Genomic DNA, 51252 nt, shown 5'->3' with positions numbered 1-51252 from the left:
TCGGCGTTCATCGGCTACCTGATCGTCATGGCCCTCGGCGTCGACCACTACGGCCGCGAACTCAAGGCCACCAGGATCGCCTTCGAGAAGAAGGCCAACCCGGCACGCGCCTTAGAGGGTGTCTTGGGGTGCCGACCGGATCTCAGCCCGGTCGGCACCCCAAGGCACCCCCCTGCCCCCGGTAGAAGTACCGGTACCGCTCGCGGAAGCCCTGGCCGCCGTAGAGGGCCAGGGCCGCCTCGTTGTCGGTCTCGACCTGGAGCGCCACCCGGCGCGCGCCTGCCGCGGCCGCCCACGCCGTCAGCGCCCGCAGAATCTCGCCGCCCAGACCGAGCCGCCGGTGCTCCGGCAGCGTGCCGATGCCCGAGACGGCGGCGAGGTCGCCCTCGATCGCGGCCCGGCCGCGCGCGGCCAGGGCCCCCTCGCGCCAGATCTCGGCGAAGCCCCGGTCGGGTCCGGACCCGAGCACCGCCGCCGCGACCGCGGGATGGCCCCGGCCGAGCTGCTCGAGCATCTCGGGCACCGGCTCGTGCCGGATGAGCGCCTCGCCGTCGTAGTCGAACGGCTCGATCGGCCTGGTGAGCACCGCCGTCTCCCCCTCGGCGGTCCAGCCCGCCGCGGCCAGCGCCTCGTCGAGCCGCCGGCCCATCCGTCCGGGGATGGAGATCAGCGGCCGCGCCCGCCGCTCGCGGTACCAGTCCACGGCGTGCTCGACGGCCGCCTCCAGGCCCGCGTCCGGCTCGGTCAGGGCCAGCACCGAGTTCGCGCGCCTTGAGAACCCTTCGGAGTAGCGTAGAAGCCAACCGCCGAAGTCCTCGGTCTCCACGGCCGGCCAACTGGCCGCGAGCAGCCGCTCGAGCTCGAGGATCTCGGAGAACCGCGTCGGCTTCGGCGGGATGGGACGGGTGGCGACGACATCGGCAATGGCGACGGTGATCGCGGTCCCCGCTTCAGGAAGCACCCGCAGGCGCTCGGTGTCGATCTCGATAAGCTCACCGGTGACGTCGCTGAACCGGGGACTGGACACGGCGTCGGTCAGACGGAAGCGGACCGCAACCCGCCGCCCGACATGTTCTGGTCCCAGCATCTGGCGCACCTCTCCGCTCCGGGTGTACTACTACCAATAGGCTTTAGGCTCATCGCAGCGCAGTCCGCCCGATTGCGCGCTGTAGGAAGGACGACTCGTGACTTACATCATCGCCGAGCCGTGCGTGGATCTGCTCGACAAGGCGTGCATCGAAGAGTGCCCCGTCGACTGCATCTACGAAGGCAACCGGATGCTCTACATCCACCCGGACGAGTGCGTCGACTGCGGGGCGTGCGAGCCGGTGTGCCCGGTCGAGGCGATCTTCTACGAAGACGACGTGCCCGAGGAGTGGGAGGGCTACACCAAGGCCAACTACGACTTCTTCGACGATCTCGGCAGCCCCGGCGGCGCCTCCAAGGTCGGCAAGATCGAGCGGGACGACCCGTTCGTGGCAGGCCAGCCCGCGCGCGGAGAGTAAGGGTGTCGAACCGCCGCCTCCGCAGCGCCTCTCCGGCGAGGCGGCTGCCGAAGTTCCCCTGGGACCGCCTGGCCCCGTACAAGGAGCGGGCCGCCGCGCATCCGGCCGGGATCGTCGACCTGTCGGTCGGGGGCCCGGTCGACGAGGTGGCTCCGTCGATAAGGCGAGCGCTGTGCGAGGCGGCCGACCGGCCGGGGTACCCGACGGTGGCCGGACCGGCCGAGCTGCGCGAGGCCATCGCCTCCTGGCTCCACCGCCACACCGGCGTCGCGACCGACGTGGCGGTCCTGCCGACCGTCGGCAGCAAGGAGCTGGTGGCGAACCTGCCGGCCCAGTTGGGCCTCAGCGCCGGGGAGTCGGTCTCGTTCCCCGAGATCGCCTATCCCACCTATGAGATCGGCGCGCTGCTGGCCAAGGCCGATCCGGTGCCGGTGGCCGATCCGCGCGACGCCGCGGGCTCGCGCCTGCGGATGTCCTGGATCAACTACCCGGCCAATCCCACCGGGGCCGTCGCCTCGGTCGAGTACCTGCGCGGCCTGGTCCGGTGGGCCCGCGAGAGCGGGATCGTCCTGGCCAGCGACGAGTGCTATCTGACGCTCGGCTGGGACCGCGACCACCCGCCGGTGTCGATCCTCGACCCGCGCGTCAACGACGGCGACCTGACCGGCCTGCTGGCCGCGCACTCGCTGTCCAAGCGCTCCAGCCTGGCCGGATACCGCTCGGCGTTCCTGGCCGGAGACCCGGCGATCATCGCCGACCTGCTGGAGATCCGCCGCCACGCCGGGTTCATGGTGCCCTGGCCGGTCCAGCGGGCCACGATCGCGGCCCTCCACGACGAGGACCACGCGATCGAGCAGCGGCTGCGCTACGAATCGCGCCGGGAGACGCTGCGGGGGGCGCTCGAGGGCGCCGGTTTCCGCATCGACGACTCCCAGGCCGGGCTCTACCTGTGGGCCAGCCGCGGTGAGGACTGCTGGGAGACGGTGCAACGCCTCGCCGAGCGCGGCATCCTGGTCGCCCCCGGCGAGTTCTACGGCCCCCGCGGGGCCGAGCACGTGCGAGTGGCGCTGACCGCCGCCGACACTGCGGTGGCCGAGGCCGCCGAGCGCTTGAAATAGGACATGAAACCGGGCCCGTGGCCGGATGCCACGGGCCCGTGTCCTACACTGCGCTCAATCCTTGACGGCCGGGTCCTCAAGCGGCACTGGCAGATCGACCGGCAGGTCGAGCGGCAGGCCGAGTGCGGTCAGGAGCTCCAGGCACGGTTGGAGCCCGTCGGCCGCCCCGTCGCCGCCAGGCAGCGGCGGCAGTTGCTCGGCGTCCTCGCCGGACAGCGGCACATCGCCGCCGGCTCCGGAGACCGCGCCTACCACGGTCTCGACCAGCGCGGCCACGCACTCGCCGAGCTGTCCGATGAGGTCGCTCGCGGGATCGTCGCCGGGATCCCCGGGCACCGGCAGACCGGGGTCCGGAATCGGCAACGGTAGCTGTTCCGAATCCTCGGCGGCCTCGGGCTCGGATTCGACCGCGCTCGCGCCCGACGCGGCGAAGGCGACCGCCACAGGGACGGCCAGTGCGGCGGCGGCCAGGCGCCGCCACAGTCTCGATGCGGGTCGGTTCGGTGTGGATTTCTGCATTTGCGTTCCCCCGTGTGTGTTCTCCGGACCTGCACCGCGAAAGCCACGTATGCGTCGAGCGCCCCGGTGGGCGCCTCGGCTGCTCACCTGTGCCAAGGTCCCTACACCGACTGGACTATATGCACGTTCGGAGCGGTATGTGGGGAATCCGAGAAAACTACTAGTAGTCCTATCGCGACCGTATGTGTTCATGGTGAAGTTTCCACTGGCGCCTGTCGGTCCCTCGGGCCACACTTGACGGGTGACTGACTCGCTCCTTATCGGCCGGGACCACCCGGCCTCCGTTCTGCGGGCGGCCGTGGAGCGGACCGCCTCCAGCCACGGCGGCCTGGCGCTGGTCACCGGCGAGGCCGGCATCGGCAAGACCGCCCTGGTCACCCGCGTCGCCGCCGCGGGGCGCGACGAGGTGACGGTCCTGTTCGCCACCTCCTGGGAATCCGAGGCCGTCCCCGAGTACTGGCTGTGGACGCAGGTGCTCCGGTCCCTGCGCGGCCAGCTCACCGACGCCGAATGGGACGCGCTCCCCACCGACGGGCCGGCCGTGGCCGCGTTCCTCGGCGGCGCCGACGGGGTCAAGCCCGGCGAGTTCGAACTGTTCGACGCCGTCACGCAGGTGCTCATCGCCGCCTCCCACCACCGGCCGATCCTGGTCGTCCTCGACGACCTCCACTTCGCCGACCCCGGGAGTCTCGAATTGCTCAAGTTCGCCTCCCAGCACACCTGGTTCGAGCGAGTCCTGTTCGTCGGCACCTACCGCGACTCCGAGATCGACCCGGGCCACCGCCTGCGGGCCCGCATGCTGCCGCTGGTCGCCAAGGCCACGATGGTCAGCCTCGACGGGCTCGACGAGACCGGGGTCGCCGAGCTCATCCGCGCCACCGTCGGCTCGGCCCCCGACGCCGAGACGGTCGCCGAGATCACCCGCCGCACCGGCGGCAACCCGTTCTTCGTCGAGCAGACCGCGCAACTGTGGGCCACCGGCCAAGCGGTCGACGTCAGCACCGCGGGCATGCGCGACGCCCTCCAGCGGCGGCTCGACCAGCTCGACGAGCGGATGCGGCGCATGCTCACCCTCGCCTCGGTCGGAGGCCGCGAATTCCACGCCGCCGTCATGGCTCAGGCCGCCGGGTTGGACGTCCACGAGATCGAAGGGGCCCTCGACGCCGCCTGCCAGACCCGCCTGGTCCGGCGCGAACGCGACCGGTACGTCTTCGTCCACGACCTGGTCCGCGAGTCGCTCTACCGCTCGATGACCGACACCGAGGCCGCGGGGCACCACGGCTGCATCGTGCGCGCCCTGGTCGAGGACGAATCGCTACAGAAGCTCATGCTGACCACCGAGATGGCCAACCACGCCTGGCTCGCCGGGGACTCGATCGCCCCCGAGACCGCCGTGGAGCTCATCGCCCGCGCCGGGGACGAGATCAACAGCTGCTTCTCCGGGCCCGCCGCCGAACTCCACTACAGGCGCGCGGTCGAGCGGTGCAGTCCCGAGATGGTGCGCCGGCGGGTACTGCTCAAGCTGGAGCTGGCCGGGGTCATCAAGTGGCAGCGGCGCCACGAAGAGGCCCGGACCCTGTACGACCAGGCGCTGGTCGAGGCCGTCGACTCCGACGACACGCTGCTGCTGATCCGCGCGATCATGGCCTCCCCGCAAGACGAGCGCATTTCCGATCTGGTGCGCCTGAAGACCGAGGCGTTCGAATCGCTCACCGGGCGGGCACCGGACCCGGGCCTGGAACACGACGACCTCACCAGGCAGCTGCTCCACAACTTCCTGCTGGCCGCCCGCGCGAGCGGCTCGGACGACGACGTCTCCTTCGGGCTGTGGGCCACCCACTCGATCCTGTGGGGGCCCGGGACGGCCGCCGAGCGCCAGGAACTGGTCGAGGAGCTCATCGAGGTCACCCGCCGCACCGGAGACGCCGAGACGCGCCTGTTCGCCGAGTCGCTGCTGTGGGTGGCCCTGCTCGAACAGGGCGACCCGGCCTACCGCGGCCAGCTCGAGACCTTCTGCGCCCTGGCGCAGAACAGCAGCCTCGAAATGTGGCACGGAGCCACCCAGATCGACCGCAGCATCATCGACATCCTCCAGGGCCGCTTCGACCGTGCCGCCGAGCGCCTCGAGGCCGTCGAGAGCCTCGTCAAGGAGGACCAGGCGCACCGCGAGATGATCGACCACATGCGCTGGGAGCTCGCCTACGCCCGCGGGGACGTGCCCGAGGCGATCCCCGAGACCTGGCGGTCGGCCTACGGCTGGTGGCATTCGGACCTGCTCTCGGGCCTGACCGCGCTGCGCCGCGGCGACCTGACCGAGGCCCGCCGCGCCCACGACCGCATCGAGACCGAGTCCGACCCCTACGACACCTGGGTCTCGCTGCGGCTGCGGTTCGAGACCGAGCTCGGCATCGCCGACGAGGACGCCGAACTCCTCGAGCGGGTGCGACGGCGGCTCGCCGGGCACGAGGGAGAATGGCTCCAGGCGCTGTGGGGCTGCTCCATCCACGGCCCGGTCAGCTACTGGCTCGGCGCTATCGCCGCAGCGACCGCCGAGCCCGAGGCCGCCGCCGAGCACTTCGCCGCCGCGGCCGAGCAGGCCGACCGGCTCGAGGCCAGGCCGTGGGCCGAGAAGGCCCGCGCCGCAGCCAGGGAGCTTCGGAAGTCGATGCTCCAGGACGCCTCGGACGAGACCGGTGGGGCGGGCGAGGCCGTCTTCCGCCGCGACGGCGCGACCTGGACCCTCCGGTTCGACGGCCGGACCGTCCACCTGCCCCACACCAAGGGCCTGGCCGACCTCGGCTTCCTGCTGAACCGGCCCGGCGCCGAGATCGCTGCCGCCCGACTGCTCGACCCCGAGGCCGGAGCCGAGGTCGAGACCGACGCCCGCCTCGGCGGCGACGACGTCCTCGACGCCGAGGCCAAGGCCCGCTACCGCGAGCACCTGGAGGCGCTCGACGAGCAGATCGACAGCGCCACGACCCTGGGCGACCACGACCGGGCCGCCCGCCTGGACGCCGAACGGGCCGCGCTCATCGACCAACTCAGGGCCGCCACCGGGCTCGGAGGCCGGTCCCGGCGGTTCGGCGACAACGCCGAACGCGCCCGGAAGAGCGTCACCAACCGGATCCGCAACACCCTCAAGAAGATCGAGACGGTCCACCCGTCGCTCGCCGCGCACCTGCGCGAGGCGGTCGCCACCGGTTCGAGCTGCGCCTACCGCCCGGCCGGCGATCACCCCGACTGGCGCCTCTGACACGACGAAGCCGGGCGGGTCGCCCCGCCCGGCTCCTCCGGGTGTTCTCTGTGGTGGCTCACTTGCGGTTGTAGGCCCTGATCGTCAGGAACCCGAACACCGCGATGAATCCGGCCGACCAGAGCAGCGTGGTGACCACCGCGCCGGAGTCGACCGCGCCGTCGAACAGGCCGCGCACGCCGTCGACCAACTGCGTGATCGGCGTGTTGTTCACGACCGGCTGGAGCCAGCCCGGCATGGTGGACGGGTCGACCATCACGTTCGACAGGAACGTCAGCGGGAACAGGATCGACATCGAGATCGACATGACCGTCTTCTCGGAGCGGGCGATCAGGCCGATCCAGGTCCAGATCCACGAGAAGGCGAAGCAGAACACCAGCAGCAGGACCACGCCCAGCAGCACGCCGTCGGGGCCGCCGGAGGGCCGGTAGCCCATCACCATGCCGGTGCCGAACATTATCGCCCCGGCGGCGGCGTACCGGAACGCGTCCGCCAGCAGGTAGCCGACCATCGGAGCGGCCCGCCAGATCGGGAGCGTCTTGAACCGGTCCGACACTCCCTTCTGGATGTCGATGTTCACGCCCATGCCGGTGTACATGGTGGTCATCACGATGCTCATGACCATGATGCCTGGCAACAGGAATTGCAGGTAGTCGCCGGTGCCGCCGGCGATCGCCCCGCCGAACAGGTAGGTGAACATCAGCAGCATCATGATCGGGAACAGCACGATGTCGAACAGTTGCTCGGGCACGTGCTTGATCTTCAGCATCGCCCGCCAGCCGAAGGCCCGCGCCGCCGCCAGCGGGCTCGGCGCCTGCGGACGCTCGCCCGCGGCGAGCAGGCCCCGCAGCCGTTCCTTCTCGATCTGCGCGAGCGACTCTTGATCTGACTTGGTCTTGGTCTCGGTGAACGCCATGATGGTTTCCTTTCCTTAAGACTTCGAGGGGTTTAAGCGTCGACTTTGTCCGTGAGGGCGAGGAAGACCTCGTCGAGGCTCGGCTGGCCCAGGGAGAAGTCGTCGACCAGGATCCCGGAGCGCGAGAGCTCCCCGAGCGCGTGCGAACCCTGCGAGGCGGTGTCCTCGCCGGGCTTGAGCGTCGCGGTCAGCGCCACCGGGTCGTCGTCGAGCTCGACCTCGGCGCCGAGCGCCTCGGCCAGGACGGTGCGCGCGTGGTCGCGCTGATCGGCGTGGTGCAGGCGCAGCCTGATCGAGCCGGCGCCCACCGCGGACTTGAGCTCGCCGGGGGTGCCCTCGGCGATGACCTTGCCGGTGTCGATGACCGCGATGCGGCCCGCCAACTGGTCGGCCTCCTCGAGGTACTGCGTGGTCAGCAGGACCGTGGTGCCCTCGGCGACGATGGTGCGGATGACGTCCCACACCTGGCCGCGGCTGCGCGGGTCGAGGCCGGTGGTCGGCTCGTCGAGGAACAGCAGCTTGGGCGTGATGATGATCGACGCGGCGATGTCCAGTCGCCGCCGCATACCGCCGGAGTAGCCCTTGACCTGCTTCCCGGCCGCCGCGGTGAGCCCGAACGCCTCCAGCAGGTCCTCGGCGCGGGAGCGCGCCGCGGCCTTGCCGAAGCCGTACAGGCGCGACAGCAGCACCAGGTTCTCCAGGCCGGTCAGGTCCTCGTCGAGCGAGGCGTACTGCCCGGTCAGGCTGACCTGGGACCGGACGGCCGCCGGGTCGGCGACGACGTCGCGCCCGAACACGGTCGCGCTTCCGGCGTCGGGCCGCAGCAGCGTGGCCAGCATCCGCACGGTGGTGGTCTTCCCGGCCCCGTTGGGCCCGAGCACCCCGTAGACGGTCCCGGCGGGAACGACCAGGTCGACGCCGTCGACGGCCTTGGTGTCCTTGAAGTGCTTGACGAGCCCCTCGGCTCGCACAGCGGTGTCTTGGTTCGTCATTATCGGCCTCCTGGGTGAATCTCCGTCTTCACCCAGAAGGCGCTACAACCCCGCCACGGCCCCGCTACATCCGATGTAGCGGGGCCGTGGCGATAACTTCTCGTAGTGGAAGCGGCATTGCGCGATGAAGATGCCGTCTTCCTCCACCTTGTAGACCAGACGGTGTTCCTTATCGATTCGCCTCGCCCAGAATCCCTGGAACCTGTGCTTGAGGGGTTCGGGTTTCCCGAGCCCCGCACTGCCGTTGCGCTCGATGTCTTTGATCAGGAGGTTGATGCGCTTGACGATTTTGCGGTCCTGGCCCTGCCAGTACACGTACTCGTCCCAAGCCCGTGATGACCAGGTGAGCTTCATTCGATGAGCTCCCGAACGACTCCTTTGCCGTTCTCGAGCTCTTCGATGGAGGCGAGCAGCCTGCGGGCGTTCGCCGGGCTGCTCATAAGGTAGGCGGTTTCCATCAGCGACTCGTATTCGCTGAGCGGCATGATGACGACCGACCTGCCCTCTTCGCGGGTGACGATCACCTCTTCTTGGTCATCGACCACGGCGTCAAGCGTCTTGTCGTACTCGGCCTTCGCCTCCGAGAACGTAATTGCCTTCATACTCACCTCCTCATCTTCTATGAAGAAGCGTAGCCTTCGGCGTCTCGACACGCCAGCTTCGAGGAACTTCCGGCATCAGGCCATGCGGTGGTGTTTGGGGCGGATTACCAGCCAGAACAACAGGGCGCCTATGCCGGAGGCGATCGCTATGAGGGCCGCGGTGGTGTTCCAGGCGCCCGGGAGGCTGAGTTCGTAGAACTCGGCCAGCGGCGGGATCGCCAGGACCGCGAAGAAGGCCCCGCCGCAGGCGGCGACCAGGCCGAACTTCCACGGGGTGTAGGGCTTGGCCACGACCGCGAGGGCCGTCAGTGCGATCGCGAAGAGGGTGATGCCGGCCGTCGTCTGGGTGTCGATGTGGGCGCCGCCGTGGTTCAGGGAGAGCAGGTAGACGATGAAGGTCGGGATCGCGCACGCCAGGCCCGCCGGGATCGCGAATCTGAGCACTCGGTTTATGAAGCCCGGCTTCGCCCGGTCGAACGTGGGGGCGAGCGCCAGGAAGAACGCCGGAATGCCGATCGTGAACATGTTCAGCAGGCTCTGGTGGAGGGGATTGAACGGGTAGGGGAGCTGCTCGCCGCCCTGGGCCCAGGACACGATCGCGCCGACGCCGACCAGGAGCGCCAGCGTGATCGCGTAGACGGTCTTGGTCAGGAACAGGTTCGAGACCCGCTCGATGTTGCCGAGCACCCGGCGCCCCTCGGCCACCACGTGCGGCAGCGTCGCGAACTCGTCGTCCAACAGCACCACCTGGGCGACCGACCGGGCCGCGGGCGATCCCGAGCCCATCGCGATGCCGAGGTCGGAGTCCTTGAGGGCGAGCACGTCGTTGACGCCGTCGCCGGTCATCGCCACCGTGTGGCCCCTCGATTGGAGCGCCTTGACGAAGTCGCGCTTCTGGTGCGGTTTGACCCGGCCGAAGATCGTGTTCTCCTCCATGACCTCGGCCAGCCGGTCGGGGTCGTCGGGGAGCCTGCGGGCGTCGACCGTGTCGCCGGCGCCGTCGACGCCCAGCTGCGCCGCCACCGCGCCGACCGCGGCCGGGGAGTCGCCGGAGATGATCTTGATCGCCACGCCCTGCTCCTTGAAGTACTCAAGGGTCTTGGCGGCGGTGGGTCGCAGCCGCTGGCGCAGCACCACCAGGGCCTTCGGCTCGATGCCCGAGGCCCCGCCGGTCGTGGAGGCCGATTCGGCGGTCACCAGCGCCAGCACCCGCAGGCCCTGGGCCGCGAGCACGTCGGCCTCCAGCGCCACCGGGTCGTCGCCGCCCAGCAGCACGTCGGGCGCGCCCAGCAGCCAGGTGCCGTTGTCGGTGAACCGGACTCCGCTCCACTTTCGCGCCGAGGAGAACGGCATCGCCTCGATGACCCGCCACGACGGGTCGCCGTGGTCGTGCTCGGCCAAGTGCTCGGCGACCGCCTGCATGGTCGGGTTGGGGCTGTCGTCGGCGGCCCGCAGCGCGGCCAGGGCGTCGACGACCGCCTGAGAGTCCTGGCCGTCCACCGGCCGGATGTCCTGGACGTCCATGCCGCCCTCGGTGAGGGTCCCGGTCTTGTCCAGGCACAGCACGTCCGCCCTCGCCAGCCCCTCGATCGCCGGCAGCTCCTGCACCAGGCACTTGCGCTGCCCGAGCCGGATGATCCCGACCGCGAACGCCACCGACGTCAGCAGCACCAGGCCCTCGGGGATCATCGGCACGATCCCGGCCACGGTGGACACGATCGTGTCGGTGAACGCCTCCTGGTCGATCATCTGGCTGACGATCAGGAGGATCGCCACCGGCAGGATCAGCCACGAGATGAGCTTGATGAAGCGGTTGATCGCCGTCTGGAGCTGCGAGTCGGTGCGTTTGAACCGGCTGGCCTCCTCGACCAGCTTCGCCGCGTACGACTCGGCGCCGATCTTCTCGGCCCGGAACACCCCGGTCCCGGCCACCACGAACGAACCGGACTGGACCTCGTCCCCCGGCGCCTTCGCCACCGGGTCGGCCTCGCCGGTCAGCAGGGACTCGTCGATCTCCAGGTTCCGCGACTCCACCACCGGCCCGTCGACCACGATCCGGTCGCCCGGTTCGAGCGCCACCAGGTCGTCGCGCACGATCTCGGTCGGGTCGACCACCTTGATCTCGCCCTCGCGCAGGACTCTCGCCGGAGACCGGTTCAGCAGCGACAGCCGGTCGAGGGTGCGCTTGGCGCGCAGCTCCTGGATCGTGCCGATCGCGATGTTCGCCAGGATCACCCCGGCGAACAGCGTCTGCTTCCAGCCGCCGAAGATCAGCGCGATGACGCCCAGGACGCCGATCAGCCCGTTGATGGGCGTGATCAGGTTGGCGCGCAGGATCGCCGACAGCGGGCGGCTGGTGTGCCGCTTGGTCTGGTTGACCGCGCCGGACTCGACGCGCTTGGCGACCTCGGCGGCCGACAGGCCGCGGTTCTCGGCGAGCATGGGAGTCGTCACGTCGCAAAGCCTATTCGATCGCGGCCGCTCCCACGTCCGCCGCGGGGCCGATTCCGCCGCTCGCCCCTAGGCCGATCGGCCGAGGGCCTCGCCCGGATCCACAGGCCAGGCCCGAGGGGGTATCCGGTGGCGCCCTGCGGGGCCGAATCCGTAGAATTCCTGGACATGGCCAAAGTACTCACACCGCAGAGCGAGGACTTCCCTCGCTGGTACCAGGACGTCATCACCAAGGCCCAGCTGGCCGAGAACGGCCCGGCCAAGGGCTCGCAGGTGATCCGACCGTCCGGGTACGCGCTGTGGGAGCGCATGGTCGAGGAGATGGACGCCCGCATCAAGGAGACCGGCACCGAGAACGCCTCGTTCCCCCTGCTGATCCCCGAGTCGTACTTCAAGAAGGAGGCCGACCACGTCGAGGGCTTCGCCCCCGAGCTGTGGATGGTCACCCACGGCGGCGGCAAGCAGCTCGAGGAGCCCCTGGCGATCCGGCCCACCTCCGAGACCATCATCGGCGAGTACATGTCCAAGTGGACCAAGTCCTACCGCGACCTGCCGCTGCTGCTCAACCAGTGGTGCAATGTCATGCGGTACGAACTGCGCACCCGCCTGTTCCTGCGCTCCTCGGAGTTCCTGTGGCAGGAGGGCCACACCGTCCACGCCACCTACGAGGAGGCGCACGAGTTCACCCTGCGCATCCTCCACGAGGTCTACGCCGACTTCATGGAGAACGTGCTGGCCCTGCCGGTGCTGCGCGGCATCAAGACCGAGGCCGAGCGCTTCGCCGGGGCCCTGAACACCTTCGGGTGCGAGGCGATCATGCGCGACGGCAAGGCCCTCCAGATGGGCACCTCGCACGAGCTGGGCCAGAACTTCGCCAAGGCGTTCGACATCCAGTTCCTCGGCTCCGACGGCAAGCAGCACCACGGCTGGACCACCTCCTGGGGCACCTCGACCCGCATGGTCGGCGGCCTGATCATGGGCCACGGCGACGACGACGGCCTGCGCGTGCCGCCGCAGCTCGCGCCCGTCCAGGCCCACGTCATGGTCGTCAAGGACTCCGACGAGGTCTCCGCGGCCGCCAAGAAGGTCTACGACGAACTCAAGGGCGACGGCCTGCGAGTGAGACTCGACACCCGCGGCGACGTGGCCTTCGGCCGCCGCGCGGTCGACGCCGAGCTCAAGGGCTACCCGGTGCGGATCGAGATCGGCCCCCGCGACCTCAAGAACGGCGAGGCCACCCTGGTCCGCCGCGTCTCGGGCACCAAGGAGACCGTCCCGCTCGGGATGCTCGCCGAAGCGGTCGCGACCGCGCTCGACGCCGACCAGCAGGCCCTGTTCGACGAGTCGCTGGAGTTGCGCGAGTCGATCACCGCCGACGCCGGGAGCGTGGACGAGGCGATCGAGGCCGCCCAGACCGGGCTGGCCCGGATCGCCTGGGACGACTGCGGCGTGGAAGGGGAGGCCAGGGCCGCCGAATCGGGCGTCACCGTCCGGGTCCTCCAGCGCGCGGACGGCACCGTGCCGGACTCGCTGGATGAGTCCGGTCTCATCGCCTACCTGTCCCGGTCGTACTGAAGAGCTGGTGCGATACACTCGGTCGTCGAAATGAGCTTTGGGACGGGTGCCCTCTCAACAACCGTGACGCAAAGCCAGGTCCTAGCGCAGCTCCCAGTGAATTCGGCTGGTGCGCCGCTGCGCTGACGTGATCCTTAAATCAGGAGTTACAGGAACGTGGCAGTAAAGATTCGCCTCACGCGAATGGGGAAGATCCGTACTCCCCAGTACCGCATCGTCGTCGCCGATTCGCGCGTCAAGCGCGACGGCAAGGTTATCGAGAATGTCGGGATCTACCGCCCGAAGGAGAACCCGTCCCGGATCGAGGTCGATTCCGACCGGATCCAGTACTGGCTGAGCGTGGGCGCCCAGCCGTCCGACCCTGTCAAGAAGCTGCTCTGCAAGACCGGCGACTGGCAGGAGTTCAAGGGCCTTCCGGCCCCGGCCCCGCTCAAGGAGGCCGAGCCGAAGCCCGAGAAGGACTCGCTGTATCTGGCGGCCCTCAAGGAGTCCGGCGTCGACCCGTCGAAGGCGTACGTCCCCGAAGAGGACGCCGCGCCCAAGAAGGTCGAGAAGAAGGCGAAGAAGTCCGCCGAGAAGGCCGACGAGTCCGCTAAGACTGAAGAGGTCAAGGCGGACGACGCCGAGAAGACCGAGGAAAAAGGGGAGTAGCCCGTGCTGCGGCCAGCGCTTGAACACCTTGTCAAAGGCATCGTCGACCACCCCGACGACGTCAGGGTCCGTCTGGTCGACTCCCGTCGCGGCAAGCGGCTCGAGGTCCGGGTCAACCCCGACGACCTCGGGACCGTCATCGGCCGGGGTGGTCGGACCGTCAACGCCCTTCGCCAGATCATCGGCTCGGTCGGTGGTCGCGGCATTCGCGTTGAGGTAGTCGATTCCTACTAGGTCTCGTCGCGCGGCCTCGGGGGGTTCGCCCCCCGGGGCCGCGTTTTCTATGAACTTCCCCGCTACGGATCAGGCTTTGGAACAGCGTATGGAACAGGTCGTGGTCGGCCGGATCGTCCGCCCGCACGGGGTGCGCGGCGAGGTCGTCGTCGATGTCCGCACCGACGAGCCGGAGCAGCGGTTCCGGCCCGGCACCGAGTACCGGACCCGCGACGGCGTCCTGCGGGCCGAGACCGTGCGCTGGCATCAGGGGCGCCCGATGCTCACCCTCGAAGGGGTGCGGGGCCGGGAGGCGGCCGAGGCGTTGCGCGGCGTGGACTTGATGGTCGACCTGTCGCTCTCGGACCTGCCCGGGCCCGGCGACGACGAATACCACGACACCGAGCTGATCGGCCTGCGCGTGGTCGACGGCGACGGCGTCGAGATCGGCACCGTCTCCCGGATCGACCACGGCCCGGCCCACGAGACGCTCGTGGTCCGGCGCCCGGGCGAGCACCCGGCGCTGATCCCGTTCGTGGGCGAGATGATCGACGACATCGACCTCGACGCCGACACCATCGTCGTCGAACTCCCGCCCGGCCTGCTGGAGCTTTGATGCGCGTCGACGTCGTCACCGTCTTCCCCGAGTACCTCGCCCCGCTGGAGCTGTCGCTCATCGGCCGCGCCCGCGAGCGCGGCCTGCTCGACGTGAACGTCCACGACCTGAGGCGCTGGACCCACGACGTCCACCACTCGGTCGACGGCCCGCCGGCCGGCGGCGGGGCCGGGATGGTCATGAAGCCGCAGCCGTGGGGCGAATGCCTCGACGAGCTGGTGTTCGACGCCGGTGAGGAGCGCCCGCACCTGCTGGTGACCAGCCCGGCCGGGCGCCCGTTCACGCAGGAGACGGCCCGCGAGCTGGCCGCCGAGCCGTGGCTGATGTTCGCCTGCGGGCGCTACGAGGGCATCGACCAGCGCGTCGTCGACCACGCCTCCGAGCACATGGCCGTCACCGAGGTCTCGCTCGGCGACTACGTGCTCTTCGGCGGCGAGGTGGCCGTCCTGGCGATCGTCGAGGCCGTCGCCAGGCTGCTTCCGGGGGTCCTCGGCAACGCCGCGTCCCTGGAGGACGAGTCGCATAACGCCGGACTCCTGGAGTCCCCGGCCTACACGCGCCCGGCCGAGTGGCGCGGCCACGAGGTGCCGCCGGTGCTGCTGTCGGGCGACCACGCCAAGGTCGACCGGTGGCGGCGCGACCAGGCGCTGCTGCGCACCGCCCGGGTCCGACCCGATTTGCTGGCCGGACCGGCGCGCGATAGCCTCGACGAACGTGACCGGCGCCTACTCGAAGGGGCCGGGTTCGAGCTGCCCGGCGAGAATGTGGCAGATTAGTATCCAAGACCGTCGTGATGTGCCGTCAGTTCAAGCGGTACCTCTCCCGGCGACCGAGCTTTTTATCAACGAGGGTTGAGTTCAATGAACGTTCTGGACGAGCTGAACGCTGCTTCGATGCGGGCCGACGTGCCCGACTTCCGCCCCGGCGACACCGTGAAGGTGCACGTCCGAGTGCAGGAAGGCGCCAGGTCCCGTGTCCAGGTGTTCCAGGGCGTCGTCATTCGCCGCCACGGCGCCGGCATCGGTGAGACCTTCACCGTCCGCAAGATCAGCTACGGCATCGGCGTCGAGCGCACCTTCCCGGTGCACGGCCCGATGATCGACCGCATCGAGGTCGCCATGCGCGGCAAGGTCCGCCGCGCCAAGCTGTACTACCTGCGCGGCCGCAAGGGCAAGGCCGCTACCAAGATCAAGGAGAAGCGCGACGTCTAGTCCGCGCTGAAGACTTCGGACCCCGGACCGCCTGGTCCGGGGTTTCCTTTTACCCGCGGGTTTCCGTTAGGCTCGTTTCATGAGTGCTGGTTCCTCCGATGGCGGTGCGTCGCGCAAGGGTCCGCGGCGCATCGACTGGGACCGGCTTCCCGGACCGGGCGGGCCCGGGCGGGCCCCGACCCCTCCGCCGCGCCGCGCGGTTCGGCGCGGCCCCGGACCGCCCCCGGCCCGGCGGACGCCGGGATCGCCCCACGCGGGCGGACCGGCCGAGCGCGCCCCGCGGGTCGGGGACGGCCTCACCGGCTCCCAGCCGCGGGTCACCGGCTCCTACGACCGGGTGACCGGCACCCACCGGCAGGTCGACGCCCGGCGGCGCGGCGGCGGGCCCGACAAGGAGGCCGAGAGCCGCCTGTCGCAGCCGCACAAGCGCCACTACCTGTCGCTGTGGATCGAGCTGCCGCTGCTGCTGGTGGTGGCGTTCTCGGCGGCGGTGCTGCTGCGGACCTTCGCCGTCCAGCCGTTCTACATCCCCTCTGGGTCGATGGAGCAGACCCTGCAGGAGGGCGACAAGGTCCTGGTCCTCAAGCTCACCTCGACGCTCAGGACCCCGCAGCGCGGCGAGGTGATCGTCTTCCGCGGCACCGACCGCTGGGACCCCGAGTACCGCCCCGTCGGCGGCGGGAGCGCTCTATCGGACTTCGGTACGGCCGTGCTCGACCTGGTGGGTCTGGCCGAGCCCGACGAGAAGGACTTCATCAAGCGGGTGATCGCCGTCGGCGGCGACACCGTCGCCTGCTGCGACGAGGACGGCAACGTGGTCGTCAACGGCGTCCCGCTGGTCGAGGACGAGTACGTCTTCGAGAACTCGCCCCTGGACGCCGAGCCCGGCTCGTGCCATTCGCGGCGGTTCGACGAGGTGGACGTGCCCGAAGGGCAGGTGTGGGTCATGGGCGACCACCGCGGCAACTCGCAGGACTCCCGCTGCCAGGGGCCGGTCCCGGTCGAGAACATCATCGGCAGGGCCATATCCCTGGTGTGGCCGACCGACCGCGCCAGGAACCTGGAGATACCCGAGGCGTTCGAGGTCCTGGAGGGCACAGGCGGCGGTTCGAGCGGCTCCCAGGTGACCCAGGCGTCCGCGGCGATCGGCTCGAACCGGGCCCTGCCGGTCGAGTGGGAGATGCCGTCGGCCTTGCCCGCCACGGGGATGCGGACCGAGGGTCGGCAGGCCACTGCGAGAGTGGCTGCCCCGAGCGGCGGTGGGCGACCGCGTAGACTCGCACCGTGATCGAAGAAGGGCAATCGTCGGGTGCGGACGACGACGGTGGCGGCAGCGCGGAGGAATCCCCGGATCAAATAGCCGACAAGAGCAAGAAGAAGGGCTCGTTCTGGAAGGAACTGCCCATCCTGCTCGGTGTGGCGATCCTGGTCGCGGTGGTGGTGCGCACGTTCGTCATCCAGACGTATTACATTCCCTCGGGTTCGATGGAGACGACGCTGGAGCTCAACGACCGCGTGCTGGTCAACAAGCTCGTCTACAACTTCTCCGAGCCCGAGCGCGGCGACATCATCGTCTTCCATGCCCCCGAATCGTGGCGGACCAACATGGAGGAGGACGAGTTCATCAAGCGGGTCATCGCCGTCGGCGGCGACCACGTGGTGTGCTGCGACGACCAGGGCAGGATCACCATCAACGGCGAGCCGCTCGACGAGACCGACTACCTGTACGTCAACCCCCTCACCGGGGACCAGAACGTGCCCAGCCAGGATCCGTTCGACCTGGTCGTCCCCGACGGGCGCATCTGGGTCATGGGCGACCACCGGCAGGCCTCGGGCGACTCGCGGCAGCGCTTCAAGGACACCTGCACCCATCTCCCGTACACACCGACCTGCGGCGACATACAGGCCTCGACCATCGCCGTGGACGACGTCATAGGCAAGGCGTTCGTCCTGTTCTGGCCGTTCGACCACTTCAACTGGTTCTCCGAGCCCGCGACGTTCGAGGACGTCCCCGACCCGTCCTGACCGTGCTGCGACCAGTCTCTGCCCGCATGCGCCGCGAGGGCGACCTGTACGCGCTCGAGGCGGCGCTGGAGCGCCGCGGCCTCGGCCCGGTGGCCGGGGTCGACGAGGCCGGACGCGGCGCCTGCGCCGGGCCGCTCGTGGTGGCCGCCGTGGTCCTGCCGCCCGGGGCCAGGCCGCCCGAGCTCGGCGACTCCAAGCTGCTGACCGCCGCCGCCCGCGAGCGCGTCTTCGAACGGCTCTCGCGCGGCCGCGCCCGCGTGTCGGTGGTCGCCTATCCGCCCGGCGAGATCGACGACCGGGGCGTCGGGGTCTGCAATCTGGAGGGGATGCGCCGCGCCGTCGCCCGGCTTCCGGTCCGGCCCGGCTACGTCCTCACCGACGGCTTCGCGGTCTCGGGGATGCCCTCCGCGAGTCTCGGGGTCATCAAGGGCGACCGCACCGCCGCGTGCGTGGCCGCGGCCGGGATCGTCGCCAAGGTCACCCGCGACCGGCTCATGGAGGAGCTGCACGCCGGCTTCCCCGAGTACGGCTTCGCCGAGCACAAGGGCTACGGGACCGCGGCGCACGCCGAGGCCCTGGGCCGCTGGGGTCCGAGCCGGGCCCACCGGCTGTCCTACGCCAACGTGGCCGAGCACCTCCCTGCCGACCGGCTGGCCGCGGTCCGCGGCGGGCCGCCGCGCACTATCGTGGGAGGGGCCGTTGAGAAGGAGGAGCGTTGAGCGCCGAGGACCTCGAGAAGTACGAGACCGACATGGAGCTGCAGCTTTACCGCGAATACCGCGACATCGTCCGGCAGTTCACCTACGTCGTCGAGACCGAGCGCCGCTTCTACCTGGCCAACTCGGTCGAAGTCCAGGTGCGCGGGGCCGACGCCGAGACCTACTTCGAGGTCGAGATGAACGACGCGTGGGTCTGGGACATGTACCGACCGGCCCGGTTCGTGAAGCACGTGCGCGTCCTGACGTTCAAGGACGTCAACGTCGAGGAGCTCGACAAACCGGATATGACGCTTCCTTGAAGCCGCCCCGGCCGGAGCGAATTCGGAGCCGAACCGGCGGTGGGCGCGCCGCTAAGATTGGCGCGTGTCAACTCTCCGCGATGTAGTCAGCGCCCACACCGCCCTGTCCTCGAACTCCGCGGCGCACCTTCAGCGCCTGGTGGCCGAGTGGCAGCTGCTCGCCGACCTGTCCTTCGCCGACTTCCTGCTGTGGGGAGCGGTCAAGGACCACCCGGGCGGCTACGTGTGCCTCGCCCAGGTCCGGCCCACCACCGGGCCGACCGCTTACGAGGAGGACCAGGTCGGGCGCATCGTGGAGGGCGAGGACGCCGCGCACCTGCACGTGGCGTTCACCGACGGGCGCATCTTCCGCGAGGGCGACCCGGTCTGGCGCGGCGACGTGGCAGCCCGCCACGAGGCGATCCCGGTCCGCCGCCGCGACCGCAACCAGGTCATCGCCGTCGCCGCCCGCGACACCAACCTCTCCGACACCCGCAGCCCCTCCCACTTGGAGCTCAACTACCTCAAGACCGCCGACTACCTGGTGCAGATGCTCACCGACGGCGGCTTCCCGCCGCCGCTGCTGCCCGGCGAGCCGACCACCGCGCCGCGCATCGGCGACGGTCTGGTCCGCATCGGCGCCGACGGCCTGGTCCGCTACGCCTCCCCGAACGCCCTGTCGGCCTACCGCCGCATGGGCGTCACCGGGCACCTGCGCGACCGCGACCTGGCCGAGCTGACCCGGAGCCTGCCGGCCGACCCGAGGGCCGGGGCCGACGCCGCCCGCCGGATCCGCGACGCCCTCGCCGGAGGCACCCCGCGCCGCAAGGAGATCGAGGCCAAGGGCGCCACGGTGCTCATGCGGGCCCTGCCGCTGCGCCCGGGCGGCAAACCCGCCGGGGCCCTGGTGCTGGTGCGCGACATCACCGAGGTGCGGCGGCTCGACCGCGAACTGGTGACCAAGGACGCCACGATCCGTGAGATCCACCACCGCGTCAAGAACAACCTCCAGACCGTGGCCGCGCTGCTGCGCCTCCAGGCCCGCCGCGTCGGCTCCCCGCAGGCGCGCACCTCCCTGGAGGAGTCGGTGCGCCGCGTCGCCTCGATCGCGCTGGTCCACGAGACGCTCGCCCAGTCCAGCGACGAGTCGGTCGGCTTCGACCAGATCGTCGACCGGGTCGCGAGCATGGCCGTCGAGGTCTCGGTCGCCGAGTCGAAGGTCACCCTCCGCCGCGAGGGGACGTTCGGGGTCATCCCCAGCGAGTACGCCACGCCGCTGGTCATGGTCGTCAACGAGCTGATCCAGAACGCCGTCGAGCACGCCTACCCGCCCGGGCAGGAGGGCGAGGTCGTCATCGGCGTGGCCCGCGACGGCGACCGCTTCCGCGTGACCGTCTCCGACTCCGGCAAGGGCCTGCCCGAGGGGTTCCAGATCGCCGGCTCCAACCGGCTCGGCCTCCAGATCGTCTACACCCTGGTCACCGGGGAACTGCGCGGCACCATCGACATGCGCCCGCGACCCGAGGGCGGCACCGAAGCGGTAGTGGATTTCTCGCTTCAGTGACGTACCTCCGGATGTCCAGCAGCCGGGACATGGCTGTGAATTGTCGTCGAGGTGTGGCATCCTTGCTTGCATGTCTTCTGCGCACGGACTCCGCCTCGTGGCACGCCGCCACGTGGACTTCTGCCGTGTGTTCAGCGCCGCCTGTCTGATGCGCGCTTAATCTCGCAACCGGTCTCAGCCGGAGAATCCTGCAATCACTGTGTCCGCATCACCCGGGAGAACTGTGCCAACGCCAACGCGCAAACCCAGCCGCCCGAAGGGCCAGGGCCAATGGGCCATGGGCCACCGCGAGCCGCTCAACAAGAACGAGCAGTCCAAGAAGGACGACAACCCGCTCAACGTGCGGCAGCGCATCGAGGGCATCTACGCTCACGGGGGCTTCGACTCGATCGACCCCGCCGACCTGCGTGGACGGTTCCGCTGGTGGGGTCTTTACACGCAGCGCCGACCCGGCATCGAGGGCGGCAAGACCGCCATCCTCGAGGACGAGGAGCTCGACGACCGCTACTTCATGATGCGCGTGCGCATGGACGGCGGCCAGCTCACCCGGGAGCAGCTGCGCACGGTCGCCGGCATCTCCAAGGAGTTCGCGCGCGACACCGCCGACGTCACCGACCGCGAGAACGTCCAGTACCACTGGATCCGCATCGAGGACGTCCCCGAGATCTGGCGCCGCCTCGAAGCGGTCGGACTGGACACCCAGGAGGCTTGCGGCGACTGCCCGCGCGTCGTCCTCGGCTCCCCGGTCGCCGGGGTCAGCGAGGACGAGGTGATCGACCCCACCCCGCAGATCAAGGAGATCCACGACCGGTTCGTCGGCGACAGGAGCCTGTCGAACCTGCCGCGCAAGTACAAGACCTCGATCTCCTGGCTGCCCGACAGCCCGTACGAGACCAACGACTTCTCGCTGATCGGCGCCCACCACCCCGAGCTGGGCCCCGGCTTCGACCTGTGGGTCGGCGGCGGCCTGTCCACCAACCCGATGTTCGCCCAGCGCCTGGGCGTGTGGGTCTCCCAGGACGACCTGGTCGAGGTCTGGCACGGGGTCACGCAGATCTTCCGCGACTGGGGCTACCGGCGCCTGCGCACCCGCGCCCGCCTGAAGTTCCTGGTCAAGGACTGGGGCGCCGAGAAGTTCCGCGAGGTCCTGGAGTCCGAGGCCTATCTGGGCCGCAAGCTCCCCGACCTCGAGGCGCCGCCGGTGCCCGAGAAGCTCATCGACCACATCGGCGTCCACCGTCAGAGCGACGGCAACTACTACATCGGCGTCGCCCCCGTGGTCGGCCGCGTGTCCGGGGCCATGCTCGACCAGCTCGCGGACGTGGCCGAGAAGTACGGCTCCGACCGCGTGCGCACCACGCCGCTCCAGAAGCTGCTGCTGCTGGACGTTCCCGGCGACCGGGTCGACGAGGCCGTCGAGGACCTGCGCGCGATCGGCCTGGAGGCCGAGCCGTCGCCGTGGCGCCGCGCCACCATGGCCTGCACCGGCATCCAGTTCTGCAAGCTGGCCATCGTCGACACCAAGGACCGCGCCCGCGACCTCGTCGCCGAGCTCGAGAAGCGCGTCCCCGAGCTCGACGTGCCGATCTCGGTCCACGTCAACGGCTGCCCCAACGCCTGCGCCCGCACGCAGACCGCGGACATCGGGCTCAAGGGCCAGCTGGTGACCGTCGACGGCCAGCAGGTCGAGGGCTTCCAGGTCCACCTCGGCGGCGGCCACGCCGGCAGCGCGAGCCTGGGCCGCAAGGCCCGCGGCCTCAAGGTCGCCTCCACCGACCTCGGCGACTATGTCGAACGCGTCACCCGCCGCTACCTCGCGGGCAGGTCGGCGGGGGAGAGCTTCGCCAAATGGGTCCACCGGGCCGACGAAGAGGAATTGAAGTGAGCGGCCGAGTCGTTCCCTACTACTGCCCCTATTGCGGGGAGGAAGACCTCAGACCGTACGAGCCGGAGGGCGACAGCGACGTCGCCGTTCCCCACGGCGACGCTCGCGGAGCCGTAAGTTTGCGTGGCGGCTGGCACTGCCGCGACTGCACCCGAGTGTTCACCCTGAAGCACCACGGCATGGCGGTGCCGGTCATATCGGTTCCGCCCACCGGCGGGGAATCCCCGTCCTACCCCGAGGAGTAGACACATGAGCAGCACCACGAACCGGGATCCCTTCGAACTGCGCGACCTCGCCACCGACGCGGGCCGGCGCCTCGAAGACGCCGACGCCACCGAGATCATCGAGTGGGCCGTGGGCGAGTTCGGCGAGCGCTTCTGTGTGACCTCCTCGATGGCCGACGCCGCCGTGGTGCACTTGGCCAGCAAGGTCGCCCCCGGCCTCGACGTGGTGTTCCTCGACACCGGGCTGCACTTCCCCGAGACGCTCGAGGTCCGCGACTTCGTGGCCTCGACGATGGACGTCAACGTCCGCTCGATCCGGCCTGACCAGTCGGTCCTGGAGCAGGACGGCGAGTTCGGGCCGCGCCTGTTCGCGCGCTCGCCCGACGAGTGCTGCGCGCTGCGCAAGGTGATGCCGCTCAACGAGGCGCTGGCCGACTACGACGCCTGGGCCACCGGTCTGCGCCGCGATGAGGGCCCGACCCGCGCCAATACGCGCGTGGTCGACTTCGACGTCACCCGCCGCAAGATCAAGGTCTCCCCGATCGCGAAGTGGACCGAGGCCGAGCAGCTCGCCTACATCGAGCGCTACAACATCCCGGTCAACCCGCTGCTGAACGACGGCTTCCGCTCCATCGGATGCTGGCCGTGCACCCGCCGCACCGCGCCGGGGGAGGACCCTCGCGCGGGCCGCTGGGCCGCGTTCGACAAGACCGAGTGCGGACTGCATGCCTGATGCGGTAGTGCTGGTCGCGCACGGCAGCCCCGACCCCAGGTCGCCGGAGGCCGTGCGCGAGATCGCCGCCGCCGCGCGCGCCCGCGTGGGATTCCTGGAGTTCAACGAGCCCGACCCGGTCGAGGTGCTGTGCGAGCTGGCCGATGGCGGCGCGAGCCGCGCGGTGGCCCTGCCGCTGCTGCTGACCGACGCCTACCACTCCCGCACCGACCTCCCCGAGGTCGCCCGGAGGGCCGAGGAGGAGCGCCCGGGCCTGACGGTGACCGTGGCCCGCCCGGTCGGCGACGAGTCGCTGGCGCAGGCCCTCGTCCGCGGCCTGCCCGAAGGCGTCGACGGCCTGGCCGTCCTCGCTGCGGGCACCAGGGTCGACGCCGGGCGCGAGCACGTGGCGGCCGTGGCCGCCGCGACCGGGAGGCTCTTGGGCGTGCCGGCCCGCGCCGGCTTCGCCTCCGGGCCCGGCCTCAGCGGTGGCGAAGCGGTCGAGGAGCTGCGCGCCCTCGGCTGCGGGAGCGTGGCGGCCGCCTGCTATTTCATCGCCCCCGGCAAGCTGTGCGACGTCGCGGTCTCCTCGGCGCGCGAGGCCGGGGTCGTCCACGTCGGCGGGCCGCTCGGCACCGCGCCCGAGCTGATCGCCCTGATCGCCGACCGCGCCGGTCAGTCGTCCTGAGTGAAGGGCGCGCCGCCCTCGCCGAAGCCGACCGCGCGCCTGGTCGGCGCCGACAGCGCGAGCGCGGCGATCGCGACCGCCAGCCCCCAGGCGACGGCCCCGTAGACCGGGTGCGCGGCCTCCCGCAGGTAGTACCCGACCGGCAGCCACAGCAGGCCCTGGAACACGGCCTGGGCGATGATGTTGCGGGCCTGGATGAAGCGGCGGCCGATGAACCAGTAGTAGGCGGCCGCGAGCCCGGCGATGAGCGCGATGCCGACTGCCGCGCTCGCCGAGTCCACCTCCCCGGTGAAGACCTGTGCGATGCCCCACAGCCCGGCGGCGGCCAGGCCGATCGCCAAGAGCCAGAACAGCCCTCCCGCCGCGTAGAGGGTCCACGGTCGGGTACCGTCGCCCGGCTGATCGGTGACGGCGCCCATGTCGGCGTCGGTTTCGTTCACCCCGCAACCGTATCCCGGGCTACGCTGCGCTTATGCAAGCCCTGCAACCAGCGCCACAGCGTGGTCTGCTCATCGTCAACCCCAAGGCGTCCGCGACCTCCCGCCGACGGCTGCGCAGGGTGGTCAAGAAGCTGGGCGAAGTGATCGACGTCTCGACGGTCCACACCGACGAGCGCGGTCACGCCGAGGCGCTGGCCCGCGCCGGGGCCGAGAAGGGCTACGACGTGATCCTGAGCCTGGGCGGCGACGGCACGGTCAACGAGGTCGTCAACGGCATCCTCTCCGGAGGGCGCAAGGCCGCCGAGGCCCCGGTGTTCGCGCCGATCCCCGGCGGGTCGACCAACGTGTTCGCGCGGGCCCTCGGACTGGCCTGGGACCGCCGCAAGGCGGTCGGGCAGATCGTGGAGGCCCTGTGGGAGGGCCGGGAGCGCTTGGTGAGCCTGGGCCGGGTGACCGACGACTCCGAGGACCGACTGTTCACCTTCTGCGCCGGACTCGGCTGGGACGCGTCGGTCATCCAGAAGGTGGAGACCTATCGGCGCAACGGACGCAACTTCGGGGCCCATTACGCGCGCGCGGTCATGGCAGAACTGAACGAGCACGGCGTCGAGGGCGAGACGGTCGAAGTGGAGATGTCCTCGGGGGAGATCGACTCCTCCACCGGCATGGTGGTGGTCCAGAACTGCGCCCCGTGGACCTACTTGGGCACCCTTCCGGTGAATCTCAACGCGCGGGCGTCCTTTAATGCTGGACTTGATGTCCTGATTCTGCGTAAACTTGGGTTGTCGGCAGCCGCCCGCACCGCCGCCTCACTTCTGGTGGGGCGCGAAGGCCCGGACGGTAAGCACGCGGTCACGCATCACGATCTTTCCCGGATCAAGTTGCGCGCGTCGCACCCGCAGGCGTTCCAACTCGACGGGGATTATCTCGGAGAGCGGACGGAACTCGAACTCACATCGGTTCCGGAGGCATTGCGGGTGGCGTGCTAACAACTTGGGAAAACCTGAGCGTTGGTGTTGACAAGTCGACCAGGAGCGGGCAAGGTTGATTTCGCCGCCCAATGAGCTCATTTACAGCTCGCAAGCTCCGTAGAGGTGGGCGGTTGAGACTTAGACAATCGAATATCGTATTTTCGGTGTGTTTTGACCGGGCATTGGATCTTCACTTGGTGCCCAGTGCTCAGTCTCGACGAAGGTTGTGAGTCTTCAGTCAGTCCAGTCTGAGTATCAGTGTGTCAAAGCCGGTTCGACTCGCTGTCAGCACCCCCCGACCATACGATGGCGCGGGGAGGTGCTCCGGGACCCTCGGTAGGGGACCGGCAGCGTCCGGAGGGGCCGCCCGTGGGTCTTCTTCGAGGTAGAGCGGTGAGTTCACTCACTTCGAGGCAGTTTCCGGAGCCGAACCTCTTGACAAATCCAATCCTTGTGAAAGTATTCACAAGGTAGTCGGGTCAAGGTGCGGGCCGTCGACAATCGACCGGCCGACCCGCAGCGGTGGTGGGTGCTCTCGCGTGTGCCCAGGCGTTCAGCGATGGCGCTGAAGCGATTGAGAGCGATTCCGTGACTCGCGGTGACAGTTGTCCCGCGGGGGTGGTCCCGCCTTCCCGCCGTGGGTCGAAAGGTGGTTCCGCGCTTCGGTGAATACCGTCTCCAATGCAGTATCGGAAGACGGGATTCCCAAGCGGCCGAACCGCACGGACACCGAACCGCAAGCTATTCATAACACCGTGTAAGCGAACTTCTGAATTGCAGCAAGGAGATGTTTTGATGGATTGGCGCCACCAGGCCGTTTGCCGTGACGAGGACCCCGAACTGTTCTTCCCGATCGGGGACACCGGCCCGGCCTTGACTCAGGTTGAGCAGGCCAAGAGCGTCTGCAGGCGGTGCCCCGTCACCGAGTCGTGCCTCCAGTGGGCGCTCGAGACCGGACAGGACGCCGGCGTGTGGGGCGGGATGAGCGAGATGGAGCGCCGCGAGCTCAAGCGCCGCTCCGGTGCGCTGCGCCCCCTGGCCGCCCAGGTCGGCTGAGACGCCCTGCGCGGAATCCCCTTGAGAAGAGAAGCCATCCCTCGAGTTTGATGCGCGAAGTTTGAAAGGCCCGGCGGTCCCGCCGGGCCTTCAAGCTTTCCGGGGCTATTGCAGCCGGTACGACTCGGTGTCGGCGTCGCCCTCGGTCGCCGGGCGCTGCTGGAGGATGCGGATCGTCGCCGCCGCGGGGGTGGACTCGGAGTCGACCTCGTCGGTCAGGGCCCGCAGGACCTGCCACTGATAGGCGTTCCCGTCCAGCGGCTCGGAGCCGGGCCGGCTGAGGATGATCTGGAGGTGCTCCAGACTCACCTCCAGTCGGCAGTGCAGGGGCCCCTCGGCCTCACTGCGCTTTTTGAACGGACGCATGCGGCCGGAGTCCTGGGTGAGCAGCAGCGTCACCGCGGCGTTGACCGCCGCCCGCAGGTCCTCGATCTCGTCCAGGGAGAAGCCCAGCCGCGTGGCCACCGCCGCCGTCGCCGTCGGCAGGACCGACATGTAGTCGCCTCCCGTGGGGACGTCGAGCAGCAGCACGTCCTCGCGTTCATCGCTCACCGGCATCGCCGCTCCCACCTTGACTCGGCTCCCGGTCCACCAGGATAGTGCGCATCGCCGCCGCGCGGGCACCGCCCTGCTCGGCTTCACGCTTAGGGGCCTTCGGCGAATAAGTTGACCTTCCGGGTCGTGCGGTGCCTTGCCTCCGTCCGCGTCTGTCCCGGCCCCGATCCTCGGGTCCGGCGGTGCTCCGACCGGCGCGGCGCCCTGGCCGGGGTCCGGGCTCGGCCCCGGGCGGGGTGGCGGACGTGACGCCAGTCGGTGGACGGTGGCGGGCGGGCGTCATCGACGGTGCCGGATGGCCCGGACCGTAATGCTATGAAGCAAGCTTCTACGCAGCCTCTTTCTGTGGCACCACTCAGACCAGGGGTGGAAACGGACCGACTCGCCCGAACAACCCCCAACGGGAACCCACCGCGGCGGGCTCACCGGCGGGACCCCGGGCCGTACTCCGGCGGACAACCCCCAACGGGAACCCACCGCGGCGGCCTCACGGACGGGGCTCAAGGTGCCTGCTTCGCCGAACCACCCTCTTCGAGCAGCCACCGCGGCGACCTCAGGAGGGCGCCCCGAAGGCACCGCCTTCGGCGCGCTCCGCTTCTACTCGATGTGGGGCCCGGTCGAACTCCGCCTCGCAGACGGCCGCACCTTCGGCATCGGCGACCTCACCACGTGAGGCCGGAAACGACGAAGCGCCCGGTTCGAGGCCGGGCGCTTCGGAATTCAGCCGAGACGGGGACTACTTCTTGGTCTCCCAGAAGATCTCCGCGATCTGGTCGATCTTGGCCAGCAGCTCCTCGGCGACCTTCGGGTCTGCCGAGCCCTTGGAGCCGGAGGCTCCGGCGAGCTTGGTGGCCTCGTTGACCAGCGTGTGCAGCTGCGGGTACTTCTCGAAGTGCGGCGGCTTGAAGTAGTCGGTCCACAGCACCCACAGGTGCTCCTTGACGAGATTGGACCGCTGCTCTTTGATGATCAGGGCGCGAGTCCGGAACTCCGGGTCCTCGTTGGCCTGGTACTTCTCGCAGATCGCCTTGACCGACTCCGCTTCGATGCGGGCCTGCGCCGGGTCGTAGACCCCGCACGGCAGGTCGCAGTGAGCCGAAGCCGTAACCTGCGGCAGCAGCCGCTTGAACAGAGGCTTCACGATGGCCCCTCCAGCTTCTTTCCAGTGGGTGTGATTCCAACGCCGACCCTACCTCTCACCGGTGCCTTTCCGGGCCTGCCCCTAGAGTTAATGTCGCAACACAAGGACGCAAATCCACCATTATGGATAGTGAGCGCTCCCAGCCGAGTCGAACCGCGGCTCGCGAGCTGCGCCAAGAAGGAGGCCAACCGCCGATGCTCGCCGCCTACGCCCGCAACGTGAACCCCGAAGACCCGTTCGAGGCGCTCTCGGTGGGTGAGATCGACCCGCCTCAGGCCCCCTCCGAGTGGACCCGAGTGTCGCTCACGGCGGCCTCGCTCAACCACCACGACCTGTGGTCCCTGGCCGGGGTCGGCCTCCGCGCGGACCAGTGCCCGATGATCCTCGGCACCGACGCGGTCGGCGTCACCGACGACGGCGAGGAGGTCGTGGTCTACCCCGTCATCGCCGACGCCTCCCTCGACGACGAGACCCTCGACCCGCACCGCAGCCTGCTGTCCGAACTGCACCCGGGCACCCTGGCCGAGACCGTCGCCGTCCCCGCGCGCAACCTCCTGCCCAAGCCGGCCGGGTGGAGCGCCGCCGATGCCGCGTGCCTCCCGACGGCCTACCTGACCGCCTGGCGCATGCTCACCCACCGCGGCCGCCTGCCGGACGACGGCGCGGTCCTGGTCCAGGGCACCGGCGGCGGCGTCGCCACCGCCGCCATCGCCCTCGCCGGGGCCCTGGGCGCCCGCGTCTACGCCACCGGACGCACACCCGAGCGGCGGGAGAAGGCCGCCGAACTCGGCGCCGAGGCCGTCGAGCCGGGCGCGCGCCTGCCCGAGCGCGTCGACCTCGTCGTCGACTCGGTCGGCGGCGACACCGTCGCCCACTCGGTCAAATCGCTCAAGCCCGGCGGACGCCTGGTCACCTGCGGCGCCACGGCCGGACCCACCCCGCGGATCGACCTGCGGCACGTCTTCTTCAAGCAGTTGGAGATCGTCGGCTCGACCATGGGCACCCGCGACGAACTCGCCTCACTCATCGCCTTCTGCGAGGAACGGGGCGTTCGCCCCGTAATCGACTCGACTCATGCGCTCACGGACGCCGAGGCCGCTCTCAGGCGCCTGGCCTCGGGCGACGCCTTCGGCAAGGTCGTGCTGACAGTGTCGTAAGTCCGACGCTCCGCGGGGTTACTCCCCGGTATCCCCACCCCAGGCCGCGTTCTGGCCCCACCCTGTAGAAGCCAGTGGGAGTCTGCGGCTCGCGAGCTTCGCCGAGGCGAGCCGGATGGGGGCGGGTCATGTCAGTCGGAGAGAGCCTCAAGGGCGGGATGAAGTCGGGCCTGGGCTCGGCCTGGGCCGTCACCAAGAAGGTCGGCCTCAAGCTCGCCATCGCCGCGGGGATCGTGGCGGTGGTGATGGCCTTGATCGAGCACGGCGAGGGCTCGGCCGCCGAGCCGGCCTTGGAGGGACAGGGCGCCTCTGTGGTGGCCCAGCCGGCGATCCTGTTCGAGGCCGGCTACGACGAGCAGCTCCTGCTGTGCCGATACGAGGTCGACGCTCTCTTCGGAGTCTCGATCTTCGCCGACAAGGACTGGGGTTCCAAGCGGCTGCTGAGGCTGCGCGGCGGGGAGGAGGTGTACGGCTCGTGCTTCGCGCGGCAAGGGGACCGCGCGATCAGCTGCGACGGCCTGGCCTGGGAATACGAGTGGCTCAGAATCCGCTCGGGCACCACGGTCGGCTGGAGCCCGGTCTCGTGCTTCGAGCGGGTCGGATTCCTTTAGGGATAGGGGGAGAGAACGGGGCGGAGCGGCACCCTCCGCCCCGTTTCTTGTTGTCAGCCAACGGCCTCTCGGCCTCGGCGTCCGATGCCGAATCGTTGCTCCTCTGTTTCCGATCCATCCTCGTGCGACCGATAATTTTAGAGGCACACTCTCAGGACTATCGGATCCAGGATGGATATCGGAACAATGGCGAGAATTGACGGAACGATCGCCGAGACGAAGAAGCTGCTGGCGGTCGGAGGCATCGGGCTGTTCGCCGCGATGGGACTGGCGGCCTGTGGAGGGTCCGAGGACGGGGAGGACGGCGGTTCGGACGCGTCGACTTCGGCATCGGCGGTCGAAGAGGAGACCGCGGCCGAGGATGCGGCGGTGTCCTACGGGGACGGAACCGCCCCGGACGCGCCGCTGGAGCCCGGGGCCTCGGTCGAGATCGCCGACTGGTCCGTCTCGGTCGGAGAGGTGGTTCTCGACGCCACCGATCAGATCCTCGACCACGACAGCTTCAACGAGGCGCCCGAGGCCGGCCGGCAGTACATCATGATCGAGCTGGTGACGACCTACAACGGCGCGGACGCGAGCGATCCGTACCTGGACCTCGACTGGGACCTGTGGGACGGCACCCTGGTGGATCACACCGAACCGATCGTGCTGCTGCCGAACGACCTGATGGACGTCAGGGATGTCGCCGGCGGTGAATCGGCCTCCGGCAACATCTTCCTCGAGGTTCCAGAAGGGGACTACTCCACCGCTTCGGTCGTGATCGGCGAAATGCTTGGCGACGACGAGTTCTACCTCGCCCTCGGCTAGCGGCGAAACGAACCGAAACCGACGGGGCGGAGCCTGCGGCTCCGCCCCGTTCCTCAGCGTCCGGACTACTTCAGGCCGACGCCCGCGACGCCCTTGACGATCTGCTTCTGGAACAGCATGAACACGATCAGCAGCGGCAGCGCGCCGAGGACCGCGGCGGCCATGTTCTGGGCATAGAACAGGCCGTAGCCGCCGGCGACGACGCCGAGGCCCACCGGCAGGGTCATCATCGACGGATCGGTGGCGATCAGGAGCGGCCACAGGAAGTTGTTCCAGGAGCCGATGAAGGTGAAGATCCCGACCGCGGCCACGATCGGACCCGACAGCGGCACTATCACGCTCCACAGCACCCGCAGGTGCCCGGCGCCGTCGAGCTTGGCGGCCTCCTCGTAGTCGCGCGGCACGCCGTCGAAGAACCGCTTGAGGATGAACACCATCACCGGCGCCACGACCTGCGGGAGCGCCAGGCCCCAGTACGTGTCGCCGAGGTTGAGCGTGGTCACGATGTCGAACAGCGGGATGATGAGCGCCTGCGGCGGCACCATCAGGCCGGCGATGATCGCCGCGAAGATGAACTTCCTTCCCGGGAAGTCGAACCGGGAGAACCCGTAGGCGGCCAGCACGCACAGCACCAGCGTCAGGATCGTGACGATCGTGGAGACCACCGTCGAGTTGACCATCCAGACCAGGTGGTCGCCGCGCTCGAACAGGGTCCGGTAGCCCTCCAGGGACCACTCGGGTGGGATCCAGCGGATCTCCTGACCGAGGCTGGCGTCGGTCTCGGTCTTCAGCGAGGTCGACAGCGCCCACAGCAGCGGGATCAGCCACACCAGCGCCAGGACGAACGCCGAGGCGTAGACGATGGCGCTGCCGGCGGTGATCCGCCTGCGATTGCGCTTGATGGTGCGCCCGCCGTCGGAATCGGCGGTCCGCGGCCGTTCTTGCATGGTGGTCATGCCTAGCCCTCCTTCCGGGCGAACAGCCGGAACTGCACGATGGAGACGATCATGATGAGCACGAAGAGCACGTACGACAGCGCCGAGGCGTAGCCGATCCGGTAGCCCTCGAACCCGGAGATGTAGATGTAGTGGATGGCGACCTCGGTGGCGCGGTTCGGCCCGCCGCCGGTCATCAGGTACATCTGGTCGAAGATCCGCAGCGAGGCGATCAGCTGCAGGACGATCACCAGGGCGGTGGTGCGCTTGAGCAGCGGCAGGGTGATGCCCCACAGCTGCTGCCACCAGTTGGCCCCGTCCATGCTGGAGGACTCGTAGACGTCCTTGGGAATCGTCTGGAGCGCGGCCAGGTAGAGCAGGAAGTTGAAGCCGACGGTCCACCATACGGTGGTGATGACGACCGACCACATGGCGGTGCCCTCGTCGCTGAGCCACAGCGTGGGTTCGGCGGAGTCCTGGACGCCGAGGGTGTTCTGGAGGAAGTCGTTGATCAGGCCGCCGTCGGGCTGGTACATCCAGATCCAGATCATCGTGACCACGGAGACCGGGAGGATGAACGGGGCGAAGAACGCCATCCGCAGGAACCAGCCCATCTTGCGGGCGCGGTTGACCAGCAGCGCCAGGACGAGCGCGATGACGACCAGCGGGACGGCGCTGTAGACGGTGAACACGGCGGTGTTCCACAGCGCGTCCCAGGCGCGTTCGTCACCGAAGACCTCGGTCCAGTTGTCCAGGCCGATCCAGGAGGTCGGACGGCCGGTGAGGCTCCTGTCGGTGAAGGAGTAGTACAGGCCCAGGATGGTGGGCCAGACCAGGAAGAGAACGTACATCGCGGTGAACGGCAGCACGAACCACAGTCCGGTCCACGATTTCGGCTTTTCCCTGGTCGGCGGGGCCGTCGTGCTGGGCGGCCGCCCGGCGGCGTCGCCCGCCCGCGGCGTCTTGGTTTCAGTAGTCATAGGAGGTCCTAGGGCTCGATTCAGTCAACCGGGTTGGGCAGTGCGACCAGTTCGTCGACGCGCTCTTTCATGAGGTCGAGCGCGGGTTCGGGGGTCAGCTCCTGCGAGTACACCAGTCGGAGGACCTCGCTGACCTCGGTGAAGAGTCGACCGCCGGAACCGGAGAACCAGGCTTCGGGGTCGAATTGGACGTTCTCGACCACGCCGGAGTACTCGGCGTTGGGCTCCAGCGACTGGTACTCCTCGCTCTCGGTGACCGGGAGGTAGGCCGGGGTGTGGCCGCCCCCGGCGCCCCATTCGAAGCTGTGCTGGAGCATCCAGGCGGCGTAGTCGATGGTGGCCCGGCGGACGTCGGGGTCCCAGCTGTTGTGGTGGGGGAGGATGTAGGCGTGGCTGTCGCCCTGGGTGCGGCGGTTGCCGAAGAAGTCGGGCATCTCGGTGATGGAGAAGTCGAGTCCCTGGGCCTCGTCGAAGGCGCGGAAGCGGACGATCTCCCAGTTGCCGACCTGGACCAGGCCGCCGACGCCGTTCTCGAAGTTGGCCGCGGTCTGGGCGCCGTCGGAGACCTGCGGGCACAGGCCCTCTTCGGCCATCCGGTAGATGACCTCGATGGCGGTCAGGGCCTTCTCGTCGTCGAGCTCGTAGCCGTCGTCGTGGAAGATCCATTCGCCGTCCTGCTGCCGGTACCAGGCCCAGAACTGGCGCCAGCCGGCCCAGGTGTCCAGGGACGTGCCGTATTCGCCGGTGACGTCCTTGACCGCGCGCAGCAGGTCGAAGTACTCCTCGACGCCCTGGGTCTCCAGCAGCGTGCCGTCGGCGTTGAGCACGCCGGCCTGGTCGCAGACGGTGCGGTTGTAGTAGTTGACCAAGGCGTGGGTGTCGATCGGGATCGCGTAGAGGTCCTCGCCCACGAAGCACTTCTCCCACACGCCGGCGGGGAAGTCGTCCGGTGAGAGTCCGGCCTCCTCGATCTCGTCGAGGCCGATCGGGTCCAGCAGCGTGTCGGGGGACAGGCTCGGGATGCGCGCGACGTGGATCGTGGCGATGTCGGCAGCGTTCCCGCTGGTGGCCCCCATGACCACGCGGGTGTAGAACGGGGTGCCCCAGCCGAAGGTCGTGGCCTGGAGCTCGACGTCGGGGCGATCGGCCGAGAACTCCTCGTGCATCTGGGTCATGACCGCCCCGTCGGCGCCCGCCAGGAGGTTCCATTGGCGCACGACCGTCTTGTCGGTCAAGGTCGTGGCCAGGGATCCGCACCCGGAGAGGCCGAGCCCGGCCGCGGCGGCGCCGCCGGCCAGGAGGGTTCGCCGGGAGAGAGAGCCCGGCGGTGAGGGATTGTTTCGCATATGTGCATCACTCCAATGTGATTGGATATTCGGCACGCCCAGCGAGCCGTGAGGTCCACTACATTACCGATAAAGTAAGGAGACCGTCAAGCGGGCTGGACACGAGTATTGCGTGCTTGTGATGCGAGTGTTACCGGTGTGGTGCCGACGTGATGGAGGACCGGCGAAAAACGAGGGGGAGGCCGTCCGGCCTCCCCCTCGTGAGTACGTTCGCGGCGGTTGCCGCAACCGAATTACTGCGGCTGCGGGACGGCGACGTCGATCAGCGCCTGCTGCTCGACCTCGTGGACGCGCGGCGACCCGGTGGACGGGGCCGCGGCGGCCGGGCGCGAGATGCGCCGCAGGTGCACCCCGCCGAGCTGCTCGAGCAGGTTCAGCGCGATGTGCGACCAGGCGCCCTGGTTGGCCGGCTCCTCCTGCACCCAGGAGATGTCGTCGGCGTTGGGGAACGCCCCCAGCTCGCGCTTGATCTCCTCGGCCGGGAGCGGGTACAGCTGCTCGACCCGCAGGATCGCGGTGTCGGCGACCCCGCGCTGCTTCCGCGCGGCGGCCAGGTCGTAGTAGACCTTGCCCGAGCACAGCAGCACCCTCGTGACCTCCTCGGGCCGGATCTCGCCGGAGTCGACGGCCGGGTCGGCCATGACCGGGTTGAAGCGCCCACCGGTGAACTCGTCGACCTGGCTGACGGCGGCCTTGTGCCGCAGGAGCGACTTCGGGGTGAAGACCACCAGCGGCTTCTTGACCGGGTCGAGCGCCTGGCGGCGCAGCAGGTGGAAGTAGTTGGCCGGGCTGGTCGAGTTCGCGATGCGCATGTTCTCGTCGGCGCACAGCTGGAGGAACCGCTCGATGCGGCCCGAGGTGTGGTCCGGGCCCGCGCCCTCGTGGCCGTGCGGCAGCAGCAGCATCAGGCCCGAGTGCTGGCCCCACTTGGCCTCGCCCGAGGAGATGAACTCGTCGGTGATGGTCTGGGCGCCGTCGACGAAGTCGCCGAACTGGGCCTCCCAGGCCACCAGCATGTCCGGGTTCTCCACCGAGTAGCCGTACTCGAAGCCCATCGCGGCGAACTCGGACAGCAGCGAGTCGTAGACGAAGAACTTCGCGGCGTTCTCGCCCAGATGCGACAGCGGCGTGTACTCCGCTCCCGAGGACTGGTCGATGACCACCGAGTGGCGCTGCACGAACGTGCCGCGCCGCGAGTCCTGACCGGCCAGGCGGACGGCCTTGCCCTGCATCAGCAGCGAGCCGAACGCTAGGGTCTCGGCGAAGGCCCAGTCGATATTGCCCGAAGTGGACATCTCACTGCGCTTCTCGAGGACCTTCCGGACCGCCTTGTGCGGCGTGAAGCCCTCCGGAAGAGTGGTGTGGGCCTTGCCGATCATCGCGATCGTCTCGGCGTCCACCGAAGTGTCGATGTCGGCCACCGGCTCCGGCTGGTGGCGCCACGGCATCGGCCCGGTCCGCCCGGACAGGGCCTCCTTGGTCTCGCGGAAGACCCGCTCGAGCTGCGCCTGGTAGTCGGCCAGGGCCTCCTCGGCGTCGTCCATGGTGATGTCGCCGCGCCCGATCAGGGCCCGCGTGTAGAGCTTGCGGACCGACTGCTTGGCGTCGATGACCTGGTACATCTCCGGGTTGGTCATCTTCGGGTCGTCGCCCTCGTTGTGGCCGCGGCGCCGGTAGCAGACCATGTCGATGACGACGTCCTTGCGGAACTGCTGCCGGTAGGCGAAGGCCAGCTTCGCGACCTCGCAGACCGCCTCGGGGTCGTCGCCGTTGACGTGGAAGATCGGCGCCTGGATCATGCGCGCGACGTCGGTGCAGTACAGGCTCGAGCGCGAGTACGCCGGGGCGGTGGTGAAGCCGACCTGGTTGTTGACCACCACGTGCACGGTGCCGCCGGTGCGGTAGCCGCGCAGCTGCGAGAGGTTCAGCGTCTCGGCCACCACGCCCTGGCCGGCGAACGCGGCGTCGCCGTGGATGGCCACCGGCAGGACGGTGAAGCCGTCCTCGCCGAGGTTGAGCTTGTCCTGCTTGGCGCGGACGATGCCCTCCAGGACCGGGTTGACCGCCTCCAGGTGCGAGGGGTTGGCCGTGACCGAGACGACCGTCTCGGCCTTCCCGTCGGGGCCGGTGAACTTGCCGGTCATGCCAAGGTGGTACTTGACGTCCCCGGAGCCGCCGATGCTCTTGGGGTCGATGTGCCCCTCGAACTCGGTGAAGATCTTCGAGAGCTTCTTGCCGACGATGTTGGCCAGCACGTTCAGCCGTCCGCGGTGCGGCATGCCGATGACGACCTCGTCGAGCTCGTCGGTGGCCGCCGAGTTCAGCACCTGGTCCAGCAGCGGGATGAGCGACTCGCCGCCCTCGAGGCTGAAGCGCTTCTGGCCGACGAACTTGGTCTGGAGGAACGTCTCGAACGCCTCGGCGGCGTTGAGCCGGCCCAGGATGTGCTTCTGCGCCTCGACCTTCGGCTTCTCGAAGGGGACCTCGATGCGCTTCTGGAGCCACTCGCGCTCCTCGGGGTCCTGGATGTGCATGTACTCGATGCCGACGCGGCGGCAGTAGGAGTCGCGCAGCACGCCCAGGATGTCGCGCAGCGGCATCTTCTGCTGCCCGGCGAAGCCGCCGACCGGGAAGGTCCGGTCCAGGTCCCACAGCGTCAGCCCGTGGGAGAGGATGTCCAGGTCCGGGTGGCGGCGGATCTCGTAGTGCAGCGGGTTGGTGTCGGCCATGAGGTGGCCGCGGACCCGGTAGGCGTGGATCAGCTCGATGACCCGGGCGTTCTTGTCGATCTGGCCCTCGTGGGTCTTGGCCACGTCGCGGACCCAGCGCACCGGCTCGTAGGGGATGAGCAGGCTGCGGAAGATCTCGTCCCAGAAGTCGTCGCCCAGCAGGTACTGGTGCAGGGTGCGCAGGAACTCCCCGGACTCGGCGCCCTGGATGATCCGGTGGTCGTAGGTCGAGGTGACCGTCATGATCTTCGAGACGCCCAGATCGGCGAGGGTCTCGTCGCTGGCCCCGGCGAACTCGGCGGGGACCTCCATCGCGCCGACGCCGACGATCAGACCCTGGCCCTTCATCAGGCGCGGCACCGAGTGGACGGTGCCGATGCCGCCGGGGTTGGTCAGCGTCAGCGTCGCCCCGGCGTGGTCCTCCATGGTGAGCTTGTTGTTGCGGGCCTTGCGGACCAGGTCCTCGTAGGCCTGCCAGAACTCGCGGAAGTCCATCGACTCGCAGCCCTTGATCGAGGGCACCACCAGCGTGCGCGAGCCGTCCGGCTTGGCCAGGTCGATCGCCAGGCCCAGGTTGATGTGCTCGGGCGTGACCAGCTGCGGCTTGCCGTCGACCTCCTTGTAGGAGGCGTTCATGGACGGGTTGGCCTTGACCGCCTGGATCAGCGCGTAGCCGATCACGTGGGTGAAGGAGACCTTCCCGCCCTGGCTGCGGCGCAGGTGGTTGTTGATGACGACGCGGTTGTCGAACAGCAGCTTGGCCGGGACCGCGCGGACCGAGGTGGCCGTCGGGATCTCCAGCGAGGCGTCCATGTTCTGCGCGACCTTGGCCGCGATGCCCTTGAGCGGCTTGGTAGCGGCGCCCTGCTGGGGCGTGGAGCCGGTTTCAGTCACCGTTGGTGCCGCCTTCTTCGAGGTCTCGGGCTTGGGGGGAGCGGGGCTGGGATCGACCGTCTTGGGCACCACGGTCGGCTTCTCCGGTTTGACGGTGGCCGGCGCGGGCTTGCCCTTCGCGGTGACCTCGGCCTCGGTCTTGGCGGCCGCCACCGGCGGCTCCTCCGCCGGGGCCTCTGATTCGGCCTCGTCGGCGTCGGGACCGCTCACCGGCTGCCCGCCGAAGAACTCCCGCCAGCCGGCGCTGACGCTGTCGGGATTCTCGCGGTAGCGCTCATACATCTCGTTGACCAGCCACTCGTTGGCACCGAAATCGGTCAACGGACTGCCCGGAGTCGTACTCGACACGGCTCAATCGCCTCTTCTTTGCAGACGCTGCGTGGACGAGGGACCAAGGGCCCCCGGTCAAGGGTAACCGCGAGGCGAGAAATGTGTAGTACCGGCAACGGTGGTGCGGAACCGGTCACTCGGGAGTCCCGGGACCGACTCTCCCGGTGCCCAGACTCACATTCGGCTTACGCGGACTGTGAGGCGCTGCGCTCGGCGGCGGAGAACGTCTCGGTGGGCTCTTCCAGCAGCTCCTCGGCGCCGACCACGGTGAACAGGCGCGTGATGAAGCGGTTCGGATTGACCACCGAGAGCTCCACGCCCATCTCCCGGGCGATCCGGTAGGCCACGACCACGGTGCCGATGCCCGTCGAGTCCAGGACCGTCACCTTCGCCACATCGACGCGGATCGCCGTCAGGCCGCCCGCCTCAAGCGCGTTGGTGATCGTCTCTCGGATCTGAGGCGCGGTCGCGTAGTCGACCTCGCCGGCCAGCTCAACGGTGACAATCCCGTTCTCGGTCGTCCCGGTCTCGATTGACAGCGACATGAACTCACCTTACAAACTGCTTGGGCGTCACGGCCCGAGTACCTGCCGTACCCGGCTGCGAGACAAAGTCTATCCGACACGATGGACCCACGACAGGGCCTGCACCGCGCGTTCTCCCGCGAGTGAGCGAGTGAGCCGCGGAACGCCTGGACAGCGGTCCGCATCCCGATCCCTTGGAGCCCAGCCGGGCCCGAAGTATGCTCTGTAGCACCCCTGACCTGCGTACCGCCGAACCGTGTGAAGATGAGGTCCATGCCCCAGTCGACGAACACCGAGTCAGAGGCAACACTTCTCGTCGTAGAGGACGAGGAGAACATCTGCGAGCTGCTCGCCACCTCGCTGCGATACGCCGGCTTCGCCGTCCACGCGGTGGGGACCGGCGACGAGGCGCTGCGCTCGATCGCCCGCCACCGGCCCGACCTGGTCGTCCTCGACGTCGGATTGCCGGACATCGACGGCTTCGAGGTCGTCCGCCGGATGCGGTCGGGCTCGGACCACACGCCGGTGCTGTTCCTCACCGCCCGCGACGACACCGCCGACACCGTCACCGGCCTGTCGGTCGGCGGCGACGACTACATCACCAAGCCGTTCGCGCTCGAAGAAGTCGTCGCCCGCATCCGCGCCGTGCTGCGCCGCAGCGCCGGCGAGCTGCCCCGGCCCTCCCGGCTCAAGTACGCCGACCTGGAGCTGGACGAGGAGACCCACGAGGTCTGGCGCTCCGGGCAGGCCGTCCAGCTCTCCCCGACCGAGTTCAAGCTGCTGCGCTACTTCATGATCAACGCCGGCCGGGTCCTGTCCAAGTCCCAGATCCTCGACCACGTGTGGCGCTACGACTTCCGCGGTGACGACGGCATCGTCGAGTCCTATGTCTCCTACCTCCGCCGCAAGATCGACACCGGCGATCCCAAGCTCATCCAGACCCTGCGGGGCATCGGCTACGTCCTGCGGGAGCAGAATCGTTGAGCGCACCCCACTTCGTCGAGGCCCTCCGGGAGCGCTGGGACCGCACGCCGCTGCGGGTCCGCCTCACCGCCGCGGTCCTGGCGCTGGTGGCCGGGTCACTGCTGGTCATCAGCGTCTCGACGATCCTGGCGCTCCACTCCTACTTCCTCGGCACCATCGACGAGGAGCTCGAGACCTACCTGCACACCTGGGACCCGACCGAGTACAGCGAGCAGGTCGAGGGAGAGGACGACGAAGCCCCCGGCGTGAGCGCCCGGCCGAACCAGTACTTCATCAGCTTCATCTACCTCAACGGCGACGACGTCAGCCGCTTCGACCGGCCCGACAACCGCTCAGACGCCCCGCAGTTCACGCTCGAGGACATCGAGGACAACGGCGGCGACGCGTTCACCGCGCTGGCCGCCGACGGGTCCACGCGCTGGCGGGTGCTGGCCATGCCCGGCAGCGAGGTCGGCACCGAACTGGACGAGTACGACCCGGACGTGGAGCGGGACATCGCCGACTACTACGTGCTGTCGTACAAGCTCTACCACTTCGACAAGACCGTGGCCGGGCTCGTGTGGGTCGACATCCTCATCGGCGTCGGGGTCCTGGCGGGCCTGGCCGCGCTCGGGGTCGGCCTGGTGCGGGCCAGCCTCGCGCCGCTGCGGCAGATCGAGAACACCGCGGCGATGATCGCCGCGGGCAACTACTCCCGGCGCGTCCCCAGGCGCGACCCGGGCACCGAGGTCGGCCGGGTCGGCATGGCGATCAACTCGATGCTCGGGAAGATTGAGAGTTCCATCAGAGCCCGCGAGTACTCGGAGGAGCGCTCGCACTATTCCGAGCAGCGGATGAGGGAGTTCATCACCGACGCCTCGCACGAGCTGCGGACGCCCCTTACCAGCGTGCGCGGCTACGCCGAGCTGGTGCGCGCCAACCCGGACATGCCCGAGGCGGAGCGGCAGCACTACATCGGGCAGATCGAGGAGGCCGCCAAGCGGATGGGCCTGCTGGTGGGCGACCTGCTGCACCTGGCCCGCCTCGACCAGGAGCGCCCGGTCGAGACCGAGCCGGTGGACCTGGTGCTCCTGGGCCACGAGGCGGTCTCGGCGCACGCCGTGGTCACCGAGGACCACCGCCTCGAGTTCCGGGCCTCGCCGGGGGCCTCGGTCGTGGTCGTGGCCGACCGGGCGCGGATCCGGCAGGTGCTGGACAACCTGCTGACCAACGCCGTGCGGCACACCCCCGCCGGGACGACCGTCACCGTCGAGGTCGCGGCCGAGGACGGCGAGGCCGTGGTGCGCGTCTCCGACGACGGGCCCGGCATGGAACCCGAGGTCGCCGACCGGGTCTTCGAGCGGTTCTTCCGCTCCGACGGCGTCGCCCACCTGGGCACGGGCCTCGGGCTGGCGATCGTGTCGGCCATCGTCAAGGGCCACGGCGGCACCGTCGAGGTCCACTCCGCCCCCGGCGAGGGCACCGCCTTCACCGTGCGCCTGGAAGCCGAGGACACCGCGGGCGCCCAGCCCGATCATTAAACGGTTTTAAGGCGTTTTTGCAGCGAGCCGAGAGCATGGCCCTGCATGCTCCTAGTCATGAGCGAACCTGAGAACATCCCGCGCCCCGAGAGGGAGCCGGGAGAGCAGACCCCGAGCGGCCAGCGGCCGCCGCAGTCCGAGCCCGAGGCCGCCGCCGAGCAGACGCCCCAGCCGCAGACGCCCCAATCCGAACCCGCCGGACAGACCCGCGTCCTCGCCGGCGCCGGCGCCCCGGCCATGAGCGCGCCGGGGCAGGCGCCCCCGGCCTGGCACCCGCAGGGACCGCCGCCGGGATACGGCATGCCCGGAGCGCCGGTCTCCCCGCCGAAGAAGGGCCGTGGCAAGCTGGTCGCCGCGGCGCTGGCGCTGGTCCTGATCTCGGGCGGCGCCGGGGGAGTGGCCGGATGGGCGCTCTCCGGCGGGGAGGGCGGGACCACCAACGTCCAGTCGGTCTCCATGGACGCCGGGAACGGCATGACCTACACCGAGATCGTCGACAAGGTCACCCCCTCGGTGGTCACCATCGTCACCGACATCGCCGAGGGCTCGGGCGTGGTCTACTCCGACGACGGCTACATCGTCACCAACAACCACGTGGTCGACGGCGCCTCGACCGTCGAGGTCCGGTTCTCCGACGGCGACACCGCCGAGGCCGAGGTCGTGGCCACCGACTCGACCCAGGACCTGGCCGTGCTCAAGGTCGACGGGATGGACGACCTGACGCCGATCGAGTTCGGCGACTCGGACTCGCTCCAGGTCGGCGACGCGACCGTGGCCATCGGCTCGCCGCTGGGCCTGGAGGGGACCGTGACCACCGGGATCGTGTCGGCCCTGGACCGGACGATGAGCCTCGGCGGCCAGGAGGACAGCCCCTTCGGGGAGCAGCAGCAGTCGGCCCAGACCCTGAGCGGGCTGATCCAGACCGACGCGGCGATCAACTCCGGCAACTCCGGTGGCGCGCTGGTCAACGGCGAGGGCGAGCTGATCGGCATCAACACCGCGATCGTGACTCCCAGCTCCGGCAACGTCGGGCTCGGCTTCGCGATCCCGTCGGACACCGTGCAGGACGTCGTGCAGCAGCTGATCGAGAACGGCTCGGTCGAGCAGGGCTTCCTCGGCGTCTCGCTGGCCGACACCCAGGGCAACGGCGCGATGGTCGTCGAGGTCGAACCGGACTCGCCGGCCGCCGAGGCCGGGCTCGAGGCCGGGGACGTCATCACCGCGATCGACGGCACGGCGGTGACCGGCGCCTCCGAGGTGGCCGCGATGGTGCAGAGCACCCCGAGCGGCACCGAGGTCGCGATCGACTACACCAGGAACGACGAGGAGCAGAGCACGCAGGTGACGCTCTCGTCCCGCTGAGCGGCAGGACGGGGCGGGGCCTGTGGCCCCGCCCCGCCGCCTTGCCGCGCTACGGCTCCGCGAGCGTGGCAGTGCGGCTCGTGCCATCACTGGTGGTCTCGGATTCGGCCGGGGGAGCGGCCTGGATCTCCTTGGGCACCGGCAGGAGCTGGGCGGGCGGTTCTCCGGTGTCGATCCACTCGGCGAGCTTCCCGCGGTCGACGACGAGGACGCCGAGCTGGGCCGCGACGGTGTCGTTGCGGGCCGCGTGCCGGATGGTGTGGAGGTTGGCGTTGGTGATGAGGACGCCGGCGTCGCAGTTCCAGCGGGGATGGATCTCCCCGCCGAGAAGCTGGATGTGGCGTGCCCCCTCGCGGCGCACGATGCGGTCGTCCTTCTTGGCCCGTACGACGATGCGCTGGCCGGTCCCCAGCGTGACCACGAAGTTGCAGCCGAGGTTGTTGCGGCGGTGGCCGAACTTCTTGACTCGCTTGGCGTCCAAGCGGATGAGGAGCTGGCCGACCATGGAGTCGAAAGCGGGGACGGGCATCTTGTCGATGCTTCGCATCAGCTCGTTCCGCTCGGCGGTGAGCTGGCGGTCGCGGTGCTCGGGCGAGTCGCCTCGACCGCGGAAGAGGACCCACGCCGCGAGCGCGGTGCCCCCCAACAGGATCGTTATCGAGACCAGCCAGGCCCAATATTCGGCGATGAAACCGAGTGCGAAGTATCCGATGACGAGAGCGGCGATTACCGCTCCGGCTCTTGCGATCACGGACATGGCGTGCTCCACTGTGTTCGGCAGGGCGTGCGGGTTCGTTATGTCGCCTGTGGTGTGACTCCCAGTATCCGTTACTGTTCGCTCATATGTAAGGTCACTGTCGGGTACCGGACAAGATGGCCGCGCAAGTTGCATGTGCATTTCTCGCTGCGCCGGTCCGTGGCCGCGGACCCCGCCGAAGGCGCCCGCGAACGGCGATGCGGCATCACCCGGTCACCGAGCCGTGCCGCTCGGCTCGACGGTAGTGGATACTGGCCGAGTGTCAACATCATCGACGGGCGTGCTCGTGCTTCTCGGTGCGCCCCTGGGAAATCCAGAGGACGCCTCGCCTCGGGTGGCGGCCGAGCTGTCCCGCGCTGACGTCATCGCCGCAGAGGATACCCGGCGGCTGCAGCGACTCCTGAGCGAGCTCGGCGTCACCACCGGGGCCGCGATCACCTCCTACTTCGAGGGGAACGAGACCGGACGCACCGAGACGCTGATAGAACAGTTGCACGACGGCAAGCGGGTCGCCGTCATCACCGACGGCGGCATGCCCTCGGTCTCCGACCCCGGGTACCGGCTGGTCCGGGCCGCGGTCAAAGCCGGGATCGCGGTGACGGCCGCGCCCGGGCCGAGCGCCGTCACGACCGCGCTGGCGCTCTCGGGCCTGCCGTGCGACCGGTTCTGCTTCGAGGGCTTCGCGCCCCGCAAGGAAGGCGAGCGCCGGCGGCGCTTCGAGGACCTCGCCGAGGACGAGCGGACGATGGTCTTCTTCGAGTCGCCCCGGCGGATCGAGGCGACCCTGGAGGCGATGTCGGCGGTCTTCGGCGCCGAACGGCGGGCGGCGCTGTGCCGGGAGCTGACCAAGACCCACGAGGAGGTCCGCCGCGGCACCCTGGCCGAACTGCGGACCGGTGCCGCCGACGACCCGCCGCGCGGCGAGATCACCCTGGTCGTCGAGGGCTGGTCCGGCCCCGACCCCGAGGAGGCCACCCCGGAGGCCCTGGCCGCGGCCGTAGGCGTCCTGGAAGCCCAGGGCCTGGACCGCAAGACCGCGATGAAGCAGGTCGCCTCCCGCTTCGGCATCCCCAAACGGGAGGTCTACGACGCCCTGATCAAGCCCGACTGAACGAATTCAGGAGTCCGCTCGAAGCGTGGCAATCGAGCACTGCGCCACCCCTGAACGCTCGATACGAGCATCGGCTGTGAGCAGTTCGAGGTTGAGGTGCTCAGCGAGCGCTACGTAGAGTGCATCGTAGGTGCTGAGGTTATGACGCAGCTTCCAGCATCGTTCTGTCACGGTGAGGTCCGGCGGCACGAGTTGTAGGTCGAGGTCGAAGTACTCGCGGAGGGCCCACTCCGCCCGTTCCTGTTCGATCTTGTCTCCCCGCACCATGCCCCGTAGGCCGTGGGCGAACTCGGCCGTGAGATGCGTCGGGGCCAGCCACTGCTCGTGCATCGAAAGCTCGGCGCGAGCTTTGTCGCCAAGGACTCGATCGTCGGTGAGCGCGCGGATCAACGCACTGGAATCGACGACGATCATGCGTCGGTTCCGTGGCGAGGCGCATCCTTGGCGGCGAGCAGGTCCTCGGTGGTGAAGGTGGCGGGGGGCATGGACTTGAGGTGAGCCTCGATCTCCGCGAGCTTATTGCGGTTGTGATCTGCGGACAACGTCTTGCGGACCATGTCCGCCATGAAGGACTGCAGCGACATGTGACGGGAATCGGCCATCGCTCGGAGCTGGTCGAGCTCTTCCTCTGAGAGTGATCGGATCAATACATTCGGCATGCAATCATTATAGCTAGCAAGTTTGTAATCATCCGCTGCGACGCGCTCAGAGCTCGTCGAACTTGAAGGTCTTCCAGGAGATCAGCGCGACGACCGCGGCGAAGCCGGCCAGGTAGGCGATCTGGGCCAGGACCGCGGTCGGGGGTTCACCGAGGGCCACCACCCTCTGGATCGCCACGTTCAGGTGGGTCATCGGGGACAGCTGCGAGATCCAGGCCATCCAGCCCGGCAGGGCGTCCACCGGCCAGAACGCGCCGGAGACGAAGGCCATCGGCATCGTCACCAGGTTGCTCAGCCCGGCCGCGCCGGGACTGGTGCGGGCGATCGAGCCGATCACCACGCCGATGGCCAGGAACGAGAAGGTGCCCAGCAGCACCAGCGGGATCGCGAACCACGTCCACGCCGAGAGCGTGAGGCCCAGCAGCCCGGCCGCCACGCCCAGGAAGATCGCCGTCTGGATCACCGCCACCAGCAGGTTCACCGAGATGCGGGCGGCGATGAACCGGCCCGAAGAAGCCGGGGTGATCCGCAGCCGGCGCAGCAGCTTGTCGCGTTTGAGGTCGACGATCGTGCCCGCCGCGCCGAACACGCCCGAGATCGCGATGCCCCAGGCCAGGATGCCCGGCGCGAGGTACTGCACCGGCTCCATCGACCGGTCCTCGGTCGCCTCGGTCTCCACGTTCAGGGCCGGACTGACCCCCTGCGTGCTCATGACCTCGACGTTCATCTCGGCGAACAGCTCGCCCAGGCGGGCCGAGGCCAGGTCGCCGGTGACACCGGAGGTCTCGGAGTAGTAGACGGTCAGGTCGTCGCCCTCGCGCACCACGGCCGCGTCGGCCGAGCCCTCCTCGAGCTCGGACAGGGCCGCGTCCAGGTCGGGGGCCGCCTCGACCTCCAGTTCCGCCTGGTCGACCGTCTCGCTCAGCACCGAGTCGCCGACGGTCAGCACCCGCGGCACCGCGTCCCCGCCCGAACCGTAGACGAGGCCGAGCAGCACCAGGAACATCAGCGGCAGCACGATGTTGAAGAACACCTGCGCCCGGTCCCGCATCCACGACAGCCACAGCGCCCGCACCAGCGCCAGATAGGTCTTGGCCGCGCTCGGGCGCGCGGCGGTCCGGGTGGTCACTCGCGCCACTCCCGTCCGGTGACTTCCAGGAACACGTCCTCCAGGCTCGCCGTGCGCACCGCCAGGTCCTCCAGGGCCCCCGCGGCGGCCAGCTCGGTGAGCAGCTTCTGCGGATCTCGGGTCTCGAACACGGTCAGGCCGCCCTCCTCGCGCACGGGCTCACCGGCGGCCAGCTCGCCCACCCGCGCCGCGTCGAGCTGGCCGGAGGCGACGCTGATGCGCGTGGGCGCCTCCAGCGAGGCGATCAGCTCGCGCGGGCTGCCGATGGCGCGGACCCTCCCGGCGTCCATGATCGCGACCCGGTCGCACAGCGCCTCGGCCTCCTCCATGTAGTGGGTCGTCAGCACCACCGTGCGGCCCTCGCCGTTGATCTTCCGGATCAGGTCCCACAGGTTGCGCCGCGCCTGCGGGTCCAGCGCCGCGGTCGGCTCGTCCAGGAACACCAGCTCCGGGTCGCCCACCAGCGCGCACGCGATCGACAGCCGCTGCTTCTGGCCGCCCGAGAGCTTCTCGGCCCGGACGTTCGCCGAATCGGCCAGTCCGACCTCCTCGAGCATCGCCGCCGCGCGCGCCTCGCCGGCGCCGTAGAGGCGCGCGAAGGTCTCGATCTGCTCCCGCGCGGACAGGAACTCGAAGAACGCCGACGCCTGGAGCTGCACCCCGATGCGCGCGGCCAGCGCCGGAGAGTGCGGCCAGGGGCTCGAACCCAGCAGCCGCACGTCCCCCGAGTCCGGGCGGCGCAGACCCTCGACGATCTCCAACGTCGTGGTCTTGCCGGCCCCGTTGGGCCCGAGGATCCCGAAGAACTCGCCCTCCTCGACGCGGAAGCTCACCCCGTCGACGGCGTTGATCTCTCCGGTCTTGCGGCCGCGATAGGTCTTCTTGAGGTCGTCGACCTCGATTGCGGCGGTCATGCGTACAAGCTATTCCATGCCCTGCTGTGACGGGGTTCTCGTCCGCCGTCACGTCCGCGCGGCACACCTCCGCCTTGCGAGCGAACAAATCGACTCGGATATCGACTCGCCGGGGGTTCTCGAGCACCGCCTAACATCCTCCGTAACAGAACCGTGAGCCGATCTTCACAGCTTCGGCACAGCCGCCGAAAACACAGGCAACGCCGCCCCCGCACGGTGGTCGCATGACAGCGACAATGCCTAAGACCACGGCCGACGAGCCGACCGAGACCCGCAAGGGCTGGATCTCCGACTGGAGGCCCGACGACGAAGCCTTCTGGCAGTCGACCGGCAAGAAGGTGGCCAAGCGCAACCTCCTGTGGTCGGTCATCGCCGAACACCTGGGCTTCTCGGTATGGGTGATGTTCTCGATCGTCGCCCCCTACCTGGCGGTCGCGGGATTCGACTTCTCCACCAGCCAGCTGTTCTGGCTCACCGCCGTGCCGAACCTCGTGGGCTCGTTCCTGCGCATCCCCTACACCGCGGCCGTCGCGATATTCGGCGGGCGCAACTGGACCATCATCTCCGCCGGCCTGCTGGTGATCCCGACCGCGCTGCTGGCCTACTGCCTCATGAACCCCGGCACCCCGTACTGGATGTTCATCCTCGCGGGCGTCACCGCCGGGTTCGGGGGCGGCAACTTCGCCTCCTCGATGGCGAACATCTCCTACTTCTATCCCGAGCGGTACCGCGGGACGGCGCTCGGCGTCAACGCCGCGGGCGGCAACATCGGCGTCCCGGCCGTGCAGTTCGTCGGCCCGTTCGTGATCGCGCTCGGGATCTTCGGCGCCTCGCAGGGCACCAATGACGCCGGAGACAGCATCTGGCTGCACAACGTGCCGCTGCTGTGGCTGGTCCTGGCGGTCTTCGCCGCGATCATGGCCTGGCGCTACATGGACAACCTGTCCGTCTCGCGCACCCCGATCAAGCAGCAGCTGCCCGCGCTGAGGCGCAAGCACACCTGGATCATGAGCGTTCTCTACATCGGGACGTTCGGGTCGTTCATCGGCTACTCCTTCGCGTTCCCGCTGGTGATCAGGATCGAGTTCCCCGAGTTCCAGTCGCTGTGGCTGGCCGCGCTCGGGCCGCTGGTCGGATCGCTGTCGCGCCCGGTCGGCGGTTGGCTCGCCGACAAGTGGGCCGGGGCCCCGATCACGAGCGTGTCGTTCATCGTCATGGGCGCCGGCGTCCTCGGCGCCATCGGCGGCATCAACATCGGCTCGTTCGCGCTGTTCTTCGTCTCCTTCATGGTGCTGTTCCTGATGAGCGGCGTCGCGAACGGCTCGACGTACCGGTCGATCCCGGCGATCTTCCAGGCCGAGGCCACCGCGAACGCGGGCCGCGAGACCAACGAGGCCGAGGTCGTGCAGGCCAAGAAGCTCACCGCCGCCGCGCTCGGCTGGATCTCCGCGATCGGCGCCTTCGGCGGCTTCCTCATCAACCAGGGCTTCCGGATCTCGAACGAGCAGACCGGCTCGGTCGTGGTCGCCATGTACGGCTTCCTGGCCTTCTACGCGATCTTCCTGTTCATGAACTGGTGGTTCTACCAGCGCAAGGTCATGGGCGACCGCTCCCCGAGCCTGGCCTACGCCAAGGTCTGAGGTTCACCCGTCGATCGAGTGGCCTGCAATCGCCCGAGCGGACGATTGCGGGCCACTTAGCATTCCAGAAACATGCGCCTTGTGACGATGAAATCGCACCGGCGCACACTCGTGGGATGAGCGTTCGCACCAGCCTGCCGGTCCTCCGCACCGCCGACACCCACTGCCCGTACTGCGCCCTGCAGTGCGGGATGCGGCTGGAGGAGGACGAGTCCGGACAGGTCACCGCCGCCCCGCGCGGCGGCGGCATGTGCAAGAAGGGCTGGACCAGCCCCGAACTGCTCGACCACCCCGAACGCGTCACCACCCCGCTGCTGCGCGGGCAGCCGGTCTCGTGGGAGACCGCCCTCGACCACGTCGCCGACCGGATCCGGGCCGTCCAGACCGAGCACGGCAAGGACGCCGTCGGCGTCTTCGGCGGCGGCGGACTGACCAACGAGAAGGTCTACCAGCTCGGCAAGTGGACCCGCCTGGCCCTGGGCACCAAGCACATCGACTACAACGGCCGGTTCTGCATGTCCTCGGCCGCCGGCGCGCTCAATCGCGCGTTCGGCGTCGACCGGGGCCTGCCGTTCCCGTCCGAGGACCTCAAGGAGTCCGACGTGGTCCTGCTGGTCGGGGGCAACCCGGCCGAGACCATGCCGCCGTTCATGCGGTACCTGACCGGCGCCGAGCTCATCGTCGTCGACCCCCGCCGCACCGCCACGGCCGAGTCCGCCCAGCTCCACCTCCAGCCCCAGCCCGGCACCGACCTGGCCCTGGCCAACGGCCTGCTGCACATCGCGATCGAGCAGGGCTACATCGACCACGAGTACATCGACGCCCACACCGACGGTTTCGACGAGGTCCGCCAGACCGCCGCCGGGTACTGGCCGGCCTTCGTCGAGCGCATCACCGGCGTGAGCGTCCCCGACCTGTACGCCACGGCGCGGCTCCTCTCGCTAGGCAAGGTGGCGATCCTGACCGCGCGCGGCTCCGAGCAGCACGCCAAGGGCGTCGACACCGTCACCGCCTGGATCAACCTGGCGCTCGCGCTCGGCCTGCCCGGCAAGCCCTCCTCGGGCTACGGGTGCATCACCGGCCAGGGCAACGGCCAGGGCGGTCGCGAGCACGGCCAGAAGTCAGACCAGCTGCCCGGCTACCGCATGATCACCGATCCGGCCGCGCGAGAGCACGTCGCCGCCGTCTGGGGCGTCGACCCCGAGACCATCCCCGGGCCGGGCGTCTCGGCCGTGGAGCTGCTGCGCAAGTGCGGCGACGAGGTCAAGATGATGTTCGTGCTCGGCTCCAACCCCGTCGTCTCGGCGCCCCGCGCCGCCCGGGTCGCCGACCGGCTGCGCGCCCTGGACTGCCTGGTCGCCTTCGACTTCGTCATGTCCGAGACCGCGCGGCTCGCCGAGGTCGTCCTCCCGGTCACCCAATGGGCCGAAGAGGACGGGACCATGACCAACCTGGAGGGCCGGATCATCCGGCGCCGCTCGCTGCGCGAGGCGCCCGAAGGCGTCCGCGGCGACCTGTGGATCATGAAGGAGCTGGCCGCGCGCCTGGAGGCCCCCGGCGCCTACTCGACCGACCCCGAGGAGATCTTCGAGGAGCTCGGCCGCGCCTCGGCCGGCGGCAAGGCCGACTACTCGGGCCTGAGCTACGAGCGGCTGGAGCAGCGCACGTTCCAGTGGCCGGTGCCGGGCCCCGAGCACGAGGGCACGCCCCGCATGTTCGCCGACTTCAAGTTCAACACCCCCGACGGCAGGGCCAAGTTCACCGCCGTGGACTACCGGCACCCCGCCGAGCGGCGCGACGACGTGTACCCGCTGTACCTGACCACCGGGCGCGTCCTCACCCAGTATCAGTCTGGCGCCCAGACCCGCCTGATCGGCTCGCTCGAAGGCGGGCAGTTCCTCCAGATCCACCCGGACACGGCCGTCCGCCACGGCATCGGCGAGGGAGACCCGGTGCGCGTGACCTCCCGGCGCGGCTCCTACACCGCCCCGGCCCGGCTCAGCGCGGACATCCGCCCCGACACGGTGTTCTCCCCGTTCCACTTCCCGGGTGCCGAGAACGCCAACGCCGCCGTCTCCGACGTACTGGACCCGATCAGCCGCATGCCCGAGTTCAAGGTCTGCGCGGTCAAGATCGCCCCGGCCGCGCGGCCGTGAATCCAGATCCAAAGGCCGGGTGGGGACTGTCCTGTTTTCAGGACAGTCCCGAAGCGGAGCGCCTGGATGAGGAATCGGATGGTCGGGCCTGACCGGGTCAGGCTACAGGCGGGCGACGACGATAAGTGGAGTGGTGGCTCCGGCCGGTGGCTGGGCATCGGGCTGAATGGGGTCGGGCTTCGACCTATCGGCGATGAAGACGTGTGCGGTGGGCCGGGGCGGTATGCGGTCTTCGGGTGGGTTCGGGTCGAGGTTAGACCGGGCGGCGACGGTGAAGTGTGGGGGCGGTTCGGCGTGGTGTGCCGGGTGTGGGCATGGCGAGGGCCCGAACCCCATCGAAGGGATCCGGGTGGCGCTGCCTGTGGTGCGCTTCCCCCGCCGCAGGTGCTGCCCGCGGCGGGCAGCCTAAGTAGGGCGGGGGTCCGGTATCAGAACTTGTCTCGGATTCAGGGACGGGCACCGAAGCCAGTGCCGGTGTTGTTGTTCCGGTGTCGGTGTCGGTGTCGGTGTCGGTGTCGGTGTCGGTGGCTTCGGTGGTGAAGCGTGCTCGCGCCCTGGCGCGGGTGGTCTTGACCGCGGCCCAGGCGCGGTCGGTCTCGGCTTGTTCGGCAGCGCGGTTCAGGTCGTCTTTGAGGGCGGGTGCCCATTCCTCCGGATACAGTCCAATCGGGAAGGTGTTCGATGCGTCGTTCTCGAACTCGGTCTCGAGGTCGTTGTGGGTGCGCCAGTCGGGGCAGCCGCACCCGCCGGTGCCGTGTTCGGCTGCCATGTCGGCGGGGGCCGGTGCGTGGTCTTCGTGGTGGACGATGACCGCTTGCCCGGGGCCG

The 51252-nt window shown here is 69.3% G+C and carries 50 protein-coding genes and 1 pseudogene; 30 read left to right on the top strand and 21 right to left on the bottom strand.

The window, feature by feature from the left end:
- Window positions 1-142 precede the first annotated feature (142 nt).
- Window positions 143-1087 carry a GNAT family N-acetyltransferase gene (locus JFB92_RS13045; RefSeq protein ID WP_199039188.1) on the bottom strand — a complete coding sequence of 315 codons (945 nt, stop codon included), beginning with the start codon at window positions 1085-1087 and terminating at the stop codon, window positions 143-145.
- A 97-nt stretch (window positions 1088-1184) separates the two neighbouring features.
- Here JFB92_RS13045 and fdxA point away from each other — a divergent pair, with 97 nt between their 5' ends.
- Window positions 1185-1505 (top strand): ferredoxin, encoded by a 321-nt coding sequence (fdxA, locus tag JFB92_RS13040; RefSeq protein ID WP_199039186.1) that lies wholly within the window; start codon window positions 1185-1187, stop codon window positions 1503-1505.
- Window positions 1506-1507: 2 nt separating this feature from the next.
- Window positions 1508-2623, top strand: a complete 1116-nt coding sequence (gene dapC / locus JFB92_RS13035) for a succinyldiaminopimelate transaminase (protein WP_199039184.1) — start codon at window positions 1508-1510, stop codon at window positions 2621-2623.
- A gap of 54 nt (window positions 2624-2677) precedes the next feature.
- On the opposite strand, the gene JFB92_RS13030 is transcribed toward dapC, so the two are convergent.
- Window positions 2678-3142 carry a hypothetical protein gene (locus JFB92_RS13030; protein WP_199039181.1) on the bottom strand — a complete coding sequence of 155 codons (465 nt, stop codon included), beginning with the start codon at window positions 3140-3142 and terminating at the stop codon, window positions 2678-2680.
- Window positions 3143-3383: 241 nt separating this feature from the next.
- Between JFB92_RS13030 and JFB92_RS13025 the strand changes: the two genes are divergently transcribed.
- Entirely contained in the window at window positions 3384-6395 is a 3012-nt protein-coding gene (locus JFB92_RS13025; protein WP_199039178.1) for an ATP-binding protein, read from the top strand.
- Between the two features lie 58 nt (window positions 6396-6453).
- Here the strand turns inward: JFB92_RS13025 and JFB92_RS13020 are convergent, their stop codons facing one another.
- From JFB92_RS13020 to JFB92_RS13000, 5 genes are all read right to left on the bottom strand, one after another.
- Window positions 6454-7311 (bottom strand): ABC transporter permease, encoded by an 858-nt coding sequence (locus tag JFB92_RS13020; protein WP_199039175.1) that lies wholly within the window; start codon window positions 7309-7311, stop codon window positions 6454-6456.
- A gap of 32 nt (window positions 7312-7343) precedes the next feature.
- The gene (locus JFB92_RS13015) at window positions 7344-8303 is read right to left on the bottom strand and encodes an ATP-binding cassette domain-containing protein (RefSeq protein ID WP_199039172.1); all 960 of its coding nucleotides are present in this window, start codon (window positions 8301-8303) and stop codon (window positions 7344-7346) included.
- Window positions 8304-8345: 42 nt separating this feature from the next.
- Complete coding sequence (locus tag JFB92_RS13010) at window positions 8346-8657, bottom strand: Txe/YoeB family addiction module toxin (RefSeq protein ID WP_199039160.1); 312 nt, start codon at window positions 8655-8657, stop codon at window positions 8346-8348.
- On the bottom strand, window positions 8654-8905 hold the full coding sequence (locus JFB92_RS13005) for a type II toxin-antitoxin system Phd/YefM family antitoxin (protein WP_199039158.1): 252 nt from the start codon (window positions 8903-8905) through the stop codon (window positions 8654-8656). Before JFB92_RS13005 ends, JFB92_RS13010 begins: the two co-directional genes overlap by 4 nt.
- Before the next feature lie 75 nt (window positions 8906-8980).
- Window positions 8981-11359, bottom strand: coding sequence for an HAD-IC family P-type ATPase (locus JFB92_RS13000; protein ID WP_199039156.1), 2379 nt, complete (start codon window positions 11357-11359; stop codon window positions 8981-8983).
- A gap of 165 nt (window positions 11360-11524) precedes the next feature.
- On the opposite strand from JFB92_RS13000, the gene proS reads away from it, so the two are divergent.
- The 15 genes from proS to JFB92_RS12925 all read left to right on the top strand — a co-directional run bounded on the left by proS (window position 11525) and on the right by JFB92_RS12925 (window position 23717).
- Entirely contained in the window at window positions 11525-12931 is a 1407-nt protein-coding gene (gene proS, locus JFB92_RS12995) for a proline--tRNA ligase (RefSeq protein WP_199039153.1), read from the top strand.
- A gap of 156 nt (window positions 12932-13087) precedes the next feature.
- Window positions 13088-13582, top strand: coding sequence for a 30S ribosomal protein S16 (gene rpsP / locus JFB92_RS12990; RefSeq protein ID WP_199039150.1), 495 nt, complete (start codon window positions 13088-13090; stop codon window positions 13580-13582).
- Between the two features lie 3 nt (window positions 13583-13585).
- Entirely contained in the window at window positions 13586-13816 is a 231-nt protein-coding gene (locus JFB92_RS12985; protein ID WP_199039147.1) for an RNA-binding protein, read from the top strand.
- Window positions 13817-13904: 88 nt separating this feature from the next.
- Window positions 13905-14411 carry a ribosome maturation factor RimM gene (rimM, locus tag JFB92_RS12980; RefSeq protein WP_199039144.1) on the top strand — a complete coding sequence of 169 codons (507 nt, stop codon included), beginning with the start codon at window positions 13905-13907 and terminating at the stop codon, window positions 14409-14411.
- On the top strand, window positions 14411-15187 hold the full coding sequence (trmD, locus tag JFB92_RS12975) for a tRNA (guanosine(37)-N1)-methyltransferase TrmD (RefSeq protein WP_199039141.1): 777 nt from the start codon (window positions 14411-14413) through the stop codon (window positions 15185-15187). The genes rimM and trmD overlap by 1 nt, the downstream gene beginning before the upstream one ends.
- A gap of 84 nt (window positions 15188-15271) precedes the next feature.
- A complete protein-coding gene (rplS, locus tag JFB92_RS12970) occupies window positions 15272-15622 on the top strand; it encodes a 50S ribosomal protein L19 (protein ID WP_199039137.1) in 351 nt (116 codons plus the stop codon).
- A gap of 79 nt (window positions 15623-15701) precedes the next feature.
- A complete protein-coding gene (lepB, locus tag JFB92_RS12965; RefSeq protein ID WP_199039134.1) occupies window positions 15702-16910 on the top strand; it encodes a signal peptidase I in 1209 nt (402 codons plus the stop codon).
- A gap of 68 nt (window positions 16911-16978) precedes the next feature.
- The gene (gene lepB, locus JFB92_RS12960) at window positions 16979-17647 is read left to right on the top strand and encodes a signal peptidase I (RefSeq protein WP_372451634.1); all 669 of its coding nucleotides are present in this window, start codon (window positions 16979-16981) and stop codon (window positions 17645-17647) included.
- Complete coding sequence (locus JFB92_RS12955; RefSeq protein ID WP_372451633.1) at window positions 17644-18366, top strand: ribonuclease HII; 723 nt, start codon at window positions 17644-17646, stop codon at window positions 18364-18366. The genes lepB (JFB92_RS12960) and JFB92_RS12955 overlap by 4 nt, the downstream gene beginning before the upstream one ends.
- On the top strand, window positions 18363-18665 hold the full coding sequence (locus JFB92_RS12950) for a DUF2469 domain-containing protein (RefSeq protein WP_199039131.1): 303 nt from the start codon (window positions 18363-18365) through the stop codon (window positions 18663-18665). Before JFB92_RS12955 ends, JFB92_RS12950 begins: the two co-directional genes overlap by 4 nt.
- 64 nt (window positions 18666-18729) lie before the next feature.
- Complete coding sequence (locus JFB92_RS12945; RefSeq protein WP_199039128.1) at window positions 18730-20208, top strand: sensor histidine kinase; 1479 nt, start codon at window positions 18730-18732, stop codon at window positions 20206-20208.
- A 193-nt stretch (window positions 20209-20401) separates the two neighbouring features.
- The gene (locus JFB92_RS12940; protein ID WP_372451632.1) at window positions 20402-22093 is read left to right on the top strand and encodes a nitrite/sulfite reductase; all 1692 of its coding nucleotides are present in this window, start codon (window positions 20402-20404) and stop codon (window positions 22091-22093) included.
- The gene (locus JFB92_RS12935) at window positions 22090-22338 is read left to right on the top strand and encodes a hypothetical protein (protein WP_199039122.1); all 249 of its coding nucleotides are present in this window, start codon (window positions 22090-22092) and stop codon (window positions 22336-22338) included. The genes JFB92_RS12940 and JFB92_RS12935 overlap by 4 nt, the downstream gene beginning before the upstream one ends.
- Window positions 22339-22342: 4 nt before the next feature.
- Window positions 22343-23050 (top strand): phosphoadenylyl-sulfate reductase, encoded by a 708-nt coding sequence (locus tag JFB92_RS12930; RefSeq protein WP_199039119.1) that lies wholly within the window; start codon window positions 22343-22345, stop codon window positions 23048-23050.
- Complete coding sequence (locus tag JFB92_RS12925; RefSeq protein WP_199039116.1) at window positions 23043-23717, top strand: sirohydrochlorin chelatase; 675 nt, start codon at window positions 23043-23045, stop codon at window positions 23715-23717. The genes JFB92_RS12930 and JFB92_RS12925 overlap by 8 nt, the downstream gene beginning before the upstream one ends.
- Here the strand turns inward: JFB92_RS12925 and JFB92_RS12920 are convergent.
- The gene (locus JFB92_RS12920) at window positions 23705-24157 is read right to left on the bottom strand and encodes a hypothetical protein (protein ID WP_199039113.1); all 453 of its coding nucleotides are present in this window, start codon (window positions 24155-24157) and stop codon (window positions 23705-23707) included. The two genes, JFB92_RS12925 and JFB92_RS12920, sit on opposite strands and share 13 nt — an antisense overlap.
- A gap of 32 nt (window positions 24158-24189) precedes the next feature.
- On the opposite strand from JFB92_RS12920, the gene JFB92_RS12915 reads away from it, so the two are divergent.
- Both JFB92_RS12915 and JFB92_RS12910 read left to right on the top strand, forming a co-directional pair.
- Window positions 24190-25146 (top strand): diacylglycerol/lipid kinase family protein, encoded by a 957-nt coding sequence (locus JFB92_RS12915; protein ID WP_199039111.1) that lies wholly within the window; start codon window positions 24190-24192, stop codon window positions 25144-25146.
- 777 nt (window positions 25147-25923) lie between these two features.
- Complete coding sequence (locus tag JFB92_RS12910) at window positions 25924-26184, top strand: WhiB family transcriptional regulator (protein WP_199039108.1); 261 nt, start codon at window positions 25924-25926, stop codon at window positions 26182-26184.
- Between the two features lie 105 nt (window positions 26185-26289).
- Here JFB92_RS12910 and JFB92_RS12905 read toward each other — a convergent pair whose 3' ends face one another.
- Window positions 26290-26736: an ATP-binding protein gene (locus tag JFB92_RS12905; protein WP_199039105.1), complete on the bottom strand. Its 447-nt coding sequence runs from the start codon at window positions 26734-26736 to the stop codon at window positions 26290-26292.
- A 508-nt stretch (window positions 26737-27244) separates the two neighbouring features.
- Here JFB92_RS12905 and JFB92_RS12900 point away from each other — a divergent pair.
- Window positions 27245-27412, top strand: a complete 168-nt coding sequence (locus tag JFB92_RS12900) for a hypothetical protein (protein WP_199039102.1) — start codon at window positions 27245-27247, stop codon at window positions 27410-27412.
- A 63-nt stretch (window positions 27413-27475) separates the two neighbouring features.
- Here the strand turns inward: JFB92_RS12900 and sodN are convergent, their stop codons facing one another.
- Complete coding sequence (sodN, locus tag JFB92_RS12895) at window positions 27476-27871, bottom strand: superoxide dismutase, Ni (protein ID WP_199039190.1); 396 nt, start codon at window positions 27869-27871, stop codon at window positions 27476-27478.
- Between the two features lie 203 nt (window positions 27872-28074).
- On the opposite strand from sodN, the gene JFB92_RS12890 reads away from it, so the two are divergent.
- From JFB92_RS12890 to JFB92_RS12880, 3 genes are all read left to right on the top strand, one after another.
- Entirely contained in the window at window positions 28075-29037 is a 963-nt protein-coding gene (locus JFB92_RS12890) for a zinc-binding dehydrogenase (RefSeq protein ID WP_199039099.1), read from the top strand.
- Window positions 29038-29165: 128 nt separating this feature from the next.
- Window positions 29166-29648: a hypothetical protein gene (locus tag JFB92_RS12885; RefSeq protein ID WP_199039096.1), complete on the top strand. Its 483-nt coding sequence runs from the start codon at window positions 29166-29168 to the stop codon at window positions 29646-29648.
- Between the two features lie 186 nt (window positions 29649-29834).
- Complete coding sequence (locus JFB92_RS12880) at window positions 29835-30455, top strand: hypothetical protein (RefSeq protein ID WP_199039092.1); 621 nt, start codon at window positions 29835-29837, stop codon at window positions 30453-30455.
- 65 nt (window positions 30456-30520) lie between these two features.
- Here JFB92_RS12880 and JFB92_RS12875 read toward each other — a convergent pair whose 3' ends face one another.
- The 5 genes from JFB92_RS12875 to JFB92_RS12855 form a co-directional block, all read right to left on the bottom strand.
- Window positions 30521-31411 (bottom strand): carbohydrate ABC transporter permease, encoded by an 891-nt coding sequence (locus tag JFB92_RS12875; protein ID WP_199039089.1) that lies wholly within the window; start codon window positions 31409-31411, stop codon window positions 30521-30523.
- A 2-nt stretch (window positions 31412-31413) separates the two neighbouring features.
- On the bottom strand, window positions 31414-32370 hold the full coding sequence (locus JFB92_RS12870; RefSeq protein WP_199039086.1) for a carbohydrate ABC transporter permease: 957 nt from the start codon (window positions 32368-32370) through the stop codon (window positions 31414-31416).
- Between the two features lie 20 nt (window positions 32371-32390).
- Window positions 32391-33716: an extracellular solute-binding protein gene (locus tag JFB92_RS12865; protein WP_199039083.1), complete on the bottom strand. Its 1326-nt coding sequence runs from the start codon at window positions 33714-33716 to the stop codon at window positions 32391-32393.
- A gap of 233 nt (window positions 33717-33949) precedes the next feature.
- On the bottom strand, window positions 33950-37660 hold the full coding sequence (locus tag JFB92_RS12860) for a multifunctional oxoglutarate decarboxylase/oxoglutarate dehydrogenase thiamine pyrophosphate-binding subunit/dihydrolipoyllysine-residue succinyltransferase subunit (RefSeq protein ID WP_233163102.1): 3711 nt from the start codon (window positions 37658-37660) through the stop codon (window positions 33950-33952).
- Between the two features lie 194 nt (window positions 37661-37854).
- A complete protein-coding gene (locus tag JFB92_RS12855; protein WP_199039080.1) occupies window positions 37855-38214 on the bottom strand; it encodes an STAS domain-containing protein in 360 nt (119 codons plus the stop codon).
- A 252-nt stretch (window positions 38215-38466) separates the two neighbouring features.
- Between JFB92_RS12855 and JFB92_RS12850 the strand changes: the two genes are divergently transcribed.
- From JFB92_RS12850 to JFB92_RS12840, 3 genes are read left to right on the top strand one after another with little or no spacing between them, the layout of a single operon-like run.
- Window positions 38467-39177 (top strand): response regulator transcription factor, encoded by a 711-nt coding sequence (locus JFB92_RS12850; RefSeq protein WP_269847925.1) that lies wholly within the window; start codon window positions 38467-38469, stop codon window positions 39175-39177.
- The gene (locus JFB92_RS12845; RefSeq protein WP_199039074.1) at window positions 39174-40697 is read left to right on the top strand and encodes a sensor histidine kinase; all 1524 of its coding nucleotides are present in this window, start codon (window positions 39174-39176) and stop codon (window positions 40695-40697) included. The genes JFB92_RS12850 and JFB92_RS12845 overlap by 4 nt, the downstream gene beginning before the upstream one ends.
- Window positions 40698-40754: 57 nt before the next feature.
- A complete protein-coding gene (locus JFB92_RS12840) occupies window positions 40755-42059 on the top strand; it encodes a S1C family serine protease (protein WP_199039072.1) in 1305 nt (434 codons plus the stop codon).
- A 49-nt stretch (window positions 42060-42108) separates the two neighbouring features.
- Here JFB92_RS12840 and JFB92_RS12835 read toward each other — a convergent pair whose 3' ends face one another.
- Window positions 42109-42816: a restriction endonuclease gene (locus JFB92_RS12835; RefSeq protein ID WP_199039069.1), complete on the bottom strand. Its 708-nt coding sequence runs from the start codon at window positions 42814-42816 to the stop codon at window positions 42109-42111.
- A gap of 280 nt (window positions 42817-43096) precedes the next feature.
- On the opposite strand from JFB92_RS12835, the gene rsmI reads away from it, so the two are divergent.
- A complete protein-coding gene (gene rsmI / locus JFB92_RS12830; protein ID WP_307789136.1) occupies window positions 43097-43927 on the top strand; it encodes a 16S rRNA (cytidine(1402)-2'-O)-methyltransferase in 831 nt (276 codons plus the stop codon).
- Window positions 43928-43933: 6 nt separating this feature from the next.
- Here the strand turns inward: rsmI and JFB92_RS12825 are convergent, their stop codons facing one another.
- Genes JFB92_RS12825 through JFB92_RS12810 form a run of 4 tightly spaced genes read right to left on the bottom strand, consistent with a single transcriptional unit; the run spans window position 43934 to window position 46629 of the window.
- Window positions 43934-44341, bottom strand: coding sequence for a type II toxin-antitoxin system VapC family toxin (locus JFB92_RS12825; protein WP_199039063.1), 408 nt, complete (start codon window positions 44339-44341; stop codon window positions 43934-43936).
- Window positions 44338-44586, bottom strand: a complete 249-nt coding sequence (locus JFB92_RS12820; protein ID WP_199039060.1) for a hypothetical protein — start codon at window positions 44584-44586, stop codon at window positions 44338-44340. The genes JFB92_RS12825 and JFB92_RS12820 overlap by 4 nt, the downstream gene beginning before the upstream one ends.
- Window positions 44587-44632: 46 nt before the next feature.
- The gene (locus JFB92_RS12815) at window positions 44633-45715 is read right to left on the bottom strand and encodes an ABC transporter permease (protein WP_199039057.1); all 1083 of its coding nucleotides are present in this window, start codon (window positions 45713-45715) and stop codon (window positions 44633-44635) included.
- Window positions 45712-46629 carry an ABC transporter ATP-binding protein gene (locus JFB92_RS12810; protein ID WP_199039054.1) on the bottom strand — a complete coding sequence of 306 codons (918 nt, stop codon included), beginning with the start codon at window positions 46627-46629 and terminating at the stop codon, window positions 45712-45714. The genes JFB92_RS12815 and JFB92_RS12810 overlap by 4 nt, the downstream gene beginning before the upstream one ends.
- Before the next feature lie 236 nt (window positions 46630-46865).
- Between JFB92_RS12810 and JFB92_RS12805 the strand changes: the two genes are divergently transcribed.
- Window positions 46866-48269 (top strand): MFS transporter, encoded by a 1404-nt coding sequence (locus tag JFB92_RS12805; protein ID WP_199039051.1) that lies wholly within the window; start codon window positions 46866-46868, stop codon window positions 48267-48269.
- Window positions 48270-48385: 116 nt separating this feature from the next.
- A complete protein-coding gene (locus JFB92_RS12800; protein WP_199039048.1) occupies window positions 48386-50425 on the top strand; it encodes a molybdopterin oxidoreductase family protein in 2040 nt (679 codons plus the stop codon).
- A gap of 253 nt (window positions 50426-50678) precedes the next feature.
- Here JFB92_RS12800 and JFB92_RS12795 read toward each other — a convergent pair.
- Window positions 50679-51252: pseudogene (locus JFB92_RS12795) on the bottom strand (hypothetical protein); the annotation flags it as partial.

The sequence above is a fragment of the Glycomyces salinus genome, assembly GCF_016428645.1.
GTDB lineage: Bacteria > Actinomycetota > Actinomycetes > Mycobacteriales > Micromonosporaceae > Glycomyces > Glycomyces salinus.
This window is presented reverse-complemented; position numbering and strand designations above follow the sequence as displayed.

What these genes read in the sequence shown, in the direction of transcription:
- JFB92_RS13020 (WP_199039175.1), bottom strand. Translation starts at nt 7,311, where the DNA reads ATGGCGTTCACCGAGACCAAGACCAAGTCAGATCAAGAGTCGCTCGCG.
- JFB92_RS12875 (WP_199039089.1), bottom strand. Translation starts at nt 31,411, where the DNA reads ATGACCACCATGCAAGAACGGCCGCGGACCGCCGATTCCGACGGCGGG.
- JFB92_RS13005 (WP_199039158.1), bottom strand. Translation starts at nt 8,905, where the DNA reads ATGAAGGCAATTACGTTCTCGGAGGCGAAGGCCGAGTACGACAAGACG.
- trmD (WP_199039141.1), top strand. Translation starts at nt 14,411, where the DNA reads ATGCGCGTCGACGTCGTCACCGTCTTCCCCGAGTACCTCGCCCCGCTG.
- JFB92_RS13015 (WP_199039172.1), bottom strand. Translation starts at nt 8,303, where the DNA reads ATGACGAACCAAGACACCGCTGTGCGAGCCGAGGGGCTCGTCAAGCAC.
- JFB92_RS12850 (WP_269847925.1), top strand. Translation starts at nt 38,467, where the DNA reads ATGCCCCAGTCGACGAACACCGAGTCAGAGGCAACACTTCTCGTCGTA.
- JFB92_RS12910 (WP_199039108.1), top strand. Translation starts at nt 25,924, where the DNA reads ATGGATTGGCGCCACCAGGCCGTTTGCCGTGACGAGGACCCCGAACTG.
- proS (WP_199039153.1), top strand. Translation starts at nt 11,525, where the DNA reads ATGGCCAAAGTACTCACACCGCAGAGCGAGGACTTCCCTCGCTGGTAC.
- JFB92_RS12855 (WP_199039080.1), bottom strand. Translation starts at nt 38,214, where the DNA reads ATGTCGCTGTCAATCGAGACCGGGACGACCGAGAACGGGATTGTCACC.
- JFB92_RS13030 (WP_199039181.1), bottom strand. Translation starts at nt 3,142, where the DNA reads ATGCAGAAATCCACACCGAACCGACCCGCATCGAGACTGTGGCGGCGC.
- JFB92_RS12840 (WP_199039072.1), top strand. Translation starts at nt 40,755, where the DNA reads ATGAGCGAACCTGAGAACATCCCGCGCCCCGAGAGGGAGCCGGGAGAG.
- JFB92_RS12915 (WP_199039111.1), top strand. Translation starts at nt 24,190, where the DNA reads ATGCAAGCCCTGCAACCAGCGCCACAGCGTGGTCTGCTCATCGTCAAC.
- JFB92_RS12810 (WP_199039054.1), bottom strand. Translation starts at nt 46,629, where the DNA reads ATGACCGCCGCAATCGAGGTCGACGACCTCAAGAAGACCTATCGCGGC.
- rimM (WP_199039144.1), top strand. Translation starts at nt 13,905, where the DNA reads ATGGAACAGGTCGTGGTCGGCCGGATCGTCCGCCCGCACGGGGTGCGC.
- JFB92_RS12835 (WP_199039069.1), bottom strand. Translation starts at nt 42,816, where the DNA reads ATGTCCGTGATCGCAAGAGCCGGAGCGGTAATCGCCGCTCTCGTCATC.
- JFB92_RS12890 (WP_199039099.1), top strand. Translation starts at nt 28,075, where the DNA reads ATGCTCGCCGCCTACGCCCGCAACGTGAACCCCGAAGACCCGTTCGAG.
- JFB92_RS12800 (WP_199039048.1), top strand. Translation starts at nt 48,386, where the DNA reads ATGAGCGTTCGCACCAGCCTGCCGGTCCTCCGCACCGCCGACACCCAC.
- lepB (WP_199039134.1), top strand. Translation starts at nt 15,702, where the DNA reads ATGAGTGCTGGTTCCTCCGATGGCGGTGCGTCGCGCAAGGGTCCGCGG.
- JFB92_RS12865 (WP_199039083.1), bottom strand. Translation starts at nt 33,716, where the DNA reads ATGCGAAACAATCCCTCACCGCCGGGCTCTCTCTCCCGGCGAACCCTC.
- JFB92_RS12925 (WP_199039116.1), top strand. Translation starts at nt 23,043, where the DNA reads ATGCCTGATGCGGTAGTGCTGGTCGCGCACGGCAGCCCCGACCCCAGG.
- JFB92_RS12880 (WP_199039092.1), top strand. Translation starts at nt 29,835, where the DNA reads ATGGCGAGAATTGACGGAACGATCGCCGAGACGAAGAAGCTGCTGGCG.
- JFB92_RS12805 (WP_199039051.1), top strand. Translation starts at nt 46,866, where the DNA reads ATGCCTAAGACCACGGCCGACGAGCCGACCGAGACCCGCAAGGGCTGG.
- JFB92_RS12930 (WP_199039119.1), top strand. Translation starts at nt 22,343, where the DNA reads ATGAGCAGCACCACGAACCGGGATCCCTTCGAACTGCGCGACCTCGCC.
- JFB92_RS12870 (WP_199039086.1), bottom strand. Translation starts at nt 32,370, where the DNA reads ATGACTACTGAAACCAAGACGCCGCGGGCGGGCGACGCCGCCGGGCGG.
- JFB92_RS12820 (WP_199039060.1), bottom strand. Translation starts at nt 44,586, where the DNA reads ATGCCGAATGTATTGATCCGATCACTCTCAGAGGAAGAGCTCGACCAG.
- JFB92_RS12825 (WP_199039063.1), bottom strand. Translation starts at nt 44,341, where the DNA reads ATGATCGTCGTCGATTCCAGTGCGTTGATCCGCGCGCTCACCGACGAT.
- JFB92_RS13045 (WP_199039188.1), bottom strand. Translation starts at nt 1,087, where the DNA reads ATGCTGGGACCAGAACATGTCGGGCGGCGGGTTGCGGTCCGCTTCCGT.
- JFB92_RS13010 (WP_199039160.1), bottom strand. Translation starts at nt 8,657, where the DNA reads ATGAAGCTCACCTGGTCATCACGGGCTTGGGACGAGTACGTGTACTGG.
- rplS (WP_199039137.1), top strand. Translation starts at nt 15,272, where the DNA reads ATGAACGTTCTGGACGAGCTGAACGCTGCTTCGATGCGGGCCGACGTG.
- JFB92_RS12885 (WP_199039096.1), top strand. Translation starts at nt 29,166, where the DNA reads ATGTCAGTCGGAGAGAGCCTCAAGGGCGGGATGAAGTCGGGCCTGGGC.